This is a genomic window from Kribbella polygonati (assembly GCF_050320105.1).
Taxonomy (GTDB): Bacteria; Actinomycetota; Actinomycetes; order Propionibacteriales; family Kribbellaceae; genus Kribbella.
Genome location: NZ_CP190129.1, coordinates 675,978 through 732,889 on the forward strand (window position 1 = coordinate 675,978; position 56,912 = coordinate 732,889).

At 68.2% G+C, this 56,912-nt stretch carries 52 protein-coding genes (2 of these 52 cut by a window edge); 31 read left to right on the forward strand and 21 right to left on the reverse strand.

From position 1 onward, the window contains the following. The 9 genes from ACQHIV_RS03180 to ACQHIV_RS03220 form a co-directional block, all read left to right on the forward strand. Positions 1-1,260, forward strand: the 3' portion of a protein-coding gene (locus tag ACQHIV_RS03180) for an extracellular solute-binding protein (RefSeq protein WP_427891464.1). The gene continues 102 nt to the left of window position 1, outside the view; the window shows 1,260 of its 1,362 coding nt (coding positions 103-1,362); its start codon lies beyond the left edge, outside the window; its stop codon occupies positions 1,258-1,260. Then, positions 1,232-2,122, forward strand: coding sequence for a carbohydrate ABC transporter permease (locus ACQHIV_RS03185; RefSeq protein WP_427891466.1), 891 nt, complete (start codon positions 1,232-1,234; stop codon positions 2,120-2,122). Before ACQHIV_RS03180 ends, ACQHIV_RS03185 begins: the two co-directional genes overlap by 29 nt. Further along, entirely contained in the window at positions 2,119-2,919 is an 801-nt protein-coding gene (locus ACQHIV_RS03190) for a carbohydrate ABC transporter permease (RefSeq protein WP_427891468.1), read from the forward strand. The genes ACQHIV_RS03185 and ACQHIV_RS03190 overlap by 4 nt, the downstream gene beginning before the upstream one ends. Before the next feature lie 51 nt (positions 2,920-2,970). Continuing rightward, positions 2,971-5,964: a PIG-L family deacetylase gene (locus ACQHIV_RS03195; protein WP_427891470.1), complete on the forward strand. Its 2,994-nt coding sequence runs from the start codon at positions 2,971-2,973 to the stop codon at positions 5,962-5,964. Positions 5,965-6,080: 116 nt separating this feature from the next. After that, positions 6,081-6,530, forward strand: coding sequence for a hypothetical protein (locus tag ACQHIV_RS03200; RefSeq protein ID WP_427891472.1), 450 nt, complete (start codon positions 6,081-6,083; stop codon positions 6,528-6,530). Beyond that, positions 6,520-7,038 (forward strand): DUF3995 domain-containing protein, encoded by a 519-nt coding sequence (locus ACQHIV_RS03205; protein ID WP_427891474.1) that lies wholly within the window; start codon positions 6,520-6,522, stop codon positions 7,036-7,038. Before ACQHIV_RS03200 ends, ACQHIV_RS03205 begins: the two co-directional genes overlap by 11 nt. A 6-nt stretch (positions 7,039-7,044) precedes the next feature. Then, positions 7,045-7,956, forward strand: coding sequence for an endonuclease/exonuclease/phosphatase family protein (locus tag ACQHIV_RS03210; protein ID WP_427891476.1), 912 nt, complete (start codon positions 7,045-7,047; stop codon positions 7,954-7,956). Next, positions 7,871-8,869 (forward strand): hypothetical protein, encoded by a 999-nt coding sequence (locus tag ACQHIV_RS03215; protein ID WP_427891478.1) that lies wholly within the window; start codon positions 7,871-7,873, stop codon positions 8,867-8,869. The genes ACQHIV_RS03210 and ACQHIV_RS03215 overlap by 86 nt, the downstream gene beginning before the upstream one ends. Further along, positions 8,866-9,318: a hypothetical protein gene (locus ACQHIV_RS03220; protein WP_427891479.1), complete on the forward strand. Its 453-nt coding sequence runs from the start codon at positions 8,866-8,868 to the stop codon at positions 9,316-9,318. The genes ACQHIV_RS03215 and ACQHIV_RS03220 overlap by 4 nt, the downstream gene beginning before the upstream one ends. On the opposite strand, the gene ACQHIV_RS03225 is transcribed toward ACQHIV_RS03220, so the two are convergent. Further along, positions 9,315-10,079, reverse strand: coding sequence for a L,D-transpeptidase family protein (locus tag ACQHIV_RS03225; RefSeq protein WP_427891481.1), 765 nt, complete (start codon positions 10,077-10,079; stop codon positions 9,315-9,317). The two genes, ACQHIV_RS03220 and ACQHIV_RS03225, sit on opposite strands and share 4 nt — an antisense overlap. 102 nt (positions 10,080-10,181) lie before the next feature. Continuing rightward, on the reverse strand, positions 10,182-10,724 hold the full coding sequence (locus tag ACQHIV_RS03230) for a GNAT family N-acetyltransferase (protein WP_427891483.1): 543 nt from the start codon (positions 10,722-10,724) through the stop codon (positions 10,182-10,184). A gap of 18 nt (positions 10,725-10,742) precedes the next feature. Between ACQHIV_RS03230 and ACQHIV_RS03235 the strand changes: the two genes are divergently transcribed. Next, positions 10,743-11,642, forward strand: a complete 900-nt coding sequence (locus ACQHIV_RS03235; RefSeq protein ID WP_427891485.1) for a phosphotransferase family protein — start codon at positions 10,743-10,745, stop codon at positions 11,640-11,642. On the opposite strand, the gene ACQHIV_RS03240 is transcribed toward ACQHIV_RS03235, so the two are convergent. Together ACQHIV_RS03240 and ACQHIV_RS03245 are read right to left on the reverse strand one after the other, a co-directional pair. Continuing rightward, positions 11,639-12,055 (reverse strand): hypothetical protein, encoded by a 417-nt coding sequence (locus ACQHIV_RS03240; RefSeq protein WP_427891486.1) that lies wholly within the window; start codon positions 12,053-12,055, stop codon positions 11,639-11,641. The two genes, ACQHIV_RS03235 and ACQHIV_RS03240, sit on opposite strands and share 4 nt — an antisense overlap. A 10-nt stretch (positions 12,056-12,065) precedes the next feature. Continuing rightward, a complete protein-coding gene (locus tag ACQHIV_RS03245; protein ID WP_427891488.1) occupies positions 12,066-12,941 on the reverse strand; it encodes an SEC-C domain-containing protein in 876 nt (291 codons plus the stop codon). A gap of 277 nt (positions 12,942-13,218) precedes the next feature. On the opposite strand from ACQHIV_RS03245, the gene ACQHIV_RS03250 reads away from it, so the two are divergent. Next, on the forward strand, positions 13,219-14,106 hold the full coding sequence (locus ACQHIV_RS03250; RefSeq protein WP_427891490.1) for a LysR family transcriptional regulator: 888 nt from the start codon (positions 13,219-13,221) through the stop codon (positions 14,104-14,106). 42 nt (positions 14,107-14,148) lie between these two features. Here ACQHIV_RS03250 and ACQHIV_RS03255 read toward each other — a convergent pair whose 3' ends face one another. The 7 genes from ACQHIV_RS03255 to ACQHIV_RS03285 all read right to left on the reverse strand — a co-directional run bounded on the left by ACQHIV_RS03255 (position 14,149) and on the right by ACQHIV_RS03285 (position 21,278). Beyond that, positions 14,149-15,063: an aldo/keto reductase gene (locus tag ACQHIV_RS03255; protein ID WP_427891491.1), complete on the reverse strand. Its 915-nt coding sequence runs from the start codon at positions 15,061-15,063 to the stop codon at positions 14,149-14,151. Positions 15,064-15,182: 119 nt separating this feature from the next. Beyond that, a complete protein-coding gene (locus ACQHIV_RS03260; RefSeq protein WP_427891493.1) occupies positions 15,183-16,133 on the reverse strand; it encodes a hypothetical protein in 951 nt (316 codons plus the stop codon). After that, positions 16,130-17,431, reverse strand: coding sequence for a glycoside hydrolase (locus tag ACQHIV_RS03265; protein ID WP_427891494.1), 1,302 nt, complete (start codon positions 17,429-17,431; stop codon positions 16,130-16,132). The genes ACQHIV_RS03260 and ACQHIV_RS03265 overlap by 4 nt, the downstream gene beginning before the upstream one ends. Before the next feature lie 2 nt (positions 17,432-17,433). Further along, positions 17,434-18,207, reverse strand: coding sequence for a 6-phosphogluconolactonase (locus ACQHIV_RS03270; RefSeq protein ID WP_427891496.1), 774 nt, complete (start codon positions 18,205-18,207; stop codon positions 17,434-17,436). 1 nt (position 18,208) lies between these two features. Beyond that, positions 18,209-19,021, reverse strand: coding sequence for a carbohydrate ABC transporter permease (locus ACQHIV_RS03275; protein WP_427891498.1), 813 nt, complete (start codon positions 19,019-19,021; stop codon positions 18,209-18,211). After that, complete coding sequence (locus tag ACQHIV_RS03280) at positions 19,018-19,866, reverse strand: carbohydrate ABC transporter permease (RefSeq protein ID WP_427891500.1); 849 nt, start codon at positions 19,864-19,866, stop codon at positions 19,018-19,020. The genes ACQHIV_RS03275 and ACQHIV_RS03280 overlap by 4 nt, the downstream gene beginning before the upstream one ends. Positions 19,867-19,937: 71 nt before the next feature. Then, complete coding sequence (locus ACQHIV_RS03285; protein WP_427891502.1) at positions 19,938-21,278, reverse strand: ABC transporter substrate-binding protein; 1,341 nt, start codon at positions 21,276-21,278, stop codon at positions 19,938-19,940. Between the two features lie 119 nt (positions 21,279-21,397). On the opposite strand from ACQHIV_RS03285, the gene ACQHIV_RS03290 reads away from it, so the two are divergent. Continuing rightward, on the forward strand, positions 21,398-22,111 hold the full coding sequence (locus tag ACQHIV_RS03290) for a GntR family transcriptional regulator (protein WP_427891504.1): 714 nt from the start codon (positions 21,398-21,400) through the stop codon (positions 22,109-22,111). Positions 22,112-22,135: 24 nt separating this feature from the next. Here ACQHIV_RS03290 and ACQHIV_RS03295 read toward each other — a convergent pair whose 3' ends face one another. Next, complete coding sequence (locus ACQHIV_RS03295; RefSeq protein WP_427891506.1) at positions 22,136-22,372, reverse strand: hypothetical protein; 237 nt, start codon at positions 22,370-22,372, stop codon at positions 22,136-22,138. A gap of 198 nt (positions 22,373-22,570) precedes the next feature. Between ACQHIV_RS03295 and ACQHIV_RS03300 the strand changes: the two genes are divergently transcribed. Together ACQHIV_RS03300 and ACQHIV_RS03305 are read left to right on the forward strand one after the other, a co-directional pair. Continuing rightward, positions 22,571-22,900 carry an effector-associated constant component EACC1 gene (locus tag ACQHIV_RS03300; protein ID WP_427891508.1) on the forward strand — a complete coding sequence of 110 codons (330 nt, stop codon included), beginning with the start codon at positions 22,571-22,573 and terminating at the stop codon, positions 22,898-22,900. A 3-nt stretch (positions 22,901-22,903) separates the two neighbouring features. After that, entirely contained in the window at positions 22,904-25,594 is a 2,691-nt protein-coding gene (locus ACQHIV_RS03305; RefSeq protein WP_427891510.1) for a caspase, EACC1-associated type, read from the forward strand. A gap of 40 nt (positions 25,595-25,634) precedes the next feature. On the opposite strand, the gene ACQHIV_RS03310 is transcribed toward ACQHIV_RS03305, so the two are convergent. Continuing rightward, a complete protein-coding gene (locus ACQHIV_RS03310; protein WP_427891512.1) occupies positions 25,635-26,765 on the reverse strand; it encodes an epoxide hydrolase family protein in 1,131 nt (376 codons plus the stop codon). A gap of 54 nt (positions 26,766-26,819) precedes the next feature. Here ACQHIV_RS03310 and ACQHIV_RS03315 point away from each other — a divergent pair, with 54 nt between their 5' ends. Next, on the forward strand, positions 26,820-27,830 hold the full coding sequence (locus ACQHIV_RS03315) for a helix-turn-helix transcriptional regulator (protein ID WP_427891514.1): 1,011 nt from the start codon (positions 26,820-26,822) through the stop codon (positions 27,828-27,830). 54 nt (positions 27,831-27,884) lie between these two features. On the opposite strand, the gene ACQHIV_RS03320 is transcribed toward ACQHIV_RS03315, so the two are convergent. Both ACQHIV_RS03320 and ACQHIV_RS03325 read right to left on the reverse strand, forming a co-directional pair. Continuing rightward, a complete protein-coding gene (locus tag ACQHIV_RS03320) occupies positions 27,885-28,532 on the reverse strand; it encodes a response regulator (RefSeq protein ID WP_427891516.1) in 648 nt (215 codons plus the stop codon). Further along, a complete protein-coding gene (locus tag ACQHIV_RS03325) occupies positions 28,526-30,961 on the reverse strand; it encodes a sensor histidine kinase (RefSeq protein WP_427891518.1) in 2,436 nt (811 codons plus the stop codon). The genes ACQHIV_RS03320 and ACQHIV_RS03325 overlap by 7 nt, the downstream gene beginning before the upstream one ends. A 154-nt stretch (positions 30,962-31,115) precedes the next feature. On the opposite strand from ACQHIV_RS03325, the gene ACQHIV_RS03330 reads away from it, so the two are divergent. The 3 genes from ACQHIV_RS03330 to ACQHIV_RS03340 are packed head-to-tail and all read left to right on the forward strand — an operon-like array spanning position 31,116 to position 33,021. Beyond that, positions 31,116-31,460, forward strand: a complete 345-nt coding sequence (locus tag ACQHIV_RS03330) for a hypothetical protein (RefSeq protein ID WP_427891520.1) — start codon at positions 31,116-31,118, stop codon at positions 31,458-31,460. After that, entirely contained in the window at positions 31,457-32,149 is a 693-nt protein-coding gene (locus ACQHIV_RS03335; RefSeq protein ID WP_427891522.1) for a hypothetical protein, read from the forward strand. Before ACQHIV_RS03330 ends, ACQHIV_RS03335 begins: the two co-directional genes overlap by 4 nt. Positions 32,150-32,199: 50 nt before the next feature. Further along, positions 32,200-33,021: a methyltransferase domain-containing protein gene (locus ACQHIV_RS03340; RefSeq protein WP_427891524.1), complete on the forward strand. Its 822-nt coding sequence runs from the start codon at positions 32,200-32,202 to the stop codon at positions 33,019-33,021. On the opposite strand, the gene ACQHIV_RS03345 is transcribed toward ACQHIV_RS03340, so the two are convergent. Continuing rightward, positions 32,947-33,867, reverse strand: coding sequence for a DMT family transporter (locus ACQHIV_RS03345; protein ID WP_427891526.1), 921 nt, complete (start codon positions 33,865-33,867; stop codon positions 32,947-32,949). The genes ACQHIV_RS03340 and ACQHIV_RS03345 overlap by 75 nt on opposite strands. A gap of 78 nt (positions 33,868-33,945) precedes the next feature. Between ACQHIV_RS03345 and ACQHIV_RS03350 the strand changes: the two genes are divergently transcribed. Then, positions 33,946-34,854 carry a LysR family transcriptional regulator gene (locus tag ACQHIV_RS03350; protein ID WP_427891528.1) on the forward strand — a complete coding sequence of 303 codons (909 nt, stop codon included), beginning with the start codon at positions 33,946-33,948 and terminating at the stop codon, positions 34,852-34,854. Here ACQHIV_RS03350 and ACQHIV_RS03355 read toward each other — a convergent pair. After that, positions 34,839-35,390, reverse strand: a complete 552-nt coding sequence (locus ACQHIV_RS03355; RefSeq protein ID WP_427891529.1) for a dihydrofolate reductase family protein — start codon at positions 35,388-35,390, stop codon at positions 34,839-34,841. The genes ACQHIV_RS03350 and ACQHIV_RS03355 overlap by 16 nt on opposite strands. A 67-nt stretch (positions 35,391-35,457) precedes the next feature. Beyond that, entirely contained in the window at positions 35,458-36,255 is a 798-nt protein-coding gene (locus ACQHIV_RS03360; RefSeq protein WP_427891531.1) for a TIM barrel protein, read from the reverse strand. A gap of 81 nt (positions 36,256-36,336) precedes the next feature. On the opposite strand from ACQHIV_RS03360, the gene ACQHIV_RS03365 reads away from it, so the two are divergent. The 9 genes from ACQHIV_RS03365 (at position 36,337) to ACQHIV_RS03405 (ending at position 47,164) form a co-directional block, all read left to right on the forward strand. Then, a complete protein-coding gene (locus ACQHIV_RS03365) occupies positions 36,337-38,379 on the forward strand; it encodes an alpha-amylase family protein (protein ID WP_427891533.1) in 2,043 nt (680 codons plus the stop codon). Next, positions 38,376-39,224 (forward strand): 2-hydroxy-3-oxopropionate reductase, encoded by an 849-nt coding sequence (locus ACQHIV_RS03370; protein ID WP_427891535.1) that lies wholly within the window; start codon positions 38,376-38,378, stop codon positions 39,222-39,224. The genes ACQHIV_RS03365 and ACQHIV_RS03370 overlap by 4 nt, the downstream gene beginning before the upstream one ends. Beyond that, a complete protein-coding gene (locus ACQHIV_RS03375; protein WP_427891537.1) occupies positions 39,221-40,990 on the forward strand; it encodes an alpha-amylase family protein in 1,770 nt (589 codons plus the stop codon). Before ACQHIV_RS03370 ends, ACQHIV_RS03375 begins: the two co-directional genes overlap by 4 nt. Positions 40,991-41,000: 10 nt before the next feature. Next, a complete protein-coding gene (locus tag ACQHIV_RS03380; RefSeq protein ID WP_427891539.1) occupies positions 41,001-42,290 on the forward strand; it encodes an ABC transporter substrate-binding protein in 1,290 nt (429 codons plus the stop codon). Next, positions 42,287-43,183, forward strand: a complete 897-nt coding sequence (locus ACQHIV_RS03385; protein WP_427891541.1) for a carbohydrate ABC transporter permease — start codon at positions 42,287-42,289, stop codon at positions 43,181-43,183. The genes ACQHIV_RS03380 and ACQHIV_RS03385 overlap by 4 nt, the downstream gene beginning before the upstream one ends. Further along, on the forward strand, positions 43,183-44,001 hold the full coding sequence (locus tag ACQHIV_RS03390; RefSeq protein WP_427891543.1) for a carbohydrate ABC transporter permease: 819 nt from the start codon (positions 43,183-43,185) through the stop codon (positions 43,999-44,001). The genes ACQHIV_RS03385 and ACQHIV_RS03390 overlap by 1 nt, the downstream gene beginning before the upstream one ends. Next, positions 43,998-44,906, forward strand: coding sequence for a D-2-hydroxyacid dehydrogenase (locus ACQHIV_RS03395; RefSeq protein ID WP_427891545.1), 909 nt, complete (start codon positions 43,998-44,000; stop codon positions 44,904-44,906). Before ACQHIV_RS03390 ends, ACQHIV_RS03395 begins: the two co-directional genes overlap by 4 nt. Positions 44,907-44,951: 45 nt before the next feature. After that, positions 44,952-45,620: a GntR family transcriptional regulator gene (locus ACQHIV_RS03400; protein WP_427891547.1), complete on the forward strand. Its 669-nt coding sequence runs from the start codon at positions 44,952-44,954 to the stop codon at positions 45,618-45,620. A gap of 185 nt (positions 45,621-45,805) precedes the next feature. Next, entirely contained in the window at positions 45,806-47,164 is a 1,359-nt protein-coding gene (locus tag ACQHIV_RS03405) for an FAD-binding oxidoreductase (protein WP_427891548.1), read from the forward strand. A gap of 32 nt (positions 47,165-47,196) precedes the next feature. Here the strand turns inward: ACQHIV_RS03405 and ACQHIV_RS03410 are convergent, their stop codons facing one another. Together ACQHIV_RS03410 and ACQHIV_RS03415 are read right to left on the reverse strand one after the other, a co-directional pair. Continuing rightward, positions 47,197-47,736, reverse strand: a complete 540-nt coding sequence (locus ACQHIV_RS03410; protein WP_427891550.1) for a dihydrofolate reductase family protein — start codon at positions 47,734-47,736, stop codon at positions 47,197-47,199. 12 nt (positions 47,737-47,748) lie between these two features. Beyond that, entirely contained in the window at positions 47,749-48,312 is a 564-nt protein-coding gene (locus ACQHIV_RS03415; RefSeq protein ID WP_427891552.1) for an NADPH-dependent FMN reductase, read from the reverse strand. Between the two features lie 74 nt (positions 48,313-48,386). Here ACQHIV_RS03415 and ACQHIV_RS03420 point away from each other — a divergent pair, with 74 nt between their 5' ends. Together ACQHIV_RS03420 and ACQHIV_RS03425 are read left to right on the forward strand one after the other, a co-directional pair. After that, positions 48,387-51,398, forward strand: coding sequence for a BTAD domain-containing putative transcriptional regulator (locus ACQHIV_RS03420; protein WP_427891554.1), 3,012 nt, complete (start codon positions 48,387-48,389; stop codon positions 51,396-51,398). Between the two features lie 46 nt (positions 51,399-51,444). Next, positions 51,445-52,947: an LLM class flavin-dependent oxidoreductase gene (locus ACQHIV_RS03425; RefSeq protein ID WP_427891556.1), complete on the forward strand. Its 1,503-nt coding sequence runs from the start codon at positions 51,445-51,447 to the stop codon at positions 52,945-52,947. On the opposite strand, the gene ACQHIV_RS03430 is transcribed toward ACQHIV_RS03425, so the two are convergent. Then, a complete protein-coding gene (locus ACQHIV_RS03430) occupies positions 52,948-53,574 on the reverse strand; it encodes a DUF6308 family protein (RefSeq protein WP_427891558.1) in 627 nt (208 codons plus the stop codon). Between the two features lie 215 nt (positions 53,575-53,789). Between ACQHIV_RS03430 and ACQHIV_RS03435 the strand changes: the two genes are divergently transcribed. Beyond that, positions 53,790-56,912, forward strand: the 5' portion of a protein-coding gene (locus ACQHIV_RS03435; protein WP_427891560.1) for a DUF6531 domain-containing protein. 1,002 nt of this gene lie beyond the right edge of the window; only the first 3,123 of its 4,125 coding nucleotides appear in the window; the start codon lies at positions 53,790-53,792; its stop codon lies off the right edge, out of view.

A 56,912-nucleotide genomic window follows, 5' to 3' on the forward strand; every position in this document is an offset into this window, starting at 1 on the left:
GCGAACCCGTCGTCCGTGCAGACTGACCCGGCCAAGATGGGGGACGTCTCGTTGCTCGTCTGGGACCAGGAGGTTCGCGGCGGTCAGGCGGCGCAGATGAAGGAGCTGAACGACGCCTTCCAGGCGAAGTACCCGAACATCAAGCTCAAGCGGGTGTCCCGGTCGTTCGACGACCTGAAGACGACACTGCGGCTGGCGCTCAGTGGCAACGAGCCGCCCGACGTCGTACAGGCGAACAACGGCCGCTCGGACATGGGCGAGTTCGTCAAGGCGAACCAGCTCGTCCCGCTCGACCCGTACCTGAAGGCGTACGGCTGGGACAAGCGGTACCCGGAGTCGGTCCGGCAGTACTCGCAGTACACCGCGGACGGCAAGACGTTCGGGCAAGGCAACCTGTACGGGCTGCCGCAGGTCGGCGAGGTGGTCGGGATCTTCTACAGCAAGAAGAAGCTCGCCGCGGCCGGCATCCAGCCGCACACGACCTGGGACGAGTTCCAGTCCTCGCTCGCCACGCTCAAGGCGAAGGGCGATGCGCCGCTGATGCTCGGCAACCTGGAGAAGTGGCCGGCGATCCACGTGTTCGGCACCGTCCAGGGGCGGACGACCTCACCTGACGCGATCAAGCAGCTCGGGTTCGGCCGCAAGGGCGCGTCGTGGAAGACGGACGAGAACCTGAAGGCCGCGCAAACGCTGACCGACTGGGTGAGCAAGGGCTACTTCAACGAGGGTTTCAACGGCCAGGACTACGACCCGGCCTGGCAGTCGTTTGCCAAGGGCAAGGGAACGTACCTGATCGGCGGCACCTGGCTGTCCGAAGACCTGGGTAAGGCGATGGGCCAGGACGTCGGCTTCATGCTGCCCCCTGGTACGTCGGCCGACGCGACGCCGGTCGCGACGGGCGGGACCGGGCTGCCGTTCGCGATCACCGCGAAGAGCAAGCACCCGGAGGCGGCCGCGGCGTACCTGAACTTCATCACCAGCGCGGACGCGATGAAGATCCTCGCGAAGACCGGCAACCTGCCGGTGGCCGACACGTCCCAGCAGCAGATCAGCGATCCGCTGCAGAAGGATGTCTTCACGGCGTTCGGCAAGGTCGTCGAGGCCGACGGGCTGGTGCCGTATCTGGACTACGCGACGCCGACGATGCCGGACACGATCGGCGCGGCCCTGCAGGACCTGTTGGCCGGCAAGGCGACGCCGGAGCAGTTCGCCGACCGTCTCGAGAAGGACTATGGTGCGTTCGCCCAAGCCAACGGGTAGCCCGCCCGGCGAGCCGCGACGGATCGCGTACCTCTACCTGTTGCCGGGGTTCGCCGTCTACGCCGCCTTCCTGCTCTACCCGCTGCTCCGTTCGGTCCAGCTGTCCTTCTACGACTGGGACGGGCTGACCCTCGGCAAGTGGGCCGGATTCGCCAACTACGAGGAGATCATCAGCGACGTCGGCCTACGGGCCGCGTTCGGGCACGCGCTCGTACTGATGCTGTTCTTCGCGGCGATCCCGGTCTGCGTCGGGCTGGTCCTCGCGTCGGTGCTGAACCGGGCGAAGGTCCGCGGGCTGGCGTTCTTCCGGACGGTCGTGTTCCTGCCGCAGGTGGTCGCGATGGTCGTCGTCGCGGTGGCCTGGCGGCGGATGTACGCACCGGACGGCAGCATCAACGACCTGCTCCACGCGCTCGGGCTCGGCTCGCTCGCGCGGGGCTGGCTCGGCGACTACGCGCTCGCGCTGCCGGCTGTCGGGTTCATCGGGACCTGGTTCGAGACCGGGCTTGTCACCGTGCTGCTGCTGGCGGGGATGAGCCGGATCAGCGGCAGCCTGTACGAGGCGGCTCGGCTGGACGGCGCCGGACCGGTACGGGAGTTCTTCGCGGTCACGCTGCCGTCGGTGCGCGGCGAGATCGCGGTCGCGCTGACGCTGACGGTGATCGCTGCGTTGCGGACCTTCGACCTGGTGTACGTCACGACGAGCGGCGGCCCGGGGAACCAGACCTCGGTGCCGTCGTACGAGGTCTATCACCGTGCGTTCGAGCTCGGCCGGGTGGGCTCGGCCGCCGCGGTCGGGGTCACGCTGACGGTCCTGATCCTGCTGATCTCGCTGGTGATCAACCGGATCGGTGACCGATGATCTCGCGCGCGGAGAAGACCGCGAACTACGTCGTACTGCTGGCCTTCGCGGCGTTCGCGCTAGGCCCGATCCTGACCGTACTACGGTCCGCGCTCGGGCCCGCCGACTCCGGCGGCAGCTCCGGCTTCGGGAACTTCGCCGAGGCGTGGAAGATCGGCCACTTCGGCACCTACCTGCGGATGAGCGTCGGGGTGTCGGTGACCGTCGTACTGATCAGTGTGCTGTTGTCGATCCTGGCCGGCTTCGCGTTCGGGACGATGCGGTTCCGCGGTTCGGGCCTGCTGTTCTACCTGTTCCTGCTCGGGATCATGATGCCCAGCGAGGCGATCGTCGTACCGCTGTACTTCGATCTGCGGACGCTCGGGCTGACCGACACGTTCTGGGCGGTCGCGTTGCCGCAGATCGCGCAGTCTGTTGCCTTCGGTACCTTCTGGATGCGGACCTACTTCCGGGCCGCCGGCCGGGAACTGGTCGAGGCGGGGCGTCTCGACGGCGCCTCGACCCGGCGGATCCTCTGGCAGATCCTGGTCCCGCTGGCCCGGCCGGCGATCGTCACGATGACCGTACTGGTCTTCATGTGGACCTGGAACGAGTTCCTCATCCCGTTGGTGATGGTCACCGACGAGAACCTCCGCACCGCACCGCTCGGGCTGGCCTTCTTCCAGGGCCAGTACAGCCAGGGCTTCACGCTGCTGGCCGCCGGTGCGGTCATCGTCGCGACTCCGGTCGTGATCCTTTACCTCTTCTTGCAGCGCCACTTCATCGCGGGCATGCTCGACGGCGCAGTCAGGGAGTAAGGCACCGCCCACTCGGGGATCCCAGCCCGCATCCGCCAAGGGAGACAGTTGATGAAGCGTTACCGGACCTTGGTTGCCTTACTGGCAGCCGCAGTACTGATCCCACTGGGAAGCCTGGCCACCGCCCAGGCCGACTCGACCGCGCCCAACCGGTACGTCGCCGACAGCGCGACCAAGATCAACGTCATGGGGGAGTGGGCCCACCCCGACGACGACACCAGCATCATCGGGCCCTGTGGGGTGTGGCATCAGCGGTACGGCGTGAAGTGCGGCATCATCATGGTGACCCGCGGTGAAGGCGGCGGGAACGCGGCCGGCACCGAACTGGGCCCGGACCTGGGCCTGCGCCGGGAGAACGAGGACCGCGTCGCGCACTACCGCTCCGGCACCGTCGACATCTACAACCTGGACCGGGTCGACTTCTTCTACAACCAGAGCGCACCGCTGACGCAGTACTTCTGGAACGACGAGGAGACGCTGCGGCGGGTCACCCGGGTGATCCGCCAGACGCAGCCGGACGTGTACGTCGGTTTCACGCCGACGCTCGCGGCCGGGCACGGCAACCACCAGCAGGCCGGCCGGCTGATCTGGGAAGGTGTCATCGCGGCGGCCGATCCGAACATGTTCCCTGAGCAACTGAAGGGTCCGCACGCGCTCAGCACGTGGCAGGTGAAGAAGGTCTTCTCCGGTGGGAGCACCGCGGGCACCGGTGGTACGACGACCGCCGCCAACTGCACGACCGGGTTCACCCCGAGCGGGCTGGACACGGTCGCGGGCGTGTGGACGGGGTACGACTCGCCGTACAAGTGGCCGGCTGGGAACCTGCAAGGACAGCCCGCCGGTACGCCGAAGAGCTGGCAGCAGGTCGCCGACGAGGGACGCGCGGCGTACCCGACGCAGAGCCGGGTGATGTACAAGGGCACCTCCGCGCCCGCCTGCTCGCGGTTCGGGATGACCGAGTCGTTCGTACCGTTCCAGCCGAACGGCAACGATGCCGCGGGCCGGGACGACGCGATCCTGTTCGGTGCCACCAAGCCGGATCCGGGCGGTCTCCCGCTCGGCACCTTGGAGTACCTGACCTTCGACCGCTTCCTGAACGTCGCGGGCACACCGTTCCAGGCGACGCTGCACCTTCGCTCGGGCGCGGGTCCGCTGCCGGCAGGTAAGGCCGCGCTGACCGTTCCGGACGGCTGGCAGGTCAGTGCACCGCAGCAAGTCGGCGTCGTGACGTCGACGCGCGAGACGACGGTCACCTTTACAGTCACGCCGAGCCCGACGGCTCCGGTGAACCAGAACGCCAAGGTGTCGGCGCTGTACACCTCCGGCAGCAAGACCGGCTACACCGACAACGTGGTGCGGATCGTGTCCCCGACCGAAGGCCGGTTCCAGCGCTGGGGCAACTGGAAGGAGTACGACGACTGGCTGGCGAACACCGCACCGCAGGCTTCCCGGCTCGGTCGGTCGCAGGCGATCCAGTCGATGGGCATCGGCAAGACGATCGACGTACCGGTCGTCGTACACAACTGGTCGGCGCAACCTCAGAGCGGCGCGGTCAGCCTCGGTCTGCCGGCGGACTTCTCCGTCGACGCGACCTCCAAGCCGTACAGCAACCTCGCGGCGGGTGCCGAGACGACGGTGACGTTCAAACTCACGAACACCGACACGACGCTGCCCCAGACACAGAACGTGTCGATCCCGATCACCACGACGTACAGCGCACCGGCAGGCACCGGCAACGAAGTACTGACGCTGACGCTGGTCCCGACCACGGCGATCCCGCAGGCGACCACCGCACCGACCGTCGACGGTGTGGCGTCTCCTGGTGAGTACACCGGACCGACGCTCGACCTCGGCCGGATCTGGCAGGGTGCCTCCGGCTGCACCGGTGTTGACGACTGCGGTGTCTCGTCGACCGGCGACGGCAACACGGCCAAGGTCACCTGGTCGGACGACGCGTTGTACTTCTTCGTCCACATCCGCGACGACTACCAGTCGTACGCCGTGACACCGGAGGAGTGCGTCGGACATTGGCAGGCCGACTCGGTGGAGATCCTGATCGATCCGCGCGGTACCGCATCCCAGGACCTGAAGGACACCGCGAACACGTTCAAGCTGGGGATCTTCCCGTTCACCCAGAGCGGCGGCCCCTGCTGGGAGCGGGACGCCGACAACCATCAGGGCTACTCGAGCGGTGCCCTTGACACCGGCAACGCGCCCGGTGTCCAGGTCGCCTCGACGGCGAAGTGGGTCGGCAGCAACGAGACGACGGTGCCACACGCGTACGCCGGCGGTGGGTACGACCTCGAGGTGAAGATCCCGATGGCCGATCTGCCCGCCGCGGTCGACCCGGCCAGGATGGGCCTCAACATCACGCCGTACGACAACGACGACACGTCGGCCGCCGGTACGACGACGCTGCGGCATATCGACATGAGCACCCGGCTCGGCTGGTCGGCACTGGGCAGTGTGCAGTCCGACCCGTACCGCTGGGGTCAGGCGACACTGCCCGGCTACACCCCGCCGGCCGGTCGTCCGACCACCCCGTCCGCGCCGGACGTGTCGAACCCCAACCTGAACGGTGTGCTGTCGCCGCAGACGATCGCGCAGTCGGCGCGCAACGGCGTACCGATCTCCGGCCGGGTACCGACCGACGCACTGAAGGTGAAGCGGGTGACGGTGGGACGGTCGTCGGTGGATGTCGACCTGACCGCGACCAGCCCGGGCAGCGCCCAGCTGTACCTGTGGACCGGCCTGATCGGCGCGATCCCCGTGTACACGACGAGTTGCTCGCCGGCCGCGGACCCGGCGCCGGACTACGGCCTGACGCCGTGCGCCGTCACGGACGGCGGTACGCCGCCCTGGTCACCGGACATGAGCGGCCACGTCGTGAAGCACACGACGAGCCAGGTCACACCGGTCACCAAACATCTGTCCATCCCGATCACAGCCGCCCAACGCAGCACCCTGTTGCGCGACGGCCGCCTGCTGATCTCGTACCAAACCCCGAAGGACGAGGTCCAAGCCCTGGACCTCAAACTGAACTGACAGCTCTGACGGGCCTCACCCCAGCCGGGGTGAGGCCCGTCTTTCCCTCGCTGGAGGGAGAAGGTGCACCCGCGCGGGGGAAGCTCGGCGATCTGTCCGCAACTAGCGTGGCAGACATGACAGATCTTGGACGCTCGCGGCGGTGGCCCGCCTACGTGATGGCCGCTCTGTTTCTCGAATACGCGGTGGCCAAGGCTGTTCGCGCCGGGCAGGGCCGGCTCGGGATTCCAGGTGGACCGCCGGTGCCGGCCGCAGTGACGGCTCGCTACCCGGTGGACCCGGCGCTCGCACAGTCGATCGCCTGCGCGACTGGTCTGGTCGCCGCAGCCGTCGCACTCGCAACGGTGACCGCGCTTGGGAGAAGGATTCCGCGTCTGCTGATGCTGGGGGCACTGGCGGTCCTGGTGGTCGCGGTCGGGGCCGGTGCCGCGACTATGAGCCTGGATGCCTTCGTCGGCCTGGGCATCGGCTGGCGGTGGTACCAGGGGGTCGGCGGACTCCTCAGTCTCGCACTGTCACTGGAGATGGTCCGGTCGTACCTGGTGGCGACTCGTCGTGCCCGCTGATCGCCTTCGGTTCGGCGCGTACGGCGCGGCCGCGGGTTGCGTGGCGTACGGCGCGATGAAGCTGGCTCAGGCGTTGGGAGCCACCGTGCTGGCGGACAAGGACCCGTTGCCGCCGGACCTGCGGGACCGGCTGTTGGCGCGCGATCCGTTGTTCGTGGCAAGTTTCTGGGTGATGGCGGGCGCTGCGGTGATCGGCGTTGTGGTGGCGTTGTCGACCGTACGCCCGTGGGGGAGAGCGGTCCCGCGCCGGCTGGTGCTCGCCATGGTCTGGCCGATAGGCATCGCGATGGTCGCGCGGTCCGTGGGAGTGCTCGGTTTCGGCTTCGTCGGCGACATCCTGACGCTGGGGGGCCATCCAGATCTGGGATCGAAGGCGGCGCTGGCCGAAGAACTGGCGCGTTGGGACTTGTTGCTGTGGTCACCGTTCTTCCTCATCTGGGGCGCCTGCTGGACAGCAACCGCAGTCCGGATGTCACGTCGGATGCCGAGCCGGACGAGTGGGAGATGACTCTCAATGAGCGACTCTGCCTCGGCCGGTGTTGCGGTCCCGTCCGCGGGATTGGTGCGTGTCGCCACCTGGAATCTGTGGTGGCGGTTCGGCGACTGGCATACCCGGGTGGCCGGCATCAGGAACTGCCTCGAGTCACTCCAGCCGGACATCCTCGGCCTGCAGGAAGCCTGGGTGTCGCCCGCCGATGACCAGGTTCGAGGACTCGCAGAGCAGCTCGGTTATCACCACGCGTCCGTGCCGGCGCCCAGCGCCGATCACTGGCATCGCCGATTGCCCAGCAGCGCGGAGTTCGGAGTGGCCAACGCGGTCCTGAGCCGCTGGCCGATCGTCGACGTTGAATCGACCGTCATTTCTGACGGCGATGCCGCCGATGGCCGAACGGCTTTGCTTGTCACCGTGGCGACTCCGTACGGCCCCTGGGCCGTTTGTTGTACACAGCTGACCAGTGCGGTCGTCGGCGGGTCGGCGACTCGTGCGCGGCAACTGGACAGACTCACTGGATGGTTGGCAGAGCGGCCTGTGGACGGTCCGAGGCTCATCGTCGGCGACTTGAACGCCGAGCCGGACTCCGATGAGCTGCGTCGCCTCGGCGGGCACAAGACCCTCCCGTATCACCCTGGCCAGGTGTGGATCGATGCCTGGCGGTACCGCGACGACCTCGACCCGGGCTACACCTGGCGACGGGACAACCCGCACGTGGCCGCCACGAACGAACCCTCGGCGCGGATCGACTACATCCTCTTCGACCCCGTCACCAGGAACGCGCCGGCCGTCGACCGCATCTCCCTCTTCGGGACCGGCCCGGTCGATGGCGGCTATGCCTCCGACCATGCCGGCGTCGTCGCTGACTTCATCCCGCGAGGCAAGGTGTGCCGGCAATTCCGACGAGGTGACCATGCCAAACGTCTCGACTGATGAACGTGCGCCTACGCGGACCCGGAGGATGCTGTGTCTCGCCACGGTCGCGGCTTGCGTTCCCTACCTGGCTCTCAAGGTCCTTTGGATCATGGGGATCGGCGTTGGCGTCAATGGCGCGAACTTCGTGGCGGACACCAGGGGCGCCAACGTGCTGACCGCCGGGCTCGATCTGTGTGCCGCAGCGCTTGCCGTTCTCTTCGTACGTCCGGGCGGACGCCGGATTCCAGCGTGGCTGATCTGCGGACCGGTCTGGGTGGCGACCGGACTACTGACACCACTCACGGTCGGCGCGACCATCGGCTTTCCGGTGCAGGCCCTGCTCGATCGAGGAGGCCCTGTGGTCGACGAGGGCGGCTTGAACGGGTGGGTCTTCCTCGTTGTGTACGGCGGATTCATCCTTCAGGCCCTGCTCCTGCTGCCTGGTTTCGTGCTCTATGCCATGGACCGTTGGCCCGCCGTCTTCGACGCGGCCGGTCCTCGACGCGTAGTCACGGCGTCCGAGCGGATCCTCGGGGTCGCGTTCTTCCTTGGGGCAACGACATTCGCACTGCGCAGCGCGTACGGCGCGGTCGGGGGCGGTGGCCTGTACCCGCATCCTGCTCCGTCTCAACGGGTTGCCCAACTGGTGTTCGCCGGCCTCGCGGTTGCGGGCGCAACGGCGTTCTGGCGGCTGCGAGACGGACGGAGACCAACCCGCCGACTCCTCGTGGCCGCGTGGATCGGGAGCGCGGTGGTGTTCACCGAATCACTCGTCCTCGTCACCGGCCTGGTGGTCGCAGTCGACAACAGCGACCGGGCGTACGGACCTGGCGGCTCCCTCCTCTGCCTCTTCAGCCTGCTCGCCGGAGTAGCGGGCGCCGCCGTCGGCATGCAGCGAATCGAGCAACTCAGCAAGGGAGACGACCTGTGATTTCTCGCAAGACCTCGGCGGTCCTCGCGGCCTGCCTCGCGCTGCCGTACGTGGTGTCCAAGGTCCATTTCGCGATGGCGGGACAGCTTGGAGTCCACGGCGGCCCACGTGTCACGGCCGACGACTACACCAAGTTCGGCGACACCGCCGACGTGTCCGCGGCACAGTGGGGCAATGTTGCCGCGGGCACCGTGATCTTCGTGATCAGCCTGCTGCCGCTGGCGCCGTTCGCGCGTCGCTGGAATCGCTGGGTGCTCGCCGTGCCGGTGATGGCGGCCGGCAGCACAACGGCCGGCTTCGGCCTCTCCATGATCGTCAACGGTGCGGTCACCGGTCGCGGCGGCTACCCCTTCGGCGCCTATTCGGTCGTCTGGGGTGCGATGCAGTGCGCGCTGGCGCGTCGCGTGGTCGGGCGCACGACGCAGGTACGTCAGCCGCGTACTAGCTAGTACTCGCCGTAGATCTGGACCTTGGTACCGACCGGGGTGTCCTCGAAGATTTGGTGGATCTCCGGGCGGAGGACGCGGACGCAGCGGTGGCTGTCCGGGTACGGCTTGACGAGGGAGTTGACTCGCGAGCCGTGCAGCGCGATGCCGGGGCGGTCCTTCAGGAAGTAGAGCGAGTCGTACATGTACGCGTCCGGGTACAGGCTGCTCTCATGCGCCCCCGCCCACTTGCGCCACACCTTGCCGGTGCGGTTCGGCGTCTCGTACCCAGGCCCGCCGGTCGAGATCCACACGATCCGCTTGTAGGTCTTCCCAACGATTTGGTACAGGATCTGGCAGGTCTTGTTGACGTAGATCCCGGGCTCGCGGGTCGGTGCCGGGCGGCTGGTCGCGTTCAGCACGGAGTATGCGTCGTCGAGCGTCAGGCCATGCCGGTTGACCGGCATCCCGTGGGTCTCGCGCCACGCGCAGAGTGCCTGCTTGGCGCGGGCCGTGATGTCGCCGTCGATGTCGCCCACCGGGTACCCGAGCTTGTCGAGCTGCTGTTCGACCCGGAGCGCGTAGTACTCCGGCTTCTGCTTCACCTTGGGCTTCGGCTTCACGGTGGGCGTGACGGTCGGCTTCGCCGTCGGCTTACTGCTGCTCGTGGTTGCCTGTGTGGGCGAAGGCGAGGGCGACGTCTCGCTCGCGGCGACGTCCGCGCAGCCGGCCAGGGCGAACGACAGGACGACGGCAGCGGCGACCAGACCACGGCGACGAGACACGGATTCCCCTCTCCTCAGCACTTTTCAGCGTCGCAGAACCACGCCCGGTAAGCGTGCAGCGACCCGCCGAGACTAGTCCGCGAACAGTGCCATCACCGTGTGCTAGGCGGTTCCCGTCACCGAACCGTTGCCGAGCGCGGGCTCCGGATCGTCGCGCAACCGGCTGTACAGGTACCCGTCGCGGAGCTTCCCGGCCCGGAACTCGCATCCGCGGATCACGCCTTCCAGCCGGAAACCCGCCTTCTCCAAGGACTTCTGCTCGGCGATGTTCTCCGGATGCGTCGCCGCCTGGATGCGCTGCACCGACGTGTGCTCGAACAGGTACGCCGTCAACGTCGCCTGCGCCCGCCACCCGATCCCACGCCCGCGGTACTCCGGCAGCAGCGCGATCCCGATCTCCCAGTACGACGTACGCCCGTCGAACGACCCGGAATGCCAGCTGACGAACCCCGCCGTCTCGGAACCCGTCCGGACGATCAGCCGCCCGTCCTCCTTGCCGAGGAACCCGTCCTCGGCGAACCGGCGGACCGGCGCCTGCGGGTCCCGGTACCCGTTCCAGTCCAGCCCGATCAGGCCGGGCTCGACCGCGAAACGCTGGAACAGGGGCAGATCGTCTTCCGTGACAGGCCGCAGTGTGACATCCATGCCTGTCAGACTAGGCCGGTGAAGTGGCTCGACGAGTACTCGCCCGCAGCAATCGCCGACCTCGTACGACAGGTGGCACCGGAGCTGGCCGACCTCCCGATCGTCACTCGCGAACTCGTGAACAAGGACGAGCCCGTGTGGTGGTCCTCCAGCGCGGTCCTCGGCGGGCGATACGTCGCCAAGTTCGCGTGGTCCCGCCCCGCGGCGCTCCGGCTCGCGCACGAGGTCGCCGTGCTCGACGCCTTGTCCCCGGCAGTCCCGTACCTCCCGAAGGTCGTTGCGAGCAGCACCGATCCGCTCCTGCTGGTGACCGAACTCGTGCCCGGTACGTCGTTGTTCGAGGTCATCGACGCGATCGACCGGGACGAGGCGGGCCGCCAGCTCGCGCACTTCCTGAGCGAGCTGCACCGGGCGGGGGAGCAGTTGGGTGAGGTCCCACCGGCAACGCTCCAGCCGGCCACCACCGACACGCTGCGTGCTCAACTCGGGAAGTGGATCCGCCCCGAGCAGCTCCCGTCGGTACTTCGGTGGTGCGACTGGGCGGACGACGTACTCGCGACGCCCCGCCCGCAGGTCTTGGTGCATGCCGATCTGCACGGCGGCAACCAGGTCTGGGACGGCGCCCGGCTCCGCGCGATCGTCGACTTCGAGACAACAGGCCTAGCCGACCCGGAGTACGACCTCCGCGCGTTCCCCGGGACAGGCCCCGGTGTCGAGCTGGTGAGCGCGACGATGCACCACTACCGCGAACTCACCGGCTACCAGCTGGAGACCGACCGGATGATGGCCTGGCACCTCCGAACGGCGCTCGGCGACGTCCTATGGCGCAGCGAAGCCGGCACCCCACTGGCAGACCACCGCACCCCACCGGACTGGATCGACGACCTCACCGCCCGCTTCAGCGCACTGGACCTTTAGAGCCCGAGGTCGCGCAGGAACTCCGGCTTGTACGCCTGCAACACGACGTACCGCGGATCCGGAACCTCCATCCCCGCGTTCTTCGCCGCATCCCCAGCCGCGTCATGCGCCCCGACCGGCACACTCGGATCCGTCCACTCCTGCTCGGCCGCGTTCCAGTGCGTAATGGTGGACGTAGCCTCCAGCCGCTCGCCCGCCACCAGCTCCTTGGCCGTCCGCTCCGCCTCCTGCGCGTCCTCGAGCGAATGCGTGTACATCAGCATCCGGTCTCCGTCCCGGGTAACCGTCACCTGACTCCCAAGCCGCTTCTGCGCGTCATCATCCAGATCCAGCGCCCGCAACCGATCCCAGAACGTGAGCCTGTGCCCCTCGTCCCCCAACACAACCTCAACCCGAAACTCCTCATCCGCCATACGCGACACCCTATCCACTGAATTGCGGTCCAGCGCGGATGGGCTCGATCGCCGGCAACGCTCCACCGCAGCACTTCTTGTACTTGACGGCGGACCCGCACCAGCACGGCTCGTTGCGCGAAGGCGGCCAGGCAACTCGTCTTCCATCGGGGACATACTGGCCCTCGAATCGCTCGTCTTCGAGACAGTTCAGAACGCCTTCGTACGTCCAGGTGGCGATCGCCACCCGCCGGTTCTCGACGCGCAGCGTCCGCTCAGCCCGATGGCAGTACGCATCCGGGTCGTTGCCGATGATGCGGTTGCGCCATGGCACGTTTGCATCGAACTCGCCGCGTTCCCACGCCTGCAACTGCCCGTCGATCACGACCGGATCTCGCAGCAGCTCGCGCAGTTCGATCTCGCGTTCCCAGGCCTCGTCCCTGCCCAGCGCTCCCAGCAGATCGATGTAGTCGAGAGGTATCCGCAGCCGCCACTTCACCCGCCGCAGACCGGTCGCCAACTGCTGGAGCCTCCGGGAGCGGGCGACCTCTTCGACGGCCAAGCGGTCGGTTGCCACCGCGTACCACTGCAGCGCTGCCTCCTCCGCGCCCTGATCTTCGAGCAGTTCGGCAGCACGGGACCAAGCCGAGCTGTAGAAGCGTCTGTTCGCCATCACTGCGGCCAGTTCAGCTCGCGCCTCGTCGTCGCGGCCCTCGCCGAACAGGCACTCGGCGACTTCCACACGTGCCAGGTCCTCGTCATTTCTGCCCTGGCTGAAGCTCCGCTGCCATGGAGCGACAGCCCGCTCGTGAAGGCGCGGAGCGTCGTGCTCGTCGACCATGAGGCGAAACGTCGAGTTGGTCTCTGTCCGGGGATCGCGGATCTCGTCCGCCGAGGGATCTTTCATGCCGGAGAAAGTATTCGGATGCACGCCACGACGAACACGCCTCTTTGGAACCTGTGGACATCGACCTCCGGCCTCGTCGAGCCGACCCCGGACACCCGGCACTCACCAATCAAATCGTCATCGCGCTTCCATCGGCCGGCTGAGCGTGGCGGTGGGGTGCACCGCGAAATCTGGTCCGGTTGCTGAGTGGCTCGCGTGCGCCCTCACCGTCTGCCGAGCTGGGGCAACATGCGGGGCCGCAGAATCGGTGTGGTTCGATCGACTACAGTTCTTAGTCATGGAGCTGAGGCACTTGGAGCACTTCGTGGCGGTGGCCGAGCAGAAGCACTTCACGCGGGCTGCTGAGGCGATGTCGATCTCGCAGTCGGGGTTGTCTGCCTCGATCCGGGCGTTGGAGCGGGAGTTGCGGGCGTCGCTGTTCGTGCGGAACACCCGCAGCGTCGAGCTCACCGAGGCCGGTCGGGCGCTGCTCTGTGAGGGGCGCCGGGCGCTGGCGGCGGCCGAGGCGGCGAAGGATGCGGTCGCCGCGGTGCAGGGGCTGCTGCGCGGCCACCTGACGGTCGGGTTGGAGCAGTGCCTCGGCGTGGTCGACGTACCGGCGTTGCTCGCCAAGTTCCGGTCGGCGTACCCAGGGGTCGAGATCGAGGTGCGTCAGGCGGGCTCCACCCCGATGCTCGACGAACTCGCCTCCGGGCGGCTCGACGTCGCGTTCGTCGCGACCGCCGGCGACCCGGTGGAGGGGCTCGACCTGCGCCCGCTGTCCCGCGAGTCCATGGTGCTCGTCTGCGCCCCGGACCACCGCCTCGCGAAGGCGTCCGGCGTGACGCTCGACGACCTGGCGGGGGAGTCGTTCGTCGACTTCGACCCGACCTGGGGCGCCCGTTCGATCTCCGACCGCGCGTTCGCTACCGCGGGCGTGGCACATCCGGTGACGATCGAGGTGAACGACGTACACACCCTCCTCGCCCTGGTCGCGCACGACCTCGGCGTCGCGCTCGTCCCCGAACGCATCGCCGCCAAACGCGGCGACCACATCACCGTCTCTTTGGCCCCCGGCACAGCCTCCGACTGGCAGGTCTCGGTAGCCGTCCCGACCGGCCCCGCCGCCTCCTTGGCCGCCGACGCCCTGATCGGCATGCTTCCCACCACAGCCGGCCACAACTGAAGCAGCCGGCCGTCACAGAAGGACGGCCGGCTGCGCTCCTACTTACCAGGCGTAGTCCTCCGGGGCGGTCTTGTACCCCGGGAAGATCTCGTCCAGTCGAGCCAGCGCCTTGTCGTCGAGCTTGATGTCGACCGCGCGTACGGCGGACTCCAGTTGCTCCATCGTCCGCGGCCCGACGATCGGCCCGGTCACGGCCGGCTGATGCAGCAGCCACGCCAGCGCGAGCTCACCCGGCTCATGCCCGAGCTCCTCCGCGAACGCCTCGTACTGCTCGATCTGCGGCCGCAGCCGGTCCAGGGTCTCCTTCGAGCGACCCTCCAGCCGCCGTACCCCTTCGTTCTCCTTGCGGATCACGCCACCCAGCAGACCACCGTGCAGCGGCGACCACGGGATCACGCCCAGCCCGTACGCCTGCGCCGCCGGCAGCAGCTCACGCTCGACGTCGCGCTGGATCAGGTTGTACAGCGACTGCTCGCTGACCAGCCCGTTGAAGTTCCGCTTCGCCGCCGCCTCCTGCGCCTGCGCGATGTGCCATCCCGCGAAGTTGCTGGACCCGGCGTACAGCACCTTGCCCTGCTGTACGGCGACCTCCATCGCCTGCCAGATCTCGTCCCACGGCGTGTTCCGGTCGACGTGGTGGAACTGGTACAGGTCCACGTAGTCCGTCTGCAGCCGCCTCAGCGAGGCGTCGAGCGCCCGCCGGATGTTCAGCGCGGACAACCGGCTCGTGTTCGGCCAGTCCTGTCCCATGTCGCCGTACACCTTGGTCGCGAGCACCGTCTTCTCGCGGTTCTTCGCGTCCTTCGCGAACCACTCCCCGATGATCTCCTCGGTCCGCCCCGGGTAGATCGACCGCCCGTACCCGTTCGCCGTGTCGAAGAAGTTGATCCCCACCTCATGCGCCCGCTCCATGATCGCGTGCGCGTCCCCCACCTCGGTGAGAGGCCCGAAGTTCATAGTCCCCAGAACAATCCGACTAACCGAAAGCCCCGTCCGCCCAAGCTGAGTAAATTCCATACCCCCCACCCTCGCGCCCCGGCGGCAGCACTTCAAATAGAAGAATCAGGACAAAGCCATCACCCGAGCTTCTGAGTCAGCCTGTCCCGCGCCGTCTCGGTCGGTTCAGCCCCGCCCTCGGCGATCGCGTCCAGCAGTGCTCCGACCAAGGCCGCGGCCCGAGTGTGCCTAAGATCGACAAAGCCCGCGCACACGCGGCGAAGAGCGGCGTACAGCGGTGAGTCTGGTGTTCTGACGAGTCCACCGCCGACAACCACCGTGACAGGCTCGACCAGCCCGCACGTACGAGCAAGGCTGCCAATGTAGTCAGCGAGCCGCTCCGCCTGTGTGTTGATCAGCCCCGCGACCACGGGGTCGTCATCGGCAAGCGCGAGGACTGACGGGGCGTGCGCTGCCTGTGCCGCGAACCGAAAGCCGTTACCTCGGGACGTAGTGACCTCCAGCATCTCCTCTGGTGTCGAGACGCCGAAGAGCGGCGGCAGCACGGCGGAGAGCTTCGTGGACTCGCCCAACCCGAGCTCCGCGAGGTACACCGCTCGCAGCGCCTCCGTGACCAGTCCAGCGCCACCGAGTGGATGCTGCAACCACCACGACAGGGCCCACTCTTTCTCCGGACCCCGTCCGGCTAGCGCAGCGCCCGTACCGAGAACAACAGAGATGCCCTGCCCGTCCAGCCGGCCGCACCGGATCAGCGCGAAGCCGTCATTCTTGATGCTGTAGCTCCTGAACCTCGGCCGCAGTACGGCGTCCCAGAACTGCTCGTCAGCTGGCCAGTCGACACCAGCCAGCCGGAACGACGCATGCCTGACCTCGGACGCCCCGATGCCCGCGGACGCGAGTACGTCGTCGATCAGTGCGAGTACGACGGCCTTCGCCGCGGCAGGCCCAGCCGGGGCGTAGATGTCTCCGACGCCGCCCCGGGCAACGCCGACGAGGTCACCGTCGTCCGTCGTCAATCCTGCCCAGGTCTTGGTGTTGCCGGCATCGACGGCAAGGAAGAGGTCCGTCACTTAAGCAGTCTCTCCGGCAGGTACGCCGCGTGCGCAGCGGCCAGCTCGTCGTACAGGGGCTCCGCTACCGACAGATCGGGCACCAACGGGTTCGCGATGAGCGCCCGGATCGCGTCAGCACGCGTACCGTCCCACGCTGCCTTGGCAGCAAGCATTTGGTAGTCGGCGAGCTGGCGGGTAATACCTCGCACCGAGAGCGGCAACGGTTGCTGTGGCTCGATGTGACAGCCCTTCCGGTTCACACTGCAGTACACCTCGACGACAGTCGCCGCGTCGAATCCTGGGAGCGCCCCGTCGGCGTTCGGAAGGTTGACCGGCAACCGTGCGCCCGTGTCGTTGTAGTAGGCGCTCATCACGTCGATGGCCAGCTCGAGTTCGTGGATACCGCCCCGCGACCGGGCAGGGTCGAGTTCCGGATGGCTGGCGTCGGCCTGCTCGCGGTAGTGCTCCCAGTAGCCCGGCACTGCGTCCATGATCACCTCAGAGCGAGTACGGCGCGCGGCCCGCTGCTCTCTGAACACCTCGTTCCGGAAGTAGTAGTAGTTGAAGTAGTCCGACGGGATGGACTGCATGACCACGGCCAGGTGCAGGGCGCGCTTCGAGTTGGCGTCGAGCGTCGGATCGTCCTTACGGGCCTCCCATGCCGCCTCCAGCAACGGCATGACGTCCTGGCCGTCGTACAGGTGCTCGTAGCTCCAGCAGTTGTGGTTGACGCCGGCCATGGTGACCTTGGCGCGGCTCGGGTCGAGCCCGGCCGCCTTGAGTACGACGGGCGGAAACACCAGCGGCCCTTCGCACATCGAGTAGATCGGGATCGGGGTGTGGTCCGCGACGGCCTGCGAGACGATGTTGACCGGGTTCGTGTAGTTGAAGATCACCGCGTTCGGCGCGACGGCCTGCAGGTCGTCGGTGATGCCGCGGAAGTCGTTGATCGAGCGCAACGCCATGAAGAACCCACCTGGTCCCTGCGTCTCCTGGCCGATGACGCCGTGCTTGAGCGGGATCCGCTCGTCCAGCGCCCGTGCCGCGAAGTTGCCCGGGCGGAAGCTGGTGAGTACGGCGTCGACGTCGGTGAGTCCGGCCCGCTGATCGGTGGTCGCCGTGACGGTGATGCCGTCGCCGCCCTCGGCTGCGAGCTTCTCCGCGAGTCGGCGAACCACCTCGAGCCGCTCCGGGTCCTTGTCGATCAGCACCACTTCCGAGCCCGCGAACTCCGGACCGTGCCACAGGAACGAGGCCATCGTGCCGGCCGCCCGGGAGGACCCGCCACCGATGTAGGCCATCTTGATACGTGCCATGGCTATGAGACTCCTTCTCGTGCTGGCTTCTGTGCGGCTGCTTCGTCCGCGTAGATGAGGGCGTTGCGGCAGTCGTGGACGATCGTCGCCGGCCACAACGGGTCGTATTGGTCGGCGCTGCTGATCCGGTCGAACGCGTCGGCCTTGTTCGAGCCCCAGAGCAGCATCACCGCGGAGTGCGACAGCTCGGCGAGTTCCGCCGTACCGATGGTCACGCCGTACTGCGGTACGTCGGCGAGCGATCGCAGGTTCGGGAAGGTGGACACATTGTCCCGGCGGGTCGACTCCGGTAGCTCGACGACACGGGTCGGCGCGTGCCGCGGCGTACCAGGGCCGTTGAGAGCGACGTGTCCGTCGCCCTGACCACTGGCCAGCAGGAACACGTCGATGCCACCTCGGTCAAGGACGCCCTGCCTGAAGTCTTCGGGGTTGTTCGGATCCGGGGTGATCAGGCTGGCTGGGCTGAGGCGTAGGGGAGTCAGTAGGTTCCGTTCTGCCCAGCCGATGCAGCTATGCGGAGTGTCTGAGGACAGGAGGTGCCAGCGCCCGCCTTGGCTGGTGACGTACTCATCCATCATGACGACCTGGAGGCCGTCCATCCGAGCGCCGGTCTGGTGCGCCAGCCGGACCAGTGCGGCTGCAACTGGGGTTGCACTGCGGCCGGCGGGGAACCCAATGACGGCTCGCCCGGCGGCTGTGAGCTGCTCCAGGATCAACCGGGCCACGGCTTCGCCGAGGTCGGTCGCGTCGGGCAGCACCGTGATAGGTGTCGTCACGTCACTCCTTGACCGCGCCGGCCATGACGCCGCTGATGAACTCGCGCTGGAAGAACAGGTACAGCGCGACGACGGGCAACGAAACGATCAGGGATCCGGCCGCCATCAGGTTGACCTGCAGGACATGGCGCCCCTGAAAGGCGCCCAGGGCAACAGTCGCGGTTTGTTTCGCCGGATCTCCGAGGAAGATCAGCGAGAGGAAGAAGTCGTTCCAGGTCCACATGAACGACAGCAGGACCAGCGTCAGGACCGCCGGACGGGCCATCGGTACGAGGATCCGCCACAAAGTGCTCCACACGCCGGCACCGTCGACGGCCGCCGAGTCCATCACGGACCGGGGGAGTGCCCGGAACGTCGCTCGCATCCAGTACGTACCGAACGGAACGCCCATCCCGAGCTGGATGATGACCAGGCCCAGCCAGGAGTTGGTGAGACCGATCCGCTCGAATTCGTAGTACAGCGGAATGACGATGACCTCGGTCGACACCATCAGCCCGAGCAGCATGATCGGGAACAGGTACCGCTCGCCGACGACGCCGAGGACTCCGAACGCGTAGCCGGACAGGACCGCGAGTACGGTCTGCCCGGCCACGGCGGACGCTGTGACGACGAGCGACGCGTACATCGAATGGGCGAGGTTGCCGTCCCGCCAGGCGGCGCCGAAGTTCGACCACGAGATGTGCGAGAAGTCGAGCGCGCCGGACGTGTTCGGGCTGAGCGCGGTCAGGACGAACCAGGCGACCGGGAACAGTACGCCGATCGTGAGCGCGATGACGATGACGTAGTTCGTGACCCGTTCGAACCGGGAGATCATCGGTCCTTGTTCTCCATCATCCGGGTGATGGCCACCGCGATCCCGAGGCAGAGGACCGCGAGGACCACGCCGGTCGCGGAGGCCCTGCCGACATCGGGGTTGACGAACGCCAACTGGTACAGGAGCAGGGCGGGCGTCGTGGTCGCCGTACCCGGGCCGCCCTGTGTCGTGATGTAGACCATGTCGAACGTCCGGAGCGCGCCGGTGACGGTCAACGTCAGGGCGATCGCCATCTGCCCCCGGAGGCTGGGCAACGTGATCAGCCAGAACTCCTGCCAGCGCGTCGAACCGTCGAGCCGCGCGGCCTCGTACAGCTCATCCGGTATGGCGAGAATGCCCGCCAGGAACAGCACCATCGTGAAGCCGAAACCGCCCCAGACGCCGATCATGCCGAGCGATGGCAGCGCCCAGGTGAAGTCGCCGAGCCAGTTGCGGGTGAGGTGGTCCAGGCCGACGGCGCGCAACACGCTGTTCAATGGCCCGTCCGGCGCGTAGATCCGCTTCCAGATGATCGCGACCACGACGCTCGTCAAGACCTGGGGGAGAAAGAGGAACCAGCGGTAGATGCCCTCGCCGCGGATCTTCGCCCGGCTCAGCAGGGCCGCGCTGATCAGCCCGAGGCCGAGCGGGATCAGGCCGAACATGAAGATCAGTACGAGGACGTGGCCGAACGCCGCGTACATCCGGGGATCGTGGCCGAAGTCGAGGTAGTTCCGGAGCCCGACCCAGGTCGGCTGGCTGACACCGTCCCACTTGTAGAACGAATAGTTGACTGTCTGGAGGAGCGGCACTAGGACGATTCCGGCATACAGCAGCAGGGCGGGGGACAGGAACAGAAGTCCCATCCAGCGGCGCTTGCGGACCTGTCGGGAGACGGTTCGCGTGCGCGCTTTCGTCCGCCCGATCGCCAGAACGCTCATCGCCCGGCCTGGAACTTGTCGTAGTCGGCCTGGACCGCCTTGACCACGTCGGCCGGCGTACTGCGGCCCGCGAGCAGCAGTTGGACCTGGCCGCCGAGCGTGTCCAGCATTGTCGGCGTGGACCAGTCGAAGTACGGCACGTACCCGTTGTCCTTGTCGAGCGACCGCTGACCGGCGATCTCGGTACCGAACTCGGGATTGTCCGTCGGCGCCTTGACGTCGTTGAGCAGCGGGAGCAGGCCATTCTGGACAACGTACTGCGCGGTCTGCGGGCCGGCGAGGAAGTCCAGGAACGAGGCCGCGACGTCCGGGTGCGAACACTTGGAGCCCAGCGCTACCGCTGTCGACGCGCCCGTACCGACGACCTTTCCACCACTGGCCTGGGGGAGCTGCACGTAGCCGTACTCCTGTTTCTGGACGCCTTTGAAGGCCAGCGTTCCGGTGTACTCGAAGCGGAACGCGGATTTGCCCTTGAGGAACGCGTCGACCGCGTCGGCGTACTGGATGCCGGCATGATTCGGTGTCAGCCAGCCATTGTCCTGATAGGACTTCAGCCGCTCGGCCGCCTCGGTCATGCCGATATCGGTGGCCTTGACGGAACCGGCCGAATAGACGAAGTCGTTGATCTTCTGCTGATCACCGAACAGGTCCTGGAGCGCGAGCAGAATCGCCGTCGACGAACCTTTGTCCTGTGAGCCGTAGCCGATCGGGATGAGGTTGGCGGCTTTGACCTTCGTGCAGGCATTCTCGAACGAGGCAAGATCCGTCGGAACCTCGACGCCGGCCTTCTGCAGCACGGTCTTGTTGTAATAGAGGCCGATCAGCGCCGAACTCGCGACGGGCGTGGCGAACAGCGACCCAGTTCCCATTTCGGTGCCGTCGGTGGTGAATTGGGTCTGCCGCAGGATCGTGCTCGGGAACTTGTCCCAGCCGAACGCCTTCGAGTAGCCGTCCAAGTTCATGACGAGGCCGGCCTTCGACAAGGTGCCGAGGGACTGCCAGCCGTTGTTGACCGTGATGATGTCCGGCGGGTTCTTCTCCTTCAGCCGCAGGTTCGCGGTCTGGGTGAGCTGACCCCAGTCGACGGACGTGCGCTTGATCGTCACGTTCGGGTACTTCTGCTGGAACGCCTTGACCGCGTTCGCCACCCACTGGGCGGCGTCCCCCGACCACCAGTCCAGCATCGACAGCGTCACGGTTCCCGCGCTGGCGACATCGATCGACTTGGCCGGCGTCGATACCGCCGTACTCGCCTTCGTGCCCTGCGGTGCGCACCCGGCCACCGCGAACAGGCCGAACGCGGCTCCGGACTTCAACACGGTCCGCCTGGTGACCATCCTGACTCCTTCGTGCGGTGACTTGCCCGCCACCCTACGACCGGAAAACCAGTTATGCCAGTCCCAACCAGTTGGCAATCTGCTCTGCTCCGCGCCCGGCAACTGGTATAGTCGCGACCGTGACAGCAGTGGAACCCGCAGTCGAACGGGTCAAGAAGCGGATCCTCGAGGGGATCGTCAACGGGCGCTACCCAAGCGGCACCAGGCTGCCCAGCGAACGCCAGTTCGCCGTCGAGACCGGCCTCAGCCGGATGACCGTCCGGGCCGGATTCCAGGCCGCCTCCGACCAGGGCCTGATCGTCCCGTCACCCCAGCGCGGCTGGTACGTCCGCGACCTCGTCCTGCGTGAACCGCCGAGCCGGCTCCAGTCCTTCACCGAGATGGCTCACGAACTCGGCTTCCGCCCGAGCTCCGACCTACTCGACCGCCGCGAACGCCCCGCCACCCTCGACGAGGCCCGCCGCCTGCACCTCGCCCCCACCACCCCAGTAGTCGCCATCCGCCGCCTCCGCGGCATGGACGGCCGCCCCGTCACCGTCGAGGACCTGGTCATCCCCGTCGAGCTGGCCCCCTGGCTCACCACCGTCGACCTGACCGACGCGTCCCTCTACGAACTCTTCTCCGCCCACGGCATCGAGTTCGCCTACTCCCGCTACACCGTCCAGGCCCAAAACGCCGGCGAAGCCCTAGCCACCCTCCTCAACCTCCCCACCGGCGGCGCCATCCTGGTAGCCACCGAAGTAGCCTTCACCCAAGACACCACCCCCCTCCTCTCCGGCACCAACCACTACCGAGGCGACGCCTACCAATTCACCGCCGACCTCACCCGCTGATCAGCAGCCTTTTCAGGTCGGCGATCAGTCGAGGTTGAAAGTCCTTTGTAAGACTCGGATCAGTTCGCGTGCGCGGATCTCATCCAGCTGGATCGACTGGCTGCTCTTCGGATTGGAGCGGCGATCATCTGACCCGAACGTCGTCAAGTGGATGAGCTTGTTGCCATCGCCGTCGATCACTGTCTGGTAGAAGCAGTCCACTTCCGTCGGGTGAGCGTTGACCGACTGCGTGCCTTCATTTAGCGACCGAACCCTTGCCATCTGGCCCATCCTTCGAAGCGCGTTGTCTGTTCTCTCGGCATCGGATTCTAGTGCCGGCTGGCTTCTCCACGGGTGGTGCGAGCGCGTTGGTGTTTGGGTGGCTACTGACCGTTGCGGAGTTGGGTTGGTTTCGAGATCATTTAGCGCGCCGGTGAGTCTTGGAGGGTGGTTGTGGGGGCTTGGGTTGAGGTTGTGTTGGTGGATGGGGATCCGGAGGTGGCGGATCGGGGGATTCGGGGGTTGCGGCGGGAGCTTGGGGAGTTCGAGACGCGTAGCGTGCCGGTGGTGGCGCCGGAGGGGAGTAAGGGGGACGCGGCGGCGGTGGGGGCCGTGGCGGTTGCGTTGGGTGGGGCCGGTGGGATGGTGCCGTTGTTGATCTCGGTTCTCAGGGACTGGTTGGGGCGGCGGGAGCAGGGGCAGCGGGTGAAGTTGACGGTGGGGGAGGACTCGATCGAGGTGGATGCGGCTTCGGTGCAGGAGCGGCGGGAGTTGATTGAGGCGTTTCTGCGTCGGCGCGAAGTGGGCTGAGTCATGCGGCGCGCGCTTCTGGTGGCGACGTACGAGTACGACGACGCGGGTCTGCGGCGGTTGGCGGCGCCGGAGCGTGATGTGCAGGCTTTGGCGGCTGTGCTGGAGGATCCGGCGATCGCGGGCTTCGACGTACAGGTGGTGATGAACCGGCCGACGCACGAAGTCGGCAGGGCGATCGCGGACTTCTTCGACGCCGGCGAACGTGATGATCTGATGCTGCTCTACTTCAGCGGGCACGGGTTGAAGGACGACAGCGGTCGGCTCTACCTGGCGATGAAGAACACCGACCGGAACAGCTTGCGGTTCACGGCGTTGTCGTCGCAGTTGGTACGCGAGACGGTGTCCGAGAGCCGGCCGAGGCGGACCATCCTCATCCTCGACTGCTGCTACAGCGGGGCGTACGCCGCGGAGCAGTTCGGCAAGGGTGATCCGGCTGTTCACACCAAGGATGCGTTCGGCGGGCGTGGACGGATTGTGCTGACGGCGTCGGACTCGACGCAGTACGCATATGAAGGCACTGAGTCGGTCTTCACGCATCACTTGGTCGAGGGGTTGCGTACTGGTGCTGCCGACCTCGATGGCGACGGCGACATCACGACCGACGAGTTGTACGACTACACCTACGATGCGGTCATCGCCGAGCAGCCGAGTCAGCGGCCGAAGCGCATCGCCGAGGCTGAGGGTCGTACGGTGATCGCGTCCAACGCGCACTGGGCACTTCCCGATCATCTGGTGGCCGCGATCAACAATCCGGTCGCCGACACCCGGAAAGCGGCGTTGGAGCGGCTCGGGCAGTTGCTGCAGGCAAACAACGAGCAGGTACGGCGGGCAGCCCGCGAGCAGCTCGAGGTACTCCGCGACGACGACAGTCGGAGCATCGCGACCATCGCCCAGGCCTACCTCGACAATCCGATGCCAACCAATCCGCAGCCGGCACCAACGACGCCGAGGAGGTATGCCGGCCCGACGTTCGGTGCGGCTGCGCGAGCAACCGCGAGCCGGTGGCGAGACCGATTCCGGTTGCCGGAGTGGGACTGGCCGATCATTGGGTTGGCACTGATCGCGGCGGCGGCGCAGGTTGGGTCTGCGGTCGTGGCGAGTCCGCGTCTCTGGCAGCTGATCGTCGTGGCCGTGCTTGCCGTGGCCGTCGTTCCGGTGGTGATCAGGCTGGGCGGGAAGGCGCCGGCGTTCGCGATCGGGCTCGCCGGGCCGGCGCTCGTCGCGATGGGGCAGGCGATCGGCTGGCTCACGCACAAGCTCATGTTCGGAGGCGTGCAGCCGTTGCCCGCGACCTGGTACGCGATCGCGTCCGCGGCGTGGCTGGTTGCCGGTGTCGTCGGCCTGCTCCGGTTGCGTCGTACGCCGCCTGTCCGAGACGCGGCCAACAAGCTGCTGATCGGACTGGGTGCGGTCGCGGCGATACTGCTGTTGCTCATCCTGGTGTACGTCTACCGCCACGCCAGGGTCCATCCGCCGGCGGTGACTGCGTTGTACCTGTTGGCTGCCGAGGTCGCGATCGTCGGTCCAGTTGTTCGGTTCAGCCGGGAGTTCTTGGCCGGTTGGGTGGTGAGCGGCTTCGTGCTCATGCTCGGCTTCCTGCGGTTCGAGACGATCTTCGACCTGCCACAAGTTGCCGGGATCGCAGTACTCACGGTCTGGCTCGCGCTCGGCGTAGCGACGGTGCTGCCGCTCAAGGCCGGCAAGCCGTTCGGCCGCCGGATCACGCTCGGCGCCGCCGTCGCTCCGGCGGTCCTCGGCATCGTCGCGGTCATCGTCGTACCGCCCGCGCCGAGGATCCCGTTGGCGCTCGGGCTCGCGGTCAGCCCCGACAACCAGTACCTCTATGCGACCGACGTCGAGAACGGCCGCTTGCTGAGATTCAGTACGACGACGCAGACCCGCGTCGGCGATCCGCTCCGGGTCGGCGAGTTGCCGAGCAATCTGATCGTCGCGGCCGACGGCTCCCGGCTGTACGTCGCCAACTCGAAGTCGAACTCGATCTCGGTGGTCGACGCCGCGAACTGGGCCGTGGTCGGCGGGCCGATCGCGGTCGCGCCCGGACCGACGAAGCTCGCGCTCAACCCGACAACGCACCGCTTGTTCGTGCTCAGCCAGGATTCGGCGACGATCACCGAGATCAACACCGACACGCTCGCGACGGTCGGCGGACCGCTCGCCGCCGGCCCGAACCCGACGGATGTCGCCGTGGACGAGAAGAACCGGCTGTACGTCGCACTCCGCGACGCGGGCACCGTCGCCGTACTGGACGCGACGTCGCGGCAGGCCGTGCGCAGTCCGATCCCCGTCGGCGCGGGTCCGCAGGACCTCGTCCCCGGACCCGATGGAGCGCTCTACGTTGTCGGACGGACAACGTACGCGGTCATCAACACCCAGGTCGAGTCGACGAGGCCGTCGCCGGAGTCGCTCCCTGACGAGGCCGGCTCGGCCGCGGCCGGCGGAGAGCAGCTCTTTGTGGTCGGCAGTTCGGGCCATGACGACACGGTGTGGGTCGTCGACGTCGGTCGCCGGAAGGTCGTCGGGACCCTGACCGGAAACCTGGGACTGCCTGCGCGGATCGCGGTCAGCCCGGACGGGCGGCGGATCTACCTCAGTCGCTTCTTCCAGCCCGGCATCGACGTACTCGACAGCTCGGGGCCGAAGCAGCTCGGCGTCATCAGCACCAACAAGTGAAAGGGCCGGCCCGGGGGCCGGCCCTTTCAGCTTGGGTTGGTTAGAGGTTGCGGAAGAAGGTGCGGAGGTCTGCGGTGACGTCCTCAGGGCGCTCCAGGGCGGCGAAGTGGCCGCCCTTGGGGAAGGTGGACCAGTGGGTGATGTTGGTGTTGTCGCGGTCGGCGAGGGGGCGGATGGTTTTGAAGTCGTCGGCGAAGACGGCTACGCCGGTGGGGGCGTGGTTCTGGGCGGGTTCGGCGCCGGCGTTGGCTTCTTCGTAGTGGTAGCGGCCGGCGGCGGCTGCGGTGTTGGTGAACCAGTAGAGCGAGACCTCGGTGAGGATCTGGTCGGGGGTGACGAGGCTGGTGCCGTTGCCGAAGTTGTTGAAGAGTTCGTTCCAGGCGAGCTGGCCGACGGGGGAGTCGGCGATGCCGACGGCGACGGTCTGCGGGCGGGTGGAGTTGATCGCGTTGTAGCCGCCGACCGACTGGAACCACTTCAGGTGTTCGAGCGCGGCGTAGTCCTCGGGGGTGAACTTCTCGAACTCGGACGGGTCGCCCGACGGGAACGAGAACAGCTGCAGGACGTGCAGGCCGAGGAAGCCGGGCGGGTTCAGTACGCCGAGTTCGCGGGCGACCATCGCGCCGCCGTCGGAGCCGTGGGCGCCGTACGAGTCGTAGCCGAGGCGGCGCATCAGCGTGTCGAACGTACGGGCCACCCGCGCCATCGTCCAGCCGCGGTCGACCAGCGGCGTACTGAATCCGAAGCCGGGGATCGACGGTACGACGACCGAGAACGCGTCCTCCGGGGAGCCGCCGTACGCCGCGGGGTCGGTGAGCGGGCCGATCATGTCGAGGAAGTCGACGAACGATCCCGGGTACGTGTGGGTGAGCAGCAGCGGGGTCGCGCCCTCGACCTGCGACGGGACGTGGATGAAGTGCACGGTCTGGCCGTCGATCTCGGTCAGGTAGTGCGGGAACTCGTTCATCCGGGCCTCCTGCGCGCGCCAGTCGAAGCCGTTCTGCCAGTGGTCGACCATCTCGCGGAGGTAGTGGTTCGGGGTGCCGTAGTCCCAGTTGTCGCCGGGGGCGGCCTCGGGGAGGCGGGTGCGCGCGAGGCGGGTGTTCAGGTCGTCCAGGTCGGCCTGGTCGATCGTGACGGTGAAGGGCCGGATGCTCTCGTTCGTGTTCATGGCTCTACCGTAGGATCCGTATAGGAACATTAGATTCCTAATTAGGAGACTGATTTGCTGGAGACCTCGCAGCGCCTGCTGAGCCTGCTCGCGTTGCTGCAGACGCGGCCGGCGTGGACCGGCACCGAGCTCGCGGAGCGGCTCGAGGTGACGACGCGGACGGTGCGCAACGACATCGACCGGCTGCGCGAGCTCGGGTATCCGGTCGACGCCGCGCGCGGTTCGGCGGGGCACTACCGGCTCGGGATCGGCGCGAAGCTGCCGCCGCTGCTGCTCGATGACGAGGAGGCGGTCGCGGTCGCGGTGGGGCTGCGGACCGGTGCCGGCGTCGTCGGTATGGCGGAGAGCAGCCTGCGGGCGCTGACCAAGCTCCAGCAGGTCCTGCCGCACCGCCTGCAGCGCCAGGTGAACGCGATCAACGACGCGATGTCGAAGGGGCCGGACAACACCCGGTCGAACATCGATCCGCCCGAGATCGACACCGTCCTGCTGTCGACGATCGCCGCGTGCATCCGGGACGAGCACTACCTCCGGTTCGAGTACGCCGTACCGGAAGGGGACTCGCTCTACAAGGCCGGGTCGAGTACGTCGCAGGACCTGCCGATCCTGGTGGAGCCGTACCGGCTGGTGAGCTGGCACGGGTACTGGCATCTGGTGGCGCGGAACGAGACGGGGGACTGGCACACGTATCGGGTCGACTGGATGTCGTTGCGGATGGCAACGGGCCGGAAGTACCGGGCGCGGCCGATGCGGGGCGACGAGTACGCGGATTTCGTACTGCGGGACGTGGCGTCGGCCGGGTGGAAGGTGCATGCGCGGATCACCGTGTACGCGCCGGCGCGGGAGGTATTGTCGCGGATCCATGCGGCGGTGGGGATCGTCGAGTCGGTGGACGAGGAGACGAGCGTGCTTGTCACCGGCGCGGATTCGTATGAGCTGATTGCGGTGTACGTCGGGATGTTGGGGCTGGACTTCCGGGTCGACGGGCCGCCTGGGTTGGTGGCGCATCTGTCGACTGTCGGCGAGCGGTACTTGAGGGCGATCGGCGTACCGAAGAACGGGTAGTGGTGGGGGTCGGACGGCGGTGCCAGGCGGGGGAGTTGGCGGGAAGGGCGAGTACTACCCGTCCTTCGGTACGCCGAGGCCGGCGTTGCGGGCCTGGATGATCGCGGTGGCGCGGTCGGCGGTGCCGAGCTTGGTGAAGATCGTGGAGACGTTGTTCGCGACGGTCTTCGGGGCCAGGTCGAGGCGGGTGGCGATCGCGGGGTTGGACAGGCCGGCGGCGAGGAGGTCGAGGATCTCGCGTTCGCGGGTGGTGAGTTCGGGGAACGGGTCCGTGGGGGGTGGGGCGGCGAAGAAGGTGAGGACGCGGCGGGCGATGCCCGGGCCGAAGATCGCCTCGCCGGCGGCGACGGCGCGGATGGCGCGGGCGATCTCCTCCTGTTCGGCGCCCTTCACCAGGTAGCCGCGGGCGCCGGCCCGCATGGCGGTGAAGACGGAGTCGTCGTCCTCGAACATGGTGAGCACGAGTACGGCGACCTCTGGTGCTGAGCGGGCCAGTTCGCGGGTGGCGGCGAAACCGTCCAGGTCGGGCATCTGCAGGTCGAGTACGGCGACGTCGGGGCGGGTGGTGACGACTTCGCGGATCGCCTCCCGCCCGGTCGCGGCGACGCCGACCACGTCGATACCGGGGAGCGAACTCAGCAGCGCCGCCAGCCCGGCCCGCACCACCGGGTGGTCGTCGGCCAGCACGACCCGGATCACCACACCTCCAGGGAAGTCGAGTCCCTCGGCGAACGAGGCTCCACCTCGCCCGCGGCCGAAGCCGCGCTGGCGGAGGCGCTCGTGGGAGCGGCGCTCGTGGGAGCGGCGGTGGTGGAACCAGCGGTGGTGGGAGCGGCGGTGGTGGAACCAGCGGTGGGAGCGGTAGTTCCGACGGTGGTGGAAGGTGCGGTGGTGGAAGCGGCTGAGGGAGGGGAAGCGGTCGCTGACGCGGTGGCGGTGGCGGCTGTGGTGGAAGGTGCTGTGGTGGAAGGGGCCGCTGACGGACTCCGGCGGATGGTGGTGGAAGGAGTGGCGGTGGGACCAGCGGTGGGAGCGGTGGTGGGAGGTGCGGTGGTGGAAGCGGGGGTTGCGGCAGCGGTCGTGGTGGGAGGAGGAGCAGCGGTGGTGGAAGGAGTCGGCGCGGTCGGAGGAGCGGTGGGGGTGGGCGGGGTGGCGGATGGATCTGAGGTGGGGGTGGGGGTGGGGAGGGGGAAGCGGGCTTGGACTTTGCTGCCGGTGGGGGTTGGGCCGGCGGTTAGGGTGCCGCCTAGTTCGGCGGTGCGGTCGTGCATGGTTTGGAGGCCTACGCCGGGGTGCCAGGGGGCGTTGGGGGTGCCGTTGTCGGTGATGGCGATCTCCAGTTCGGTGTCGCAGCGGACGGACAGGACGGCGGTGGTCGCCGAGGCGTGGCGGACTACGTTGGTGAGGGCCTCGGTGGCGATGCGGTACGCCGCGACCTCGAGCGCGGCGGGTAGTGGCGGCAGGCGGTCGGCGATGACGGTGACCCGGATCGGGGTGCCGTCGGCGCGGATCGACATCTGGTCGGCGCGTTGCCGGAGGGCGGCGATCAGGCCGAGTTCGTCGAGGGCCGGCGGGCGGAGGTCGTCGACGAGGCGGCGTACGTCGGTGATGGCCGCGCGGGTGTCGGCGCGTAGCCGGGTGAGCAGTTCGACGGCTCGTGGGGTGTCGGTGGTGACCAGGTTGGCCGCGGCGTCGGCGGCGAACGCGACGCCGGTGAGTGTCGGTCCCAGTCCGTCGTGCAGGTCGCGCCGCAAGCGCCGACGCTCCTCCTCACGCGCCGACACCAGCTTCTCCCGGGACGTCTGAAGCTCGGCCGACAACCGCGTCGCGTGGACTGCGACTGCCAGCGGTACGGCGACCAACGCGAGCACGCTGCGGTCCGCCGACGACAACCCCGCCTCGCCGGACCGCGTCCCGACCTCGAGCAGCCCCAGCACTTCCTCACCATAGGAGAGCGGTACGACGGACACCCCAGCCGCCGGCGGACTGCCGGCGGAGGCGATCAGGGTGCCGTTCACCCGGATCGCGGTATAGGGCAGGCGGAGGGCTGAGCGGATTGCGGCTACTACGCCGGGTAGGCCGGCGGAGAGTTGGGAGCCGACTCGGGAGGCGACTCGTGCGGGGTCGTTGCGGTCGCCGTACAGCGCTCGGTCGACCAGCTGCTGCAGGCGTGGGAGCACCGGCGCGATGATCAGGGCTACGAAGACCGTGACCGCGGCGGAGCGGCCTACCTGGGATGCGATCAGGGAGTCGAGCAACACGACCAGCGCGGCATAGATGCCGATGGCAACGAGCGACAGAAGGGCCCAGGTCAGCGCGCGGGAGACGACCAGGCGAATGTCGAGGAGTTGGTAGCGGACGATCGCCACCGCGACGGCGATCGGGATCAGTGGGATCGCCAGCAGGACGAGGATCGGCGTACCGGCGACGAACGCCCACGGGGTGACGAACAGCAGGGCGACGACCGAGGCGAGGAGCAGCCACAGTAGTTGCCGGCGGCCCGCTTCGTCGGCGCGGCGGTAGCGGATCGCCAGGCAGACCAGGGCGAGCACGATCGCGGCCACGTTGCGTACCTCGGTCGCGGTCCAGAGCGGCTGCAGCGCGTCGAACCGTGGGATTGTCAGCAGTCCGACAGGCAGCTCGGGAGAGACCGGCTCGCCGCTGCCGGCCATCTCGAGGACGAAGAGCGGCGAGGTCGCGATGATTCCGATCGCGGCCCAGCGCCAGCGTGGTGACAACAGCCGGCCGTCCGGGAACAGCAGCAGCGCGAGCGGCAGGAACAGCCCGATCGACCACGGCCACGCGGCCAGCGAGACGGTGACGAGGAGTTGCTGCGCGACGTGCCAGTTGACCACGTGAGCGAGTGCGTCGGCGACCGGCGTGGTCGCGTGGCCGATGCCGTCGGCGAGGAACAGCCAGCCGATCGGGTTCGCCGGGCGGTGCCAGGCGATGACCGCGCCGCAGAGGCCGAAGGTCAGGCCCATCAGCCCGTTGGTGACGACGAAGTTGTCGACAAGGTCCTGCCAGCCCCAGCCGGCCGAGACGCCGTACGCGACGGCGAAAACCACCTCGACCACGACCAGCGCGGCGAGCGCACCGGCGAGGCCGCGGCGGTTGCCTGAGGTTGTCATACCGGCAGTGTGCTCCCGGAACGTTCCCGGCGTCTCGGGATCGCGATCCCGGATCCGGCGGGGAACTGCCCGCGCCGCCGGGACCTCGTCCCCGGGCCGCGGCCGGTCGCTGGACCGCACTGTGGTGCCGAACCACGACACAAGGGGGTAGGAGATGTACAGATTCGGTCTGGTGCTGCTGGGGTTGCTCGCACTCGTGGACCTCGCGTCGCCGCTCACGACGGACGGGGAGCACCCGCCGATGAGCATCGCGATCGGTTCGGCCGTCGTCGGTCTGATCAGCCTGGTGCTGGTCGGTCTCGCCTGGCGCGGGAAGCGGTGGCCGCTTGCGCCGTTGATCACGTTGCGCCTCGCGTCGGCGCTGCTCGCCGTACCGGCGTTCTTCGCCGACGGGGTGCCGGCGGTCGCGGTCGTCGCCGCGGGGATCGGCGTCGCGGCGACGGTGGCTGGCGTGATCGCGGTGCTGCTGCCGAAGCGCGAGTTGGCAGGTGCGCGATGACCGAGACGGTCAGCCGTACGGCGCCGCGCGCGGACATCCGGCCTGTCTGGCGGTGGGTGGCGGCGGTGGTCCTGCCGGTCGGGCCGGCGGCGGTGGCGTTGCTGCGGTTCCTGCTGCCGTACAACACGGCGGACGACGCGTCGACAATCGTCAACAAGATTGTCGACGATCTGGGGCGGAGTTCGTTGGTGATCTGGCTCGCCTATGTGGCGATCGTGACGTTGGTGCCGGGCGTGTACTTCGTGGGCCGGCTGACGCGGCGGAGTACGCCGTGGTTGACGGGGATCGCGTTGTTCCTGATGGTTCCGGGGTACCTGTCGTTGCCGTGGACGGCGAGCAGTGACGTGTTCACGTGGGCCGCGGGGACCGCGGGGGTCGACCGGGGGACGATCACGAAGATTGCGGAGGTCTCGCACGGTTCGATGGACCTGGCCGGGTTGGTGTTCGTGGTCGGGCACGTGCTCGGGACCGTGCTGCTCGGGATCGCGATGTGGCGGTCCGGGGTCGGCGGTCGGTGGGCGGCGGTCGCGGTGGGGATCTCGCAGCCGTTGCACCTCACCGCCGTGATCATCAGCAGTCATCCGCTGGATCTGGTCGGGTGGGGGCTGCAGGCAGCCGGGCTCGCCGCGGTGGGGTGGGCGATCGTCCGGATGTCGAATGCGGAGTGGCAGCCGGATCCGGTTCGGTGATGGGCGGTCCGGGTCCGCGTTACGCTCGGCTTACCTGGAGGGGGAGTGGGATGAGCGAGGCAGTGGGCGGGCCCGGGTTCGTCACGGAGCGCGGGAGTTTCCGGGCCGAGCATGTGGCGGATCAGAACGCGGAGCGTCAGGCGTTCGTGCTGGATCAGATTGCCGGGCGTCCTGCGGTGCGGACGTTGAAGGCGTGGGCGCTGGAGCAGTTGGCGCCGGTCGCCGGGGAGACGGCGGTCGATGTGGGCTCAGGGACGGGCGAGGACGTGCTCGCGTTCGCGGCGTACGGCGCCCGTTCGATCGGCGTCGAGCCCAGCCCGGGCCTCCGCACCGAGGCAGTACGACGTGCTGCCGGAGCTGAGGTCGAGTTTGTCGAGGGACGGGCCGAGGGGCTGCCGTTCGGGGACGGGTCGGTGGATGTGCTGCGGTGTGAGCGGGTTCTGCAGCATGTCGGGGCGCCGGAGGATGCGGTGGGGGAGATGGCTCGGGTACTGCGGCCCGGCGGGCGGGTGGTGCTGATCGACACGGACTGGGGTACGGCGATCATTCACCCGGCGGACCCCGGCGTGCTCGAGCGCATGGTCGGCTACTTCCGCGACGAGACCGCCAACCCGTACTCGGGCCGCCGGCTCCGCGGCCTGCTCACAGACGCCGGGTTCGAGATCACCGGTGAGACGGCCGCGACGTGGATCGAGCCGCAGGAAGGCGCGACGACCGGCTTCGTCGGGATGATGCATACGACGGCGGCCCGGGCCGGTGTGATCACCGAGGACGAGGCCGCGGCGTTCACCAAGACCTTAAGCGACGCGGCTGAGCGCGGCGCCTTCCACATGTCCCTCACCATGTACGCCGTCAGCGCGCGCAAGCCGTGAACGCCGCGGCCACTGCACGACCAGCACCGCCGACAGCACCAACGCGCCGCCGAACCACTGCGCGGGGCTGAGCTTCTCCCCGAACACCGCCGCCGCGGCGACCACCGTCACGACCGGCTCGAAGATCGACAGGATCGACGCGACCGAGGCACCGACCCGCGCCATCCCGGCGAAGAACAGCAGGATCGCCGCGACCGTGCTGATCAGCGCCACCGCGGTCAGCCACAACCAGCCGATCGGCGCGAACCCGAAGTCGGTGCCGCCGCGCAGAAACCCCAGTAATACAAAGGTTCCGAAGGCCCCGGTGCACACCAGCGCGGTGAGCGCGAGCGGCGGTACGTCGACCGAGTCCCCGACCAGGATGTACCCGGTGTAGACGATCGGCGCGCCGAGGGCGAGCAGCGCACCGGACCAGTCGAAGTGGCCGGACAGCGCGCCGCTGAGGACCAGGCCGATCCCGAGCAGCGCGATCACCAGCGCGGCCACCCGGCGGCGCGAGGCGGGTTCGCGGCGGAGCGCGATCGCCGTACCCATGACGAGGACCGGGTAGAGGTACAGGATCAGCGCGACCAGCGACGCGTCGATCCGGGCGAGCGCGGAGAAGTAGAACGTCGACTGCGCGGCGTACCCGAAGGCGCCCATCGCGAGACCGGTGAGCACGACCCGGCGCGGCAGGTTGCGCAGCGCGCCGCGGGCGAACGCGATGGCGAGCAGCAGTACGGCGGCCAGCCCGAAGCGGACGAGCAACAGCGCGTCGACGGACACGCCCGCGTCGTACGCGAGCTTGCCGAACACGGCCATCACACCGAAGGCGGCGGCGGAAAGAAGGCAGAAGAGGCGTCCCACGACAACGATGGTCAGGCCAGGCAACCGTTCACGTCTATCACGGCTTCTCGGACAGCATCGTGAGGCTAAACTGAACGGATGATGGATCTGCACAGACTCCGCCTGCTGCGTGAGGTCCACGGCCGCGGCACGGTCCACGGCGCGGCCCGCGCGCTGGGGTATTCGCCCAGCGCGATCTCGCAGCAGCTGGCCGTTCTCGAGCGTGAAGCCGGTACGCCGTTGCTCGAACGCGTCGGCCGCAACGTCCGGCTGACCGCGGCGGGCGAGGTCCTGGTACGGCACGCGGCCGCGCTGCTCGAAGGCGTCGAGGCGGCCGAGGCGGAGCTGGCGGCGGTCGCGGCCGGACGGGTTGCCGGGGTGGTCCGGATCGGGGCGTTCCAGTCCGCGTTCATCCGGGTCGTGGCGCCGGCGATCCGCTACCTCGCGACGACGCATCCCGACATCCGCGTGCAGGCGACCGAGCTGGAGGTGGAGCAGGCCGCGCCCGCGTTGCGGATGCAGCAGCTGGACGTGATGGTCGGCGACGAGTACGACGGCCAGCCGCGCGCGGTCCACGCCGACCTGCGACGCGAGCACCTGCTCCGCGAACAGATCAGCGTCGTACTGCCGGAGGACCATCCGCTGGCCGCGAAGCGACGCGTCCCGCTCCAGCAGCTGAGCGAGCTGCCGTGGGCGGCCTGTCAGCCAGGCACCGGGCATCGCGAGATGCACGTCCGGGTCTGTCGCGAGCTGGGCGGCTTCGAGCCCGACATCCGTTACAGCTCGGACGATTTCCGCATCCTCCTGGAGCTGGTTCGTACGACGGGTGCCGGCGCGCTCCTCACCGAGCTGGCGATCGACACCGGCGCGCCGGGGGTCGCCGTACGACTCCCGGCCGAGGGTGAGGTCGGTCGCGCGGTCTATCTGCTGACCCGCCGAATCCGAACCCCCGCGGTCGCCGCCGTCGCGGATGCGCTGGCGGCCGCCGCGACTCAGACCAGGTCGTGACGCAGCAGCACGGTCCGGTTGTCGAACGAACGGGTCTCGGCCAGGCGGAGCGTACGGCGTTCGGTCGGCTGGTAGACGGGCTTGCCGCCGCCGAGGATCACCGGGTGTACGACGACGTGGTACTCGTCGAGCAGCCCGAGCTCGGTCAGCGACGCCGCGACGCTCGCGCTCCCGGTCAGCAGGATGTCCTTGCCCGGCTCGTCCTTGATCGCGGCGAGCTCGTCGGCGGCCCGGACGATCCGAGTGTTCCAGTCGGCGGACTGCAGGGTTGTCGACAGTACGACCTTCGGCGTCCGGCGCCAGACCGGCGCGAACTCGATCGCGTGCTGGTCCGGGCTCATCGCCTCGGCGTTCGGCCAGTACGCCGACATCAGCTCCCAGACGTTCCGCCCGTACAGGAACAGGTCGGCGCGGTCTGTCAGCGCCATCGAGTAGGCACCGAGCTCCGGGCCGAGCTCGGCCCAGTCGAACTCGCCGTTCGGACCGGCGATGAACCCGTCGAGCGACTGGTGCACGTAGTACATGATCTTCCGCATGATGTCCTCCAGCTGATGGCTACTTGTGCCACCTGGTCGGAGCCGGGCCCGCGGAATTGACACCGGGTCAGGCGATCCATCCCAAACTGCTGAGAGTGTCGGTCGTCGGCTTGTACTCGCAGGCCGCTACGCCCTGGTATCCGGCCGCTTTCAGTGCATCCAGAGTCGCGTCGATCGGCAGCGATCCCGAGCCTGGCTCGCCGCGGCCGGGGCTGTCGGCGAGCTGCACATGAGCGACCGGTACGGACGACGCCGTCGCAAGCAGGTCGACGCCGTTGCTGCCGAGATGGAACGTGTCGAACAGCAGCGAGAGATTGTCGACAAGCTGCAACGGGCCGGTCAGCAATCGCACGACGTCGTCCGCGGTGTGCAACGGATACCGGCCGTTGAGCCCTTCGGTCAGCGGCTCGATCAGCACCGTCCCGCCGACCTCGGCCACCGCGGCGGCCGCCGCACCGATCGCGTCGACCGCGACGGCGGCCTGCGCCTCCGGCGTCCAGCGATCGTCGAGTTGCCCGTACAGCAGGTTGAACAACCGGCATCCGGTCCGCTCTGCGATCCCGACCATCACCTGGACGTTCCCCGCGAGCTGCGCCTGCCGATCAGGATGGGACGCGACGCCGCGCTCTCCGGCAGGGATGTCGCCCCCGTAGAAGTTGAGTGCGCCGAGCGATACGCCCGCATCCGCAACGGTGCGGATGAAGTCGTCGACCTCCGCGGCCGACGGATCGGGGACGGCGAACGGCCACCAGGACTCCACCACCCGGAAGCCGGCCGCGGCCGCGGCGGCGAACCGGGACGGATACGGCAGCTCGGTGAACAGCATCGACACGTTCGCACTCAGCTCGTGGCCGCGGTACTCCATGACCGAAAGACTAACACCAGCTCTTGCCAGGCGTGCATTCTTGTCTAACAATCTTCGGACACCAACGACTCCGGAGGCGCGATGCAGAACTGGCCGTCGACCGCGACCCGCTGGGCCCAGATCACCCTCGCCGAGGACGATCCCGCGCATTTCGACGCGGACTTCTGGCTGGCCCTGATGCGCGACAGCAAATCCAACGCGACCTGTATCAGCGCGGGCGGCTACGTCGCCTACTACCCGACGCAGCTCGAGTACCACTACCGCAGCAAGTACCTCGACGGCACCGACCCGTTCGGCACCCTCGTCGACGGCGCTCGCAGCCTCGGGATGAGCGTGATGGCGCGCGTCGACCCGCACGCCGTGCACGCCGACGCGGCCGCCGCGCACCCGGAATGGCTGGCCCGGGACCGCGACGGCAACCCGATCGAGCACTGGGCCTACCCGGGCATCTGGCTGACCTGCGCGTTCACGCCGTACCACCGGGAGTTCGTCACCGAGGTGATCCGCGAGATCGTCCGCGAGTACGACGTGGACTCGGTGTTCGCGAACCGCTGGGAGGGGTACTACGGGATCTCCTACAGCGACGGCGCGCGGAGGTCGTTCCGCGACGAGACCGGCCTGGAGCTCCCGCTCGAGGAGTACGGCGACGGCTGGGCGGAGTACGTCGCCTGGCGCCGCCGGCACTTGGGCGAACTCGTCGGGATCTGGGACCGGGCCGTCCGCGACCTGCGGCCGCACGCGCGGTTCATCCCGAACATGGGCGCCCTCGCCGCCCGCGACCTCGCCCGGGACCTGGCCGAACCGGTCGCCCCGCTGTTCATCATCGACAAGCAGGGCCGGCACGGGATCGAGGCGCCGTGGTCCGCGGGCCGGAACGGGAAACGCAACCGTGCCGTGTTCCCGGACCGCCCGGTGCAGCTGATCACCTCGGTCGGCCCGGAGCATCCGTACCGCTGGAAGGACTCGGTCGCGCCGGCCGAGGAGACGAAGACATGGATCGTCGACGGGTTCGCGCACGGCGCGCAGCCGTGGTTCACGAAGTTCAACGCGAGCGTGCCGGACCGCCGCTGGGTGCGGCCGGTCGTCGAGGCGTTCAACCTGCATGCGACGGTCGAGCCGGTGCTGAAGGACCTGCGCATCACCGCCGAGGTCGCGCTGCTCGATCCGACCCGGAGCGGGCAGTTGCGGGCCGGGGACAACGACCACGAGGACGGCTTCTACCACGCACTCGTGGAGGCGCGGGTGCCGTTCGAGTTCGTCTCCGACCAGCTGATGACGCTCGAGCGACTCCGTGCGTTCAAGGTCGTCGTGCTCGCGAATGCCGAGCAGCTGAGCGACGACCAGTGCGCCGTGCTCACCGAGTACGTCGGATCCGGCGGCTCGCTGGTGGCGGCGTACCAGACCTCCTTGTACGACGAGAACGGCGCGGCGCGGGCCGACTTCGGGCTCGGCGGCATGCTGAACGTGAAGCTGACCGAGCCGAGCCGGCGGGTGCAGAACAACTACATCGCCCGTACCGGCGATCATCCGCTGAACGCCGGGTACGACGGTACGACCCGGATCATTGGTGGTACCCACATCATCGGGGTGGCGTCCGACGCGGACACGCCGTGGCGGTTCATCCCGGACTTCCCGGACCTGCCGATGGAGGAGGTGTACCAGCGGGAGGCGCCGGACAAACCGGCCGTGGTGTGCACCGAGAACGCGAACGGCGGTCGGACCGTGTACTTCCCGTTCAACCTCGGCGCGATCTTCTGGGAGGCACTGCAGACGGATCACGGCCAGCTGATCGCGAACGCGGTCGCCTGGGCGCTCGGGAAGACGCCCGAGGTGACCGTCGAGGGCGCCGGGCTGGTCGACGTCGCCGTACACCGGGGTGACCACGGCGTGGCCGTTGCCCTGGTCAACCTCACGAACCCGATGGCGATGCGCGGGCCGATCCGCGAGACGTTGCCGCTGCCTCCGCAGACCGTGTCGATCGCCGTACCCACCGAACGCGTGCGGGCGCGGCTGCTGGTCGCGGGCGTCGACGTCGAGGCGAAGGTGGTGGACGGCCGGGTCGAGGTGCCGGTCCCGGCCGCCGGGCTGCTCGAGGTCGTGCATGTCGATTGGAGCCGGTCATGAGGATCGGGTTCATCGGTCTCGGCGTGATGGGTCGTCCGATGGCCGGCAATCTGATGGCCGCCGGGCACGAGCTGTCGGTGTACCGCGGCCGGACCGACGTCGCCGCGCGGGTGTGCGGGTCGGCGAAGGAGGTCGCGGAGCAGTCCGAGGTCGTGATCCTGATGGTTCCGGACACCCCCGACGTCGAGTCTGTGCTGTTCGCGCCGGACGGGGTCGCGGAGGGACTGCGGCCGGGCTCGCTCGTGATCGACATGAGCTCGATCTCGCCGACCGCGACGATCGGGTTCGCGCAGCTGATCGAGAAGCTCGGCTGCGACTACCTCGACGCGCCAGTATCGGGCGGTGAGCTCGGCGCCAAGGACGGCACGCTGACGATCATGGCCGGCGGGCGTCCGGAGGTGTTCGAGCGGGCCCGGCCGCTGTTCGACGTACTCGGGAAGAACGTCACGCTGATCGGCGGCGCGGGCGCCGGGCAGACCGCCAAGGTCGCGAACCAGATCATCGTTGGGCTCACCATCGAAGCGGTCGCCGAGGGACTGCTGTTCGCGGAACGGGCCGGCGCGGACCCTGCCGTCGTACGGCAGGCGTTGACGGGCGGGTTCGCGAGTTCGCGGATCCTCGAGGTGCACGGCGACCGGATGGTGCGGGAGGCGTTCGAGCCCGGGTTCCGGCTGCGGCTGCACCGCAAGGACCTGAACCTCGCCGTACAGGCCGCGGCCGAGCTGGACCTGGCGCTGCCGAACACGGCCGCCACCCAGCAGCTGATGAACGCCGCGGTCGCCGACGGGGACGGCGAGCTGGACCACTCCGCGCTGTACCGGACGCTGCGCCGGGACCGCCCATGACGATGTGGTGGCAGGACCCGTTCCGGATGTTCCAGACCAACCTGCGCGAGATCGACGCCGGGCTGGACATCGAGGCGGTGCTCGACTACCTGGAGGACTTCGGCGCGGACACCTGGCTGCTCAGCGTCGGCGGGATCCTGTCGAACTACCCGACCGACCTGGACTTCCAGACCCGCAACCCGTACCTGTCCGAGCGGCCGTCCGGCGACCTGGTCGGCGACGCGGTCGAGGCCGCGGCCCGGCGCGGGATCCGGGTGCTGGGCCGGATGGACTTCTCCAAGATCGACCATCGCCGCGCCGAGGCCCACCCGGACTGGTGCTTCGTCGGTCCGACCGGCGAACGGCAGGTCTACAACGGACTGACGAGCGTCTGCCCGAGCGGCGAGTACTACCAGGTCAAGCTGTTCGAGGTCCTGGACGAGGTCCTCGACCGCTACCCGCTGGCTGGGTTCTTCTGCAACTGGATGTCGTTCAACGAGGTCGACTACAGCCGGGTGTACCACGGCGTCTGCCACTGCGTCGGTTGTCGGCAGCGGTACGACGGGACGCTGCCCGACGACCCGGACGCGGGCTGGCGGGCGTTCACCAAACACGTACTGGACGACCTGACCGGGCGGATCCGCGAGCACCTCGAAGGACGGGCAGCGTTGGTGCTCGGGGACCGGGCCGACATCGTGTTCCACGAGGCGAACAACGCGGTGGGACGGCGACTCTGGCATCACCGGACGAGTGAGAACGTGAGTGCCGCGAAGACCTATCGCCCTGAGGTCCCCGTACTGACCAATTCGGTGGCGTTCGTCGACATGCCGTACCGGTTGGCCGGGGAGGATCCGCGGCACTTCGCGCAGTACCTGGTGCAGGCGATTGCCCGGGGCGCGAATCCGTCGACGTACATCATGGGGACTCCGGCCACCACGCCGTACGCCTGCCTGGAGATCGCCGGCCAGCTGACGCGCTTCCATCGCGACCACGCCGACGTCTACCGGGATCTCGTACCGGCCGCGCGGACGCTGCTGGTCCGGGGCGAGTCGCGGGCGGAGTTCGAGGGACTGTATCTGGCGCTGCTCCAGCGGCACGTCCCCTTCGACGTGCTGCCGGCCGAGCGGCTGCCGGACGTCGATCTGGGGCGATATCAGGTGGTCGTCCTGCCGGACCTGGGGCCGGTCGACCTCGGCGAGTACGACGGGAAGGTCGTGGCAACGGGGGTGACCGAGTTGAACCCGATCGCGAGCTACGAGACCGAGGCGGCGACCCGGGGCCTGCACCTGGAGGGCGGCGTACCGGTGATCGGCGCGTTCCACGTGGTCGAGGCCGCGGGCGAGCTGCAGGCCTACTCGCGGGCGCCGTACGGGCCACCGGAGAAGTGTCACGGGCACGAGTTGCTGCCGCACCCCGGAATGGTGCGGCAAGGCAACAAAGTGCTGTTCCCGTGGACGATCGGGCGGGCGTACCGCGAGGTCGGGCTGACCGTCCACCGGGACCTCTTCGTGGACCAGGTCGGCGAGGGTCTCGCGACGGAGTTGCCCGAGCAGGTGGAGGTCGTCGTGGGGCGTTCGGCGGCCGGGTACGTCGTCCATCTGCTGAACAGGTCGGGCGACACCGACCAGCGGTTCGCCCCGCCGCTGCCGATCGGGCCGGGGCGGTTGCGGGTGCCCGACGGCGTACAGGAAGTCCATGCACTCAACGCGGGGGAGCGGCTGCCTGTCGACGACGGGTGGGTGCACGTACCGGAGATCGGGCTGTTCGAAGTGCTCGTTTGCGCGTGAGGAGAGCGAGATGGATCGACGAGAGTTTCTCAAGGCCGCCCTGACGGCCGGTGCCGCCGCGGGACTGGTGGGCTGCGGCGGCAGCGGCGGCGGGGCGTCCGGCGGCAAGGTGACGTTGCGCTACGCGTGGTGGGGCAACAACATCCGCCAGCAGAACTACACGAAGGCACTGAAGGCGTTCACGGCGGCGAACCCGTCGATCACGATCGAACCGGAGTTCGCCGACTACACGGCGTTCCAGGAACGGATGACGACGCAGATCGCGGCCCGGGACGTCCCGGACGTGTTCTGGATCGCGTCCCCGCAGGTGATGACGTACGCGAAGAGCAAGCTGTACCGGAATCTCGACGGGATCTCCACGCTGAAGTGGGACGACTACAGCAAGGACGAGATCGAGAGCTTCAAGCTCGGCGGTCAACTGAACACGCTCCCGTTCGCGATCACCACGCCGGTGATCCGGTACAACGAGACCGTCGCGAAGGCCGACGGCGTGACGATCCCGGCGCCCGGGCCGGGCTGGAGCTGGGACAGTCTGTCCGAGCTGTTGATTGCCTACAGCAAGAACAATCCGGGGAAGCGTAAGGGCGTTCCGTACGTGCCGGACCACGACCTGACCTTCGAGGCGTGGCTGCGGCAGCGCGGCGAGCAGTTGTGGACCCAGGACGGCAAGATCGGGTTCACCGTTGACGGACTGGGCAGCTGGCTCGACTGGTGGGAGAAGCTGCGCAAGGCCGGCGGGGCGCTGTCGCTCAGCGAGCAGGAGGGGATGGGCCCGGACTGGGCGCAGGTCGGGAAGAAGACGCTGGTGATGTTCGGCAATTCGAACCACATCATCGACGACGCGAAGGTGTTCCCGAAGGAGAAGTTCCGGCTCCGCCCGGCGCCGGTCGCGGCGGACGCACCGGCCGGCCACAAGTACCTGTACTTCCCGCGGATGGCGATCTACCAGCGGATCGACGACGGCAACCTCGAGGCCGCCGGCAAGGTCCTGGACTACTCGGTGAACAACGCCGAGATGCTGAAGACCGTCCGGCTGACCATGGGTGCGCCCATCAACGCGAAGGTCGCCGAGCAGTCCGCGGCGTTCGCGAGCCCGGACGAGAAGGAGATGCTCGCCGTGGTCGCGGAGGAGCGCAAGGCCGAGCGCAAACCGCGGTACGAGGCGCCGCCCGGATCGAGTACCTGGCGGACCACGATGTCGCGGATCTGCGAGGAGATCGCGCTCGGGAAGACCGCCGTACCGGACGGCGCGCAGAAGCTGTACGACGCGATCGGCGACGGAATCAAGCGGGCCGCATGACCTCGTCACGATTCCACCTCAACCGCCAGGGGAGGGCCGCGCACGTCTTCCTGATCCCCTGGCAGCTGGGGCTCCTGCTGGTCACCGCCGTACCGCTGCTCGCCTCCCTGTACCTGGCGTTCACGAAGTACGACATCCTGAACCCGCCGGAGTGGACCGGGCTGGAGAACTTCCGTCGGATGGTCCACGACGACCAGTTCTGGGCGTCGGTCAAGGTGACGCTGATCTACGTGCTGGTCTCGGTGCCGCTGCAGCTGGCGTTCGCGTTGCTGCTCGCGCTGATCCTGGACCGCGGGCTGAGCGGTCTGGCCTTCTATCGCAGCGCGTTCTACCTGCCGTCGCTGCTCGGCTCGTCGGTGGCGATCGCGATCCTGTGGCGGGAGATCTTCGGCGACGACGGGCTGATCAACAAGGGCCTGGCGCTGGTCGGGATCCACGGCGAGAGCTGGCTGCAGAACCCGCGGACCGCGCTCGCGACGTTGATCGTCCTGAATGTGTGGACGTTCGGTTCGCCGATGGTGATCTTCCTCGCCGGGCTGCGGCAGATCCCGGACGAGCTGTACGAGGCGGCCCGGGTCGACGGCGCCGGCGTCTGGCGGCAGTTCACCCACCTGACGGTGCCGCTGCTCACGCCGATCATCTTCTTCAACCTGATCCTGCAGACGATCGGCGCGTTCCAGACGTTCACCCAGGCGCACATCATCAGCGGCGGCACCGGCGGTCCGGCGAACTCGACGCTGTTCTACACCCTGTACGTGTACCAGCAGGGATTCGTCGCGTTCGACATGGGCTACGCGTCCGCGCTGGCGTGGGTGCTGATGGTCGCGATCGCCGTCGTCACCGCGCTGCACTTCCTGGTCTCGAAGTACTGGGTCTTCTACGGAGACAGCTGATGCCCAAGCTACTGAAACACGCCGGCCTGCTGGTGTTCGTCGCATTCATGATCTACCCGCTGATCTGGATGGTGGTGAGCGCGTTCAAACCACCCTCGGACATCCTCACCGAGCCGGGGATCATTCCGCACCAGGTCACCTTCGAGAACTTCAAGGAAGGCTGGGGTGCGCTCAACCGCCCGTTCTCCGCGTTCTTCCTGAACTCTCTCGTCGTCACGCTCGGGTCGATCGCGGGCAACCTGTTCTCCTGCTCGCTGACGGCGTACGCGCTGGCCCGGCTGCAGTTCCGGATGCGGAAGGTGTACTTCGCGATCACACTCGCCTCGGTGATGCTGCCGTTCCACGTGCTGGTGATCCCGCAGTACATCTTCTTCTCGCAGCTCGGGATGGTGAACACGTACTGGCCGCTGCTGATCCCGAAGTTCCTGGCCACCGACGCGTTCTTCGTCTTCCTGATGGTGCAGTTCATCCGGACGCTGCCGCGCGAGTTGGACCGGGCCGCGTGGATCGACGGTGCCGGGCCGTTCCTGACGTTCTGGTACGTCGTACTCCCGCTGATGCGGCCCGCGCTGGTGACCACGACGATCTTCACGTTCATCTGGACGTGGAACGACTTTTTCGTACCGTTGATCTACCTGACCAGGACGCAGGTGTTCACCGTACCGGTGGCGCTGAACTCGATGGTCGATTCCGAGACCCAGAGCGGAGTGGGCATGCTGTTCGCGATGTCGTTGCTGTCCCTGATCCCGATCCTGATCTTCTTCGCCGTGGCCCAGAAGTACCTGATCCGCGGCATCGCCACCACGGGGCTGAAATGATCGTTGTCGTCGGCAAGGAGAATCCGGCGTACGTCGCGGCCGCGGGCGCGCTGCCGGTACGGTTCGTGGCGTCGCTGGAGGGTGTGGACCTGGCCGGGGCCGAAGCGGTGATCGGCCATCTGCCGGGCGATCTGCTGGCGAAGGCGCCGCGGTTGCGGTGGGTGCACAGCCCGTCGGCCGGGGTCGACTCCGACCTGACGCCGGAGATGCTCACGTCACCGGTCGTGCTCACGTCGAGTGCGGGCAACGGCGGCATCTCGCTCGCGGAGCACTCGATGCTGCTGATGATGATGCTGAACCGCGATGTACCGCGGTGGATGCGGGCGCAGGCCGAGCACCGCTGGGACCACTACCGGCACGGTGAGCTGGCCGGTCGTACGGTCGGCATCTACGGGCTCGGGAACTCGGGTCTGGACCTCGCGCTGAAGGCGAAGGCGTTCCACATGCGGGTCCTCGGCGTACGCCGCCGTCCGGACCAGCCGTCGCCGAACGTCGACGTACTGTGCGACCTCGACCAGCTGCTCGCGGAGTCCGACTTCGTCGTGGTCACGACGCCGCGGACGCCGTCGACGGCCGGGGTGTTCGACCGGGAGGCGTTCGCGCGGATGAAGCCGTCGGCGTACTTCGTCTGCATCTCGCGCGGCGGGATCGCGGACGACGACGCGCTGCTCGAGGCGTTGCGGAGCGGGCAGATCGCGGGCGCCGGGCTGGACGCGCACGGCGTCGAACCGCTGCCGCCGGACAGCCCGTTCTGGTCGTTGCCGAACGTCGTCGTCACGCCGCACAACGGCGCCACCAGCGACGGGACGCTGCGCCGGTCGGCGGAGATCGTCGCGGACAACCTCGGCCGGTTCGCGCGCGGCGAACCGCTGCGGAACGTGGTCGACAAGGCCGCGGGTTATTAGGCCAGTACACTTGCCTGACAGTTTTTGCCCGTCGGAGGGGGTCCCGTGAGTACCGAAGCGCGCCTGGAGCTGGGGCCGTCCTCGTTGACCGATGCGCTCTACGAGTCGATCCGGAAGCGGATCGTGAACGGCGAGATCCCGCAGGGCGAGAAGCTCACCGAGGTCCGGCTCGCCACCGAGTACAACGTCGCCCGCCCGACCGCCAAGGCGGCGCTCGAGCGGCTCACCGCGCTCGGGCTGCTGCGCCGTACCGCGCACAAGACCGCGGTGGTCCCGGTGCTCGACCAGGCCGAGATCCGGGACCTGTTCTTCAGCCGGATCACGATCGAGAAGGCGGCGGTCTCCGCGCTGGCCGCGACCGGCGAGGTGCCGCCGGACGCGGCCCGCGCCCAGGTCGCGATCGAGTACGCCGCCCGGGACCGGATGTTCGAGAACCAGGTCGACGCGGACATCGCGTTCCATACCGCGCTGGTGGCCGCCGTCGGCAGCCGCCGGCTGGCCCGGATGCACGAGCTGATCATCGGCGAGGTGCAGCTGACCATGGGGCAGTACCAGGCGCACCGGAAGGCGGCGCCGACGACCGTGGCGAAGGAGCACGCGGCGATCCTGACCGCGATCCAGGACGGCGACCCGGCGGCGGCCGCCGAACACCTCGCGTATCACCTCGAGCAGGCCCAGGGCCGGCTGCTCAGTACGTTGCCCGAAGGGGATTGACGAAACTCTCCCGGCTTGGGAGATTCGGAGGGAACGGGCGGGTCTGGGGGAGGGCCGGCCGCCCGTCGGGGGTTCAGACGCTTTCTGGGGTTCGTGCTGTGCTCGACGGCAGTGCCGGTCTGCGCGGCGTACGTGTTCGTGTGTACGCCGATCTGCGACAGCAACGTGCACAGGGGAGCGAGCGCATGATCGAGAACCTGCGGGAGAGCACGCGGGGACAGGTCTTCACGGTGGGCGACGAGGAGTACGACGCGGCGCGCCGTGTCAACAACTGGATGATCGACAAACGGCCGCAGGTGATCGTCCGGTGCGAGAACGCCGGTGACGTGATGGCGGCGATCGACTACGCGCGGACGAACGACCTGGAGATCGCGGTCCGCGGCGGCGGGCACAGCGTGCCGGGGTTCGGAACGGTCGACGACGGGCTGGTCATCGACCTGAGCGGGATGCGCAACGTCCGGGTGGACCCGGTGAATCGGACCGCGCGGGCCGGCGGCGGCGCGACCTGGGGCGACTTCAACGCGGCCACGCACGCGTTCGGGCTGGCGACGACCGGCGGGATCATCTCGACCACCGGGGTCGGCGGGCTGACGCTCGGCGGCGGCATCGGGTACCTCGCCCGCGGGCTCGGGCTGTCCTGCGACAACCTCGTGTCGGCGGACGTGGTGACCGCGGACGGGAAGTTCCTGATCGTCAGCGAGAAGGAGAACGAGGACCTGTTCTGGGCGTTGCGTGGTGGCGGCGGCAACTTCGGCGTGGTGACCGCGCTGGAGTACCGGCTGGCACCGTTGTCGACGATCTACGGCGGCCCGATGTTCTTCGAGCTGTCCGACGCGGCCGCCGTACTGGCCGGGTTCCGGGACCTGATCATGGACGCGCCCGAGCAGCTCGGCGGGTTCCCGGCGTTCCAGATCGCGCCGCCGCTGCCGTTCATCCCGGAGGACCGGCACGGCGAGCCGTTCGCGGCGATCGTCGGCTGCTGGGCGGGCGACCTCGACGAGGGCGAGACGCAGATCTCGAAGTTCCGCTCGTTCGCGCCGGTGGTGGCCGAGCACGTCGGGCCGATGCCGTACCCGGCGCTGAACAGTGCGTTCGACGCGCTGGTGCCGCCGGGGCTGCAGCACTACTGGAAGGCGAACTTCGTCACCGAGCTCACCGACGAGGCGATCCAGGCGCACCTGCGGCACGCGGCCGGGCTGCCGGCGGTGAACTCGACCGTACACATCTACCCGATCAACGGCGCCTGCCACCGGGTCACCGCGGACGCGACAGCGTTCGCCTACCGGGACGCGAACTTCGCCACGGTGATCGCCGGCATGTGGCCGGACCCGGCGCAGAACGAGGCATCGATCGACTGGGTGCGGTCGTACTACGACGACATCGCGCCGCACTCCGAGGCCGGCGGGTACATCAACTTCATGGCCGGCGACGACCAGGGCCGGATCCGGGAGAACTACCGGCAGAACTACGACCGGCTGGCGGAGGTGAAGCGCCGGTACGACCCGGACAACGTGTTCCACCTGAACCAGAACATCGCTCCGTAAGGGGGTGCGGTCCGGCCCGCACCCCCTGAGGGCTATTTCTTGGGGCCGAGCTTGTGGACCACGATGCCGGACTTGAACGTCGTGGTCCCGAGCAGCTCGAGGTGGGTCATCTCGATGCCGCTGCCCTGCAGCATGTTGGTGCCGTCGGCAACCACCGGGAAGATCCAGAAGTGGTACTCGTCGACGAGCTTGTGCTCCAGCAGCGTCCGCGAGAACGACCCGGTGCCGTACTTGATCAGGTCGCCGCCGTCGGACTCCTTCAGCCGCCGTACGGCGTCGGCCGCGTCGCCCTCGAGCGGCTGCGCGTTCCACTTCCAGTCGGTCAGCGTGCGGCTGGCGACGTACTTCGGCATCGCGTTGAAGACGTCGGCCATCGGGTCGCCGGCGCGGGACAGCCAGGCGTCGGCGAAGCCCTCGTACGTGACACGGCCGAGCACCTGCGCCTCGACGCCGTCCATCAGGCTCTGGCTGTATGCCATGTGCTCGTCGTCCCAGTACGGCGGGCTCCAGTTCTGCGGCTCGTCGATGACGCCGTTCAGCGTGACGAACGTGGACTCGATCAGCTTCCTCATGGGTCTTTCCTCTCACGGTTGGTACGGGCGCCGGTTGCGGGCGTCGCGTAGTACTTCGGCCCACCAGACGAGCTGGTCGAGCATGAGCTTGGCTGTTGTCTCGTAGCCGGCGGACGGCTTCGGCCAGCCGCCGTCTGCGGTGAACTGCTCCCAGTAGCAGGGCAGTGCGACGGTGTTGCGGATGGTGACGGCGTGGAGTTCGGTGAAGACCTGTCGCAGCTGTGCGGTGGCGTGGCAGCCGCCGTACTCACGGCCGTAGCTGACGATGGCTACCGGCTTGGCGTGCCACTCCTCGTAGTACCAGTCCAGGGCTGTCTTCAGCGGTGCTGGGAAGCTGCTGTTGATCTCTGGGGTGACAACGGCGAACGCGTCTGCTGTTGCCAGCCTGGTACCGAGTTGCTGGACCTCCTGCGGCGGAACTTCGTCGGTGTCGGGCAGCGTGTCCGGCAGGTTTGCCGTCACCAGGTCCACAAGGTCGACCTCGAACTGCTTGGCAGCCTGCTGAGCGAGCCAGTGCGCCACTGTCGGGCCGAAGCGGCCACGGCGGGTGCTGCCGATGATCACTGCCAGTCGCATCTGCCGTCCTCCTTCCGTCTGACCCAGACTCTGCCGGAAGGCGTTTACGGTTTCTTTCCGGTTAGTGTTCGGTGGTGCGCTTCGGGGTGCTGGGACCGGTGACGGCCTGGACGGACGCGGGAACGCCCGTGGTCATCCAGGGGCTGAAGGTGCGTGCGTTGCTGGCCGACCTGCTGGTGCACGAGGGGCGTCCGGTGCCCGCTGACCGGCTGATCGACCACCTGTGGGGCAGCGAGCTCCCGGGGAACCCGTCAGGGACCCTGTCGGCGAAGGTGTCGCAGCTGCGGCGTGCGTTCGAGGACGCTGAGCCGGGTAGTCGCTCGCTGGTGCGGTCAGGGCCTGCCGGGTACTCGGTCGACCTGGATCGTGGGTGGTGTGACGCCGACCGCTTCCGTGAGTTGGTTGCTGCGGGGGCCCTTGAAGAGGCCTTGGCGTTGTGGCGGGGGCCGGCGTACGCGGACTTTGCCGATGACGCCTTCGTCGAGGCTGCAGTGGCCAGGCTGACCGACGAACGACTCAGCGCGTGTGAGCGGGCGGACCTGTCAGCGGCTGACCTGTCGGACCTCGTCCGTGAGCATCCGCTGCGTGAGGGACTACGGGCCGCGCACATGAGGGCCTTGTACCGTGCGGGACGTCAGAGCGAGGCCTTGGCGAGTTTTGACGAGGTGCGCTCGCTTCTACTGGAAGAGCTCGGCCTGGACCCCAGTCCGTCGTTGGTGGCGCTCCAGCAGTCGATCCTCACGCAGGAGCTACCGCACGCACGGAACAATCTGCCGGCCCAGGTGACCGAGCTGATCGGCCGAGACGACGCCCTGGCCGATCTTGGCGCTGCTCTGGGCGGCACGGCTCGGTTGCTGACGCTGACTGGGCCTGGTGGTGTCGGCAAGACCCGTTTGGCTCTCGGAGCGGCTGCTGCGGTTGCTGACCGCTTCGGCGACGGTGTTGTGCTGGTGGAGCTGGCCGCCGTGACACCGGATGCTCTGTCGGTCAGCAACGCGCTCACGGATGCAGTGCAGGCCGCTTTGGACCTGCGGGACACCGGCGAGGCCATCGTGGATCGGTTGGCTGCTGTCATGGGCTCCCGGCTGCTTGTGCTGGACAACTGCGAGCAGGTGGTCGAAGACGTCGCAGTACTGGTCGATCGGCTGTTGGCTGCGGCCCCGGGGCTTCAGGTGCTGGCGACGAGCCGTGAGCCGTTGGGGCTGGCTGGTGAAGTGGTGTGGAGTGTTCCGCCGCTGGTGATCCCGGGCATTGATTCCGAGCCGGAGACGGTGGAGGCGTGCAGTGCCGTGCAGCTGTTCGTTGCACGGGCTGCTGCGGCGTCACGCGGGTTCGCTCTGACTTCGGAGACGGTCGCTGACGTGGCCGTGCTGTGCCGGCGGCTGGACGGGATTCCGTTGGCGCTGGAGCTTGCGGCGACGCGAGTACGGGCGCTCGGCGTACGTGGCCTGGTAGCGCGCCTGGACGACCGCTTCCGGTTGCTGGCGACCGGGCATCGCGGTGCGGCGCCACGGCAGCAGACGTTGCACGCGATGATCGACTGGAGTTGGGAGCTGCTCGACCCGGCGGAGCGGTCCGTGCTGCAGCGCCTCGCCGTACACGCGGACGGCTGTACGGCGGAAGGTGCGGCGGCTGTCTGCGGCGCCGACGACGTACTGGACGTGCTCGTGCGGCTGGTTGATCGGTCGCTCGTCGTACCTGTCGACGGGACGCGGTTCCGGTTGCTGGAGTCGGTGGCCGCGTACTGCACGGACAAGCTGCAGGACGCCGGCGAGCTGGAGGTTGTGCGGCAGCGTCATCTTGAGTACTACGTGTCGCTGGCTGAGGCGGCTCGGCTGTTCGGTGCTGAGCAGGGGCGGTGGCTGCAGTTGCTGGACGAGGACTCGGCCAACTTCAGAACTGCGCTGGATCGTGCCGTGGCCACGGGGCAGTTGGAGCTCGCGGAGCGGCTTGTGGTCGCGTTGGCCTGGTACTGGTTCCTGCGTGGGCGTCATTTGGAGGCCTTGCGTTCGCTGGAAGCCGTACCGGGGTCTGCGCGTGCTGGGGTCTGGCGGGCCGGCTACTTGTACCTGCTGGGCCGTCCTGAGGCCGCCGCCGAGCGCGACCGTTGGATCGACGCCGCTGATGCTCTGGGGCAGTGGTGGATCGGTTACGCCGCTAGCGATGCGGGCGACCTGGCTGCGTGTCAGACGTTGCTGGACAGCGCGCTGAAGCGTTTTGAAGCAGACGGCGACCAGTGGGGTGTTGGCGCAGTCCTGGCGGCACGGGCGAAGCATGCACACGTACGAGCCGACCTGCCGGCGCTATACGACGACGCTTGCCGGAGCATCACGATCTTCCGGGCGTTGGGGGACCGGTGGGGCGTGCTGCAGGCGACCAGCTGGTTCGGTGCGCACGCGGAGCTTGTCGGTGACTTCGACGAGGCGGAACGGCTGCACCTGGAAGGTGTGGCCGCTGCTGAGGAGATCGGGCTGTGGCCGGAGCTGGCGAACGAGCTGGGCATGCTCGGCTGGACGTCGATCCGGCAGGGCCGGTACGAGGCAGCACGGTCGTACGGCGAGCGCGCCGTACGGCTCGCCACGGAGCAGGGGCAGCGCGCCACGCAGGCGTTGGCGGAGATCGTGCTGGCGTTCGCGGCTCGTCGTACCGGGGCTCTCGACGAGGCGTCGGAGCGGTTGCAGGCATTGATCGACGCCGCCCGTCAGCAGCAGGAGGCCGTGCTGTACCTGTCGCTGGTGCTGGACGAGCTCGGGTTCGTCAGGGAGCTGCAGGGGCGGCTGGCGGACGCTCTGGAGCTGCACGTGGAGGCTTTTCGGGTGTCGGAGGACTTCGACTCGCTCCGTGGCATGTGCTGGGCGCTGGAGGGGATTGCCGCGTGTCATCCGGACAAGGAGCTCGCAGCGGTCCTGCTGGGATGTACGGCGGCCACTCGGGCGTCCGAGAACTACCTGATGGCCGCCACCGAGACCGAAGACCTCGACCGCGCGGTCGCCGCGGCAGCCTCGGCGCCGGACTATCAGGCGGCGTACGCGCGTGGCGGCGAGCTGAGTCCGGCCGAGGCGTTCGGGCTGCTCGTCCGGCAGTAGATGTTCTGTAGTTGAGATTATTCATCTAGCGAAGTAGTTTTACCGCATGGATTATGGGCATGAGCTGGTCTTCGGCACGTTCCTGACCCCCGCGGTCGACGCCCCGGACCGGGTGATCGCGCTGGCCCAGCTGACCGAGCAGGTCGGGCTGGACCTGGTCAGCTTCCAGGACCACCCGTATCAGCCGCGGCTGATGGACGCGTGGACACTGCTGTCCGTCGTCGCCGCGCAGACCGAGCGCATCAAGGTGACCACGAACGTGGCCAACCTCCCGCTTCGGCACCCCGTGGTCCTGGCGCGCAGCGTCGCGACGCTGGACCTCATCACGGGTGGCCGTGTGGAGCTAGGGCTCGGCGCTGGCGGGTTCCTGGAGGCTGTTGCGGCGAACGCCGGGCCGCGGCTGACCACAGGGCAGAGCATTACCGCCCTTGAGGAGGCCATCGCGATCATGCGCGAGGTCTGGACGCCTGGAGGCGGTGGGATCCGGCTGGAGGGCAAGCACTACACCGTGGCCGGCGCCAAGCGCGGTCCGGCGCCCGCGCACGACGTGTCGATCTGGCTGGGCGCGTACAAGCCCCGCATGCTGGCCCTGACCGGGCGGCTCGCCGACGGCTGGCTGCCGAGCAGCGGGTACGCCGGGCCGGACGAGCTGGCCGCTATGAACAAGGTGATCGACGAGGCGGCTGTGGACGCCGGGCGGGAGCCCGCGGCGATCAGGCGGCTTTACAACATCGCCGGGCAGTTCAGCGGGCACGGTGGGTTCCTGCAGGGGCCTGAGGAGCTGTGGATCGACCAGCTGACCGAGCTGACGCTGGGGGAGGGCATCAGCACGTACATCCTTGCCTCGGACAACCCTGACGACATCAGGCGCTTCGCTGAAGTAGCTACTGGCGTACGTGAGGCTGTTGAGGCGGCACGGTCGGGCGCCGTGGTTGCTCCGGCTCCGGTGTCCAGCTTTGGCGTAGTACCGACACCACCTCCGGCTGTGCGGCGTAGCGCAGTACAGCTGCTCGACGAGTCGGCGCGGCCGACCGGGCCTCGTCAGGACCCGTCGCGGACGTATACGCCGTACCAGCTGCAGTCGGGGCAGCACCTGATCGACGTACACGACCATCTGCGTGCTGAGCTGGAGCAGGTGCGCGATCTGGTGGAGCAGGTCGCAGCCGGGACGCTAGGGGTCGGTGCAGCCCGGTCACACATCAACACGATGACCATGCGGCAGAACAACTGGACGCTGGGGACGTACTGCGAGTCGTACTGCCGGCTGGTGACAACGCATCACTCGTTGGAGGACGCGTCGCTCTTCCCGCATCTCCGGCGCGCTGACCCTGCGCTGGCACCGGTCGTGGACCGGTTGCAGGAGGAGCACAAGATCATTCACGACGTACTGGAAGGTGTCGACAAAGCGCTGGTAGCGCTCGTTGACGGCTCAGGCAGCATCGACGGACTGCGTGCCGCCATGGACCTGCTCGACGACACGCTGCTCTCGCACCTGTCCTACGAGGAGCGCGAGCTGGTGGAGCCGCTGGCGCGGCTCGGGGTGCTCTAACTACTTCGCTTCCCCCAGCAGCGAGGCGAGGATGTCGAGCAGGCGCAGCGTCGGCACCTCGCCCAGCAGCCGGGCGGCACTGGTGGCCGGTTCGGCGATCAGGCGGACCTGCAGCAGCTTGAAGTCGCGGATGTTGGCCGGGTTCACCAGGTCGTCGCGGACCGCGGCGAGGAACGCCGAGCCGGCCGCCGACGTACCGTAGGTCATCCGGATGAAGCTGTCCGTGACCGGATACAGGTACGGCCGCTTCAGGTGCAGCAGCTTCGACTTCTTCGCGTGCCCGAACCCGCGGTGCCCGGTGAACTTGTCGTCCAGCGCCATTGCCGCCTCGAAGAGCTCACTGCCCGGCGCCGCGTCCTCGAGCCGCGCGTCCACCGGGATCGCTGCCAGCTCCTTCTCGGTCTCGACCTCGAGCAGCCACGGGATGTCCATCGCCCGCAGGTCCGACCCGATCACCATCGTCCGGGCCAGGTCCTCGAGCGTGATCCGGTTCGGGTCCGAGCCGCCGACGGTGGTCATCCCCGGCAGCCCGTCGTAGTACTGCAGCACGGCGCCGTTCGTCTCGGCGTACAGCCGCAACTGCGCGATCGCCTCGTCGACGACGATCTTCCGGGTACCGATGTTCATGAGCCACACCCTCACACTCTTGGTGGCAGACCCGCCAGCGGGCGGACCATCATTCGAACGTTCCTCACACTGTTTCCGCAGATCGTAGCGACTTCCGGGGGACCTGCACGCCAGGGTCACTTCCCGTTATCCACAACCTGTAATCATCCCCGCCGCCGCGGTGCCGTTCACCATAAACTCTCTGTCACAACCCCACGACTGAGAGGAGGCAAACCGTGCGCCGACTCCTGGCCATCGTCCTGCCAGTCCTCCTGCTCACGTCCCTCGCCCCACCCGCCCAGGCCACCCCGCCGGACGCCTACTACTGCCTGCACCCCGACCTCGCCGTCTCCGCCGAAGGCCAACTGCTGAGCAGCGGCGACCAGCTCGCCCTCGACGGCGGCATGGCCCACGCCGGCACCGGCCTCACCCTGGACTTCCAGGCGCACACCGTCAACACCCCGATCGACCTGTGCAACCTGCGCATGACCGACTCCCGCGTCTGGCAGGTCGACCACTGGCCCTGCACCCACGCCCCCAAACCTCAGCCTGCCCGCACCCAGTCGTTGAGCTGGTCCGTCTACGTCCCTCTCGACTGCAAGTTCATCGCCTCGCCGAACCTGCTGACCGTCTCGCTGACGAACGGCAAGGGCTCGGCTGCAGCCAACGTGATGATCTACGCCGGGGCGCCCGGCTTCGTGCTCCCGGACAAACAGGCACGCGCGTTCTTCGGACCGTTCGCGATGCAGTCCGATCCGGTCAACTCGCTCACCGGCGCGCTGGCCGCCGTGGAGACCGATGCCTCCGTGACGGCCGTCGGACTGCCGCTGACGGTCACCCGGACATACAACTCGAACGACACCGTCGCCGGTGCGCTGGGCGTCGGATGGCGATCGTCGTACTCGGACCGTCTGGTCTTGTCGGCGACCGGCGCGCGGTACCTGGCGTCGGACGGGCGCGAGATCGGCTTCACGCGGAAGGGCCCCGCGTTCGCGGTGGAGGCCGGGCCTGGGCGGTTCACGCTGGCGCGGTCGGGGTCGACGTACCTCCTGACGAGCGTCGATCAGACGAGGATGCAGTTCTCCGCGGCCGGAGAACTGCAGTCGATCCGCGACCGCAACGGTCAAGGCGTGACCATCTCGCACGCCGCGGGGCGGGTCCAGACGGTTGCGAACGGTCGGCGCTCGCTGTCGTACGACTACGACTCGCAGGGACGGATCACCTCGGTCCGGCTCTCCGGTCCGGGCGTCGCCCCGCGGACCGTGCGGTACGAGTACGCGGACGGTCAACTGGCAGCGGTTGTCTCACCGGGCGGGATCCGGACGCAGTACGAGTATGTGGACCGGCGGCTCAAGTCCGAGCGCGTGGGGGATGCGACCGCGTTCGTGACGGAGTACGACACCGACGGGCGGGTCGTGGCGCAGACCGACGGGAACGGCGGCCGCTCCACCTGGTCCTGGGACACCGACGGCATCCGCGGTACGTCCACGATGACCGATCCGACCGGAGGCACGTGGCTCAACGAGTACGAGCGGAACTGGTTGATCCGCCAGACCGATCCGACCGGCGCCACCGCGACGTTCCACTACGACGCCGACGGCAACCTGATCCGCGTCTTCGACAACCTCGGGCACGGGGCGCGGCACGAGTACGACGCGCTCGGTCGGGTGGTGGCGTCGACGGACGCGGCCGGCGCCGTCACCCGGCGGACGTACAACGTGCGCAACGACGTCGTTGCGACAGTGGATCCGCTCGGGCGGCGCACGACGTACAGGTATGACGCCCGCGGCAACCCGACCGGTACGTCGTACGGCGGTCGTAGCTCGTCGGTCACCTACGACCCGCGCGGGCTGGTGACCGCGTCCCGTGATCCGCTCGGGCGCACAACGCAGTACGCATACTCCGTCGACGGCGACCTGGTGCGCGTCGTGGATCCTGCACGCCAGGTGACACGAGTCGAGTACGACGGGTGGGGACGACCGATCAAGGTGACGTCCCCGCGCGGTGCGGTCAGCACGGTCTCCTACAACGACGACGACCAGCCGCTCGAACAGCACGGCGCGCTCGGTGTCTCGACAAGTCAGACCTACGACGCACAGGGCCGGGTGTCGACGCTGGTCGACGCCCGTGGGGGCACCACGAAGCTTCGTTACGACGGGTCGGGTGCGGTGGTTGGTGTCACCAGACCGTCGTTGCCCGAGGCCACGACGACCTACGACGCCTCGGGGCGGGTCACCAAGATGGTCGACGCCGGCGGCCGCGCGCAGACCTTCACCTACGACGGCGCCGGCCGTACCACCGAGGCGACGTACGGCGCCCGGACCTGGCGGTTCGGCTACGACAAAGCCGGACGCCTGATCCGTACGACGCTGCCGTCCGGCAAGACCGCGTCGTTCACCTTGGATGCGCGCGGTGCGCCGCTGCGGATCGCCTACTCCGACAAGACCCCCGCGGTCAGCTTCACCTGGGACGCGGCGGGCCGCCGTACGTCGATGACCGACGGGACCGGCGTCACCCGCTTCGGGTATGACAACTTCGACCACTTGTCGTCGTCGACCGGGCCCGGCCGAGCTGTCAGCTATCGCTGGGATGCTGCCGGCAACCTCTCCGGGCGCACCGCGGCCGGCCATGCCGAGTCGTACACCTGGGACGCCGCCGACCGCCTGACCTCCGTCACCGCCGACGGCAAGCCGCTGGCGTCGTACCGCTACGACCTGGTCGACGGCAGGATCACCACGACGCAGCCGGGCGGACTGGTCAAGACCGAGCAGGTGGACCTCCGCGGCCGAACCATCTCGTTGTCCGTCACACAGAACGCCCGCCCTGTTCGCACCATCACGTCTGCATACGACGCGGCCGACAACATCACCCACTCGAACGACTCCGTCGCGGGCGAGGCGTCGTACGAATACGACCCGCTCAACCGCCTGACAGCCGCCAACTCCATCCGCTACGCGTACGACGGAAGCGGCAACCGCACGTGGGAACAACGCCCATCCGGGAGCACCTGGTCCCTGTACGGCGCCACCAACGAACTCCAGGCCTCGATCACCGCACCTGCCGACTATCCACTCGCCCCGCCGTCCGCCCGTTCCTACACGTACGACCAGGACGGCAACCTCACCTCCGACGGCACCACGACGTACGCCTGGTCCGCCGCCGGTAAGCCCGTCACCTCGACGACAGCCGGCGCCACCACGACGTACACCCACTCCGGCGACGGCCGCCGAGCCACCTCCACCACCGGCCGCCAAACCACCCGCTACCTCTGGGACCCGCTCTCACCCCAGATCCTGAACACCACAACCGATGCCAAACCAACCCGCTACCTCTACGGCAGCAGCCTCCTCGCCGAACAA

Coding starts and splice junctions, on each gene's coding strand:
- ACQHIV_RS03185 (WP_427891466.1), top strand. CDS start 1,232: ATGGTGCGTTCGCCCAAGCCAACGGGTAGCCCGCCCGGCGAGCCGCGA.
- ACQHIV_RS03190 (WP_427891468.1), top strand. CDS start 2,119: ATGATCTCGCGCGCGGAGAAGACCGCGAACTACGTCGTACTGCTGGCC.
- ACQHIV_RS03195 (WP_427891470.1), top strand. CDS start 2,971: ATGAAGCGTTACCGGACCTTGGTTGCCTTACTGGCAGCCGCAGTACTG.
- ACQHIV_RS03200 (WP_427891472.1), top strand. CDS start 6,081: ATGACAGATCTTGGACGCTCGCGGCGGTGGCCCGCCTACGTGATGGCC.
- ACQHIV_RS03210 (WP_427891476.1), top strand. CDS start 7,045: ATGAGCGACTCTGCCTCGGCCGGTGTTGCGGTCCCGTCCGCGGGATTG.
- ACQHIV_RS03215 (WP_427891478.1), top strand. CDS start 7,871: ATGCCGGCGTCGTCGCTGACTTCATCCCGCGAGGCAAGGTGTGCCGGC.
- ACQHIV_RS03230 (WP_427891483.1), bottom strand. CDS start 10,724: ATGGATGTCACACTGCGGCCTGTCACGGAAGACGATCTGCCCCTGTTC.
- ACQHIV_RS03240 (WP_427891486.1), bottom strand. CDS start 12,055: ATGGCGGATGAGGAGTTTCGGGTTGAGGTTGTGTTGGGGGACGAGGGG.
- ACQHIV_RS03245 (WP_427891488.1), bottom strand. CDS start 12,941: ATGAAAGATCCCTCGGCGGACGAGATCCGCGATCCCCGGACAGAGACC.
- ACQHIV_RS03250 (WP_427891490.1), top strand. CDS start 13,219: ATGGAGCTGAGGCACTTGGAGCACTTCGTGGCGGTGGCCGAGCAGAAG.
- ACQHIV_RS03255 (WP_427891491.1), bottom strand. CDS start 15,063: ATGAACTTCGGGCCTCTCACCGAGGTGGGGGACGCGCACGCGATCATG.
- ACQHIV_RS03265 (WP_427891494.1), bottom strand. CDS start 17,431: ATGGCACGTATCAAGATGGCCTACATCGGTGGCGGGTCCTCCCGGGCG.
- ACQHIV_RS03275 (WP_427891498.1), bottom strand. CDS start 19,021: ATGATCTCCCGGTTCGAACGGGTCACGAACTACGTCATCGTCATCGCG.
- ACQHIV_RS03280 (WP_427891500.1), bottom strand. CDS start 19,866: ATGGGACTTCTGTTCCTGTCCCCCGCCCTGCTGCTGTATGCCGGAATC.
- ACQHIV_RS03285 (WP_427891502.1), bottom strand. CDS start 21,278: ATGGTCACCAGGCGGACCGTGTTGAAGTCCGGAGCCGCGTTCGGCCTG.
- ACQHIV_RS03295 (WP_427891506.1), bottom strand. CDS start 22,372: ATGGCAAGGGTTCGGTCGCTAAATGAAGGCACGCAGTCGGTCAACGCT.
- ACQHIV_RS03305 (WP_427891510.1), top strand. CDS start 22,904: ATGCGGCGCGCGCTTCTGGTGGCGACGTACGAGTACGACGACGCGGGT.
- ACQHIV_RS03310 (WP_427891512.1), bottom strand. CDS start 26,765: ATGAACACGAACGAGAGCATCCGGCCCTTCACCGTCACGATCGACCAG.
- ACQHIV_RS03325 (WP_427891518.1), bottom strand. CDS start 30,961: ATGACAACCTCAGGCAACCGCCGCGGCCTCGCCGGTGCGCTCGCCGCG.
- ACQHIV_RS03330 (WP_427891520.1), top strand. CDS start 31,116: ATGTACAGATTCGGTCTGGTGCTGCTGGGGTTGCTCGCACTCGTGGAC.
- ACQHIV_RS03335 (WP_427891522.1), top strand. CDS start 31,457: ATGACCGAGACGGTCAGCCGTACGGCGCCGCGCGCGGACATCCGGCCT.
- ACQHIV_RS03340 (WP_427891524.1), top strand. CDS start 32,200: ATGAGCGAGGCAGTGGGCGGGCCCGGGTTCGTCACGGAGCGCGGGAGT.
- ACQHIV_RS03350 (WP_427891528.1), top strand. CDS start 33,946: ATGATGGATCTGCACAGACTCCGCCTGCTGCGTGAGGTCCACGGCCGC.
- ACQHIV_RS03355 (WP_427891529.1), bottom strand. CDS start 35,390: ATGCGGAAGATCATGTACTACGTGCACCAGTCGCTCGACGGGTTCATC.
- ACQHIV_RS03360 (WP_427891531.1), bottom strand. CDS start 36,255: ATGGAGTACCGCGGCCACGAGCTGAGTGCGAACGTGTCGATGCTGTTC.
- ACQHIV_RS03365 (WP_427891533.1), top strand. CDS start 36,337: ATGCAGAACTGGCCGTCGACCGCGACCCGCTGGGCCCAGATCACCCTC.
- ACQHIV_RS03370 (WP_427891535.1), top strand. CDS start 38,376: ATGAGGATCGGGTTCATCGGTCTCGGCGTGATGGGTCGTCCGATGGCC.
- ACQHIV_RS03375 (WP_427891537.1), top strand. CDS start 39,221: ATGACGATGTGGTGGCAGGACCCGTTCCGGATGTTCCAGACCAACCTG.
- ACQHIV_RS03380 (WP_427891539.1), top strand. CDS start 41,001: ATGGATCGACGAGAGTTTCTCAAGGCCGCCCTGACGGCCGGTGCCGCC.
- ACQHIV_RS03385 (WP_427891541.1), top strand. CDS start 42,287: ATGACCTCGTCACGATTCCACCTCAACCGCCAGGGGAGGGCCGCGCAC.
- ACQHIV_RS03390 (WP_427891543.1), top strand. CDS start 43,183: ATGCCCAAGCTACTGAAACACGCCGGCCTGCTGGTGTTCGTCGCATTC.
- ACQHIV_RS03395 (WP_427891545.1), top strand. CDS start 43,998: ATGATCGTTGTCGTCGGCAAGGAGAATCCGGCGTACGTCGCGGCCGCG.
- ACQHIV_RS03405 (WP_427891548.1), top strand. CDS start 45,806: ATGATCGAGAACCTGCGGGAGAGCACGCGGGGACAGGTCTTCACGGTG.
- ACQHIV_RS03410 (WP_427891550.1), bottom strand. CDS start 47,736: ATGAGGAAGCTGATCGAGTCCACGTTCGTCACGCTGAACGGCGTCATC.
- ACQHIV_RS03415 (WP_427891552.1), bottom strand. CDS start 48,312: ATGCGACTGGCAGTGATCATCGGCAGCACCCGCCGTGGCCGCTTCGGC.
- ACQHIV_RS03425 (WP_427891556.1), top strand. CDS start 51,445: ATGGATTATGGGCATGAGCTGGTCTTCGGCACGTTCCTGACCCCCGCG.
- ACQHIV_RS03430 (WP_427891558.1), bottom strand. CDS start 53,574: ATGAACATCGGTACCCGGAAGATCGTCGTCGACGAGGCGATCGCGCAG.